Below are 57,671 nucleotides of genomic sequence, written 5' to 3'. Positions count from 1 at the left end.
GTCGACACCACCGGCTGCGGCGATGCCTTCGATGCCGGCTTCATCACAGCGCTGCATCACCGCATGGACCCGGAAACCGCGGTGCGTTTCGCCCAGGCGGCCGCCGGCCTGGTGGCGACCGGCCTCGGATCGGATGCCGGCATCCGTTCCTTCGAACATACGCTCGACTGCATGAAGATGTGGAAGGTCAAGGGCCGCTGAGGCGGCCCAGCCTCCATCCTTGCCCGAAAGGAAGACGAAGCATGGCCACGAAAAAGATCATCAACAAGGGTGACGACGCCGTCGACGAGATGCTCGACGGCATTCTGGATGCCCACGCCGATACCGTGATGCGGCTCGACAGCAACAAGCGCTCGATCGTTTCCCGCAACGGGCCGCGCAAGGGCAAGGTCGGCCTGGTGATCGGCGGCGGCTCCGGCCACGAACCGAGTTTCCTCGGTTTCGTCGGCAAGGGCCTCGCCGATGCGGCAGCCATCGGCAACGTCTTCGCCTCGCCGCCGCCGGACCCGATCATCGAATGCACCAAGGCCGTCGATGGCGGCGCCGGCGTGCTCTACATGTACGGCAATTATGCCGGCGACGTGATGAATTTCGACATGGCGGCGGAAATGGTCGCCATGGACGACATCGAGGTGCGCACCGTCCTCTCCACCGACGACATCGCCTCCGCGCCGCTGAACGAAAAGCACAAGCGCCGCGGCGTCGCCGGCAACTTCTTCATCTTCAAGGCGGCGGGTGCGGCCTGCGACAAGATGCTGTCGCTCGACGAATGCGAACGCATCGCCCGCAAGGCGAACGACCGCACTTATACGGTCGGCGTGGCGCTGAGCCCCTGCTCCCTGCCGCAGACGCGCAAGTGGAACTTCGAGATGGGCGACGACGAGATGGAGATCGGCATGGGCATCCATGGCGAGCCCGGCATGTCCCGCGAACCGCTGCAGACCGCCGACGACATCACCGACCGGATCATCGACAAGATTTTCGGCGAGATGGCCCCTGCCAAGGGCGACCGCGTCGCGGTGCTGGTCAATTCGCTTGGGTCCACGCCGTTGATGGAACTGTACATCATGAACCGGCGTGTGCATCAGCGTCTGCGCGAACGCGGCGTCGAGGTGCACAAGACCTGGGTCGGCACCTATTGCTCTTCACTGGAAATGGCGGGCGCCTCGATCACCCTGATGCATCTCGACGACGAGCTGACCGGGATGATCGACCATCCCTGCGACTGCGCCATGTTTTCGGTCAAGTAATAAGGAAGTGTGCCCCATGACCAGCCTGACCTCGGAACGCTTCATCGCCATGTTCCGGACGCTCGCCGAGCGCATCGAACAGGAAAAGGGTTATCTGTGCGAGCTGGACGGCCATATCGGTGATGCCGATCACGGCATCGCCATGGCGCAGGGCTTTGCCGCCGTGCGTGCGGCACTCGATGCGGCCGATGCGAGCGCGATCACGCCGACGGAGGTTTTCAACACCGCGGCGAAATCCTTCCTCAATGCCGTCGGCGCCTCTTCCGGCCCGCTCTACGCCACCGCTTTCATGCGCACCGGCACCCTGTTGAAAGGCAAGGCCGAGGCGGCGGCCGAAGACGGTCCCGCGGTGATCGAGGCGATGGCCAAGGGCATCCAGGAGCGCGGCAAGGCGGAGATCGGTGAAAAGACCATGATCGACGCGTGGCTGCCGGCCGCCCACGCGGTCGCCGCCGCCCGCGAGGCCGGGAAAGCGCCGAAGGACATGCTGCAGGCAGCCGCCGACGCGGCGCAGGCCGGCGCCGATGGAACCAAGGACATGGTGGCCAGCAAGGGACGCTCCTCCCGCCTGGGCGAGCGCTCGCTCGGACATATGGATCCGGGTGCCGTGTCCGCCGCCATGATCGTCAGGATCATCGCCGCAAGCCTCTCCGACTGACCGTCGGCGCGGCCTCGGCCGCGCTGATTGCGCTGCACCGACGCGACGATTATAGACAGTGGACCGGCCGCCCGCGGGATGTCGGGCGGTCCCGCACAGGTGAGCCTCATGACAGCCAAATCTCCCCTCATGCGCAAGACCGGCGGTGCCCGCAGCAGCCCGGTCGAGGTCGCCGAAACGATCCCCCTGCGTTACGGCGACGACCCTTATGTCTGGGCCTGCTGGCTCTATTACGAAGACGGCATGACCCAGGGGGATATCGCCCAGACCATGGGCATTTCGCGCGCCACGGTGAACGCCTATCTCGCCGATGCCCGCGAACGCGGCATCGTCAATATTTCCATCGATCCGGCCCGGCTCAGCTCGCTGACCATCGCCCAGCAGCTGAAGCAGCATTTCGGCCTGCAAGACTGTCTGGTCATCCCGAGCGACGACAGCCGCCCGCTGATCGACAGGCTCGGCAATGCCGGCGCGCAGGCTTTGCAAAAGCTGCTCAAATCCGGCGATACCGTCGGCATCACCTGGGGGCGGACGACGCTGGCGGTGGCGGAAAACCTCGCCCTTCCCGACCTGCAGGACGTGACGATCGTGCAGGCGACCGGCGGCACGACTACGGACTTCGCCTACACGCCGGAGCTGTGCGCCGCGCGACTTGCCGCCGCCGTCAACGGGCGTTGCGTCAACATCACCGCGCCGGCCCTCGTTTCGTCGCCGCATGTCCGCGACATCCTGATGGCGGAGCCGATAGTGATCGACCAGTTCGCCGCTCTTGGCCGCACCAACAAGATCATCTTCGGCATCGCTTCGATGCGGCCGAACTCGACCGTGCACACCAGCGGCTTCTTCGAATCCGTTTCGCTGCAGCAATACCTGTCCCACAATGCCACCGGGGTGATCGCCGGCCGTTTCATCGACGAGCACGGCGCACCGGTTGCCGGACCATTGGAAAACCGCACCATCGCCATCGAGCTCGACATGCTGCGCAACGTGCCGATGCGTATTGCCGTCGCCGGCGGCTTCGACAAGGTGCCGGCGATCCTGGCCGCGCTACGCGGCGGTTACGTCAGCGTGCTGGTGACGGATGCGGCGACGGGACGTGGCATCCTGAAAGCCGAGGGCGTCAGCGAAGTGGACCAGAAGCTCCTCGCCCGGACGCGCCTGGAGCCGCCGCCCGCGCACGCACCGCGCACCCACGTCAAGAAATTCATCAACGACCCCGCCGACGTCGTCGACGAGATGCTGGAAGGCGCGATTTCCGCCCATCGCCAGTACATCCGCCCCGTCGAAGGTTCGAAACGGGCGCTGATCGCCCGCGACGGGCCGCGACCGGGCAAGGTCGGCCTCGTTGTCGGCGGCGGCACGGGACATGAGCCCTGCTTCCTCGGTTACGTCGGCAAGGGCATCGCCGACGCGGTGGCGATCGGCAACATCTTTTCCTCGCCGCCGCCCGACCCGATCGTCAGGTGTACCGAAGCGGCCTCCGGCGGCAGCGGGGTCCTCTACGTTTACGGCAACTATGCCGGCGACGTGATGAACTTTGAAATGGCCGCCGAGATCGCCAAGGAGCGCGGCATCGAGGTGCGCTCGGTGCTGACCACCGACGACATCGCCTCCTCGCCGCTGGAAGATCGCGAAGGCCGCCGCGGCGTCGCCGGCAACGTCTTCGTCTTCAAGATTGCCGGCGCTGCCTGTGACAAGATGTGGTCGCTGGAGGAATGCGAGCGGGTGACGCGCAAGGCCAATGCCCGGACCTTCACCATCGGCGTGGCGCTGGAACCCTGCTCCCTGCCGCAGACGCGGCGGCAGAATTTCGAGATCGGCGCCGAAGAGATGGAAATCGGCATGGGTATCCATGGCGAGCCGGGCGTCATGCGCGAAAGGCTGCTGAGCGCCGACGCGGTGACGGATGCGGTGATCGACCGGATTTTTGCCGAAATGCAGGCAAAGGCGGGCGATCGGGTCGCCGTGCTCGTCAATTCGCTCGGTTCGACGCCGCTGATGGAGCTTTACATCCTGCACCGCCGGGTGGCGCAACGGCTCACCGCCCGCGGTATCACCATGCATGCGAGCTGGACCGGCCACTACTGCACGTCGATAGACATGACCGGCGCTTCAATCACCATTTTACATCTCGACCCGGAATTGACGGAATTGCTCGAACACCCTTGCGATACGGCGGTTATGCGTATCAACTAGGGTCGAGGAGCCTGGGGATGCGGTTTCGCTCTCCTGTGAAAAAATGTGGAGGAGTGCGATGCCGGAGAATGCCGCTCGCAGTCTCGGACGGATGTTTCATCTGATCTCGGGAGCCATCGAGGCCGAAAAGGACCACCTGTCGGAACTCGACGGCGTCATCGGCGATGCCGACCACGGGATCACCATGTCGATCGGCTTCATGGCGGTCAATGCGACGCTGGCGCGGCTCGACATGGAAACGAGCACGCCGGCGGCTGTCCTGTCGATCGCCGCTTCCGCCTTTCTCAATGCCGTCGGCGCCTCCACCGGCCCGCTCTACGCCACCGGCCTGCAGCGCGCCTCGCAGGCGCTGGCCGACAGCTGCGAACTCGGTCCCGTCAACCAGGCGGCAATGATCGCCGCCATCGCCCGCGGCATCCGTGACCGCGGCAAGAGCCAGCGCGGCGACAAGACCATGCTCGATGCCTGGCTGCCGGCCGCCGAAGCGGCGCAGACGGCGATCGACACCGGCGGCGGCCTGACCATGATGTGGCAGCAGGCCATCGCCGCCGCCGATAGCGGCGCCTGCTCGACCCGCTCGATGATCGCCGCCAAGGGACGCGCCGCCCGCGTCGGTGCCCGCTCGCTCGGCCATATCGATCCGGGTGCGGCTTCCGCCGTCATCATCCTGCGCGCCATGGGCCGCACCTTCTGCCCGCAGCAAGCGACCATACGCGTCGTCAGCAGCGTCTCCTGACGGCCGCCTGACGCACCCACCGCCGGCTCCGGCTGCCGCCTCCCCTTCGCCTTTCATCCGCCAGTTCTGCTCTTTCTCGTGCAACCGCCCGATCAACCGACAGGCGGTTGCTTCTTTTCGTGCAGTTTTTTGATGCGCCTTCGCCTGCGCCCATTGACAAGTCGCAGCAAGCATGAAAAATTTTTCAACAACAGAAAAAAATATCAAACCGGGCGGAACTCTCATGGCGATAGCTGCCGGCGCACTGCGCGAGGACGAGGCGAGCATGGCAACGCGTGCCGCCTGGCTGCATTATGCCGGCGGTCTCACCCAGGCCGAGGTCGCCAAGCGCCTCGGCCTCACCTCGCTGAAAGCCCATCGCCTGATCATGAAGGCCAACCAGGACGGACTGGTGAAGGTCTATATCGACGGCGAGGTCTCGGAATGTGTCGCCCTCGAACAGGCGCTGTGCGAGCGTTTCGGTCTCGACTATTGCGAGGTCGTGCCCGAATTCGACGATGCCGATCTCCCCTTGCGCGCCCTTGGCATCGCCGGCGCGCAATTCCTCAAACGGGAAATCGAGCGCGGCGAGGAGATGCTGATCGGCGTCGGCCATGGCCGCACGCTGGCGGCCTGCGTCGAATATTTGCCGCGCATGTCGGCGAACCGCACGCGCTTCGTCTCGCTGCTCGGCGGCCTGACGCGGAAATTCTCCGCCAACCCGCATGACGTCATCCACAGGCTGGCCGACCGCGTCACCGGAGAGGCTTACGTCATGCCGGTGCCGTTTTTCGCCAACACGGTCGAGGATCGCGACGTGCTGTTCAACCAGCGCGGCGTGTCCGACGTTTTCCATCTCGCCAAGAGCGCCGACCTGCTGTTCGTCGGTATCGGCACCACCGAGCGCAAGGCGTCGCTGGTGTCCACCGGCATGATCGAGACCAGCGAGATTGATGACATCCGCAAGAGCGGCGCCGTCGGCGAACTGCTCGGCCACTTCTTCGACGATCGCGGCCAGCCGGTCGAAACGACACTGTCGAACCGTACCTTCACCCTCGGCCGGGACGAGCTGCGCAACCGCCGCACGGTTGCCGTTGCCGCCGGCAAGGGCAAGACCAAAGCCATTCGCTCCGTGTTGGAAAGTCGCTATCTCAGCGGCCTGATCACGGACGAGCGCACAGCCAGGCTTCTGACGGGCGCAGATTGAAAAAGTTGAGGCCGTGGCTGTCGCGTCGAGAGGACGATGCATAGCACGGTTGAGGAGGAATTACCGGTCGGGTAGCCGGTATGGCTCGGGAGAGCTTTTTATACCTGTTTAAAGGAGGAGAACACAAATGCATGAGAAGGAAAAAGACCTCATCGGTGCGTTCCTGCGGGGACAAGTGGATCGCCGCGCCCTGTTGAAGGGGTTGGGTGCATTGGGCATGACCGCCGGCTCCGCCGGGACCCTTTTCAACATGATGTCGACGCAGGCGCTTGCCGCCGACTTCGACTGGAAGGCGCATTCCGGCAAATCGCTGAAACTGCTGCTCAACAAGCATCCCTATGCCGACGCCATGATCGCCAACCTGCAGACCTTCAAGGACCTGACGGGCATCAACGTGACCTATGACGTCTTCCCGGAAGACGTCTATTTCGACAAGGTGACGGCGGCGCTGTCGTCCGGTTCGTCGGAATACGACGCCTTCATGACCGGCGCCTACATGACCTGGACCTACGGCCCGGCCGGCTGGATCACCGACCTCAAGGAATGGATCAACGATCCGGCGAAGACCAACCCGAACTATGCCTGGGACGACTTCCTGCCGGGCGTGAAGAATTCCTGCGCCTGGAACGGCAGGCCGGGCGGCGAACTCGGTTCCGACGACGCCAAGCAGTGGTGCATTCCGTGGGCCTTCGAGCAGAACAACATCACCTATAACAGGGAGATGTTCGACAAGGCCGGCGTTGGTGTTCCCAAAAACATCGACGACATGATCTCCGTCGCTGCCAAGCTGCAGAAAGACATCAGCGGCATCTACGGCATCGGCCTGCGTGGCTCGCGCTCCTGGGCGACCATTCACCCCGGCTTCCTTTCCGGCTATGCGAACTTCAACGAAAAGGACCTCGCGGTTTCGGCAGACGGCAAGCTCTCGGCAGCGATGAATACGGCCGGTTCCAAGGCCTATCACTCCAAGTTCGTGCAGCTCATCCAGGAAAGCGGCCCGAAGGACTGGTCGACCTACACATGGTATCAGGTCGGAACCGATCTGGGTGCCGGCGCTTCGGCGATGATCTTCGATGCCGATTGCCTCGGTTACTTCATGAACGGCGGCGACAACAAGATGGCCGGCAAGCTCTCTTACGCAGCGTTTGCCGCCAATCCGGAAGCGACGGCCTCGACGCCGAACATCTGGATCTGGTCACTCGCCATGTCGAACTTCTCCAAGGACAAGGACGCCACCTGGTATTTCCTGCAGTGGGCTTCCGGTCCCGAACATGCCCTGTTCGGCGCCACGAAGATGGACTTCGTCGATCCGGTCCGCCAGTCGATCTGGAAGGACGAGGTGTTCCGCAACAAGTTGAACACCAGCTATCCGGGCTTCGTGGAAATGTTCGACGCCTCGGCAGCCGGCGCTTCGATCAAGTTCACGCCGCAGCCGCTGTTCTTCGACGTCACCACCGAGTGGGCGGCAACGCTGCAGAAGATGGTCGCCAAGGAAGTTCCGGTCGATGAAGGCCTCGACCAGCTCGCCGAAAGCATCAACCGCCAGTTGAAGGAAGCCGGCCTCGGTTGATTTCTCCCGGCAGGCGGGTGCGTGGCGCCAATGCCGCGTGCCCGCCGGCTCGGCAGACTTCGCATACGGGGCCGGGCAACGGCCCCTCCTCATCGCATTCATCCAGATTTCCGAACGGAGCTCGATCATGGCTTCTGTGACAACGGCGCGCAAAGCGCCAAGCGGTTTCAGGATCAGCAAGAAGGCTCTCCCCTATGTGCTCAGCCTTCCCGCACTGCTGGTCTGCATCGGCATCCTGATCCCGTTCTTTACGGCGGTCATCAACTCCTTCCAGCGCTATCGCCTGAGCCAGCCGTGGGCGCGCCAGTTCAACTGGGGTGAAAACTACCTGAATTTCTTCACCGATCCGAGCTTCTGGAACACGCTGCGCGTGTCGCTCACCTATGCCGGCCTGACGGTGGTGCTCGAACTGCTGCTCGGCCTCGGCATCGCCCTGCTCTTGCAGAAGCGTTCGGCCTTCAACAATTTCGTCTCGATCATGCTTCTGATGCCGCTGATGATCGCGCCGGCGCTGGCCGCGCTGATGTGGAAGCTGATGACCAATCCGGGCTTCGGCATCCTCAGCTATTTCGCCAGCCTCGTCGGCCTCGACAATTTCCGCTGGGCCTCCTCGCCGGACACGGCGCTGCTGACCGTGGTGCTCGTCGACATCTGGGTCTACACGCCTTTCATCATGATCCTGCTGCTTGCCGGCCTGCGCTCGCTGCCGACACAGCCTTTCGAGGCTGCGGCCCTCGACGGCGTGCCGCGCACCTTCGTCTTCTTCCGCATCACCCTGCCGATGCTGACGCCCTACATCCTGACGGCAACGCTGTTCCGGCTGCTCGATTCCATCCAGCAGTTCGACATCATCTATGCCATGACCCAGGGCGGCCCCGGCGACACGCTGACGGTCTTCCAGGTCGAGGCCTATCTCAATTTCTTCCAGTCGACCAATGTCGGCCGTTCGGCAGCGCTGCTGATCATCCTCTGGGCGATCACCTACCTGCTTTCGAACATCTTCATCAAGAACTGGCTGCGCCTGCGCGAGCGCGCCCGCGGCGAAGCCTGAGGAGGGCATCATGGAAAGCACATCCACGCCCGAGCGGATCTTGCGCGGCATCGCGCTGACGCTCGTCATCCTGTTCTTCATGTTCCCGATCTTCTGGATCTTCATGATGTCGTTCCAGACGAACGAAACGATCCTGCAGATCCCGCCGTCGCTCTCCTTCACGCCGACACTGTCGAACTACATGGCCCTGATCACCGGCAAGCTGACGACTGCGGCCGGTACGCTCGACATCGCCTTCATGGGCAATCTCGGCAACTCGGTTTTCCTGTCCACCGCTTCCGTCGCAGTGTCGCTGCTGCTCGGCGTGCCGGCGGCCTATGCCTTCGCACGGCACAAGTTTCGCGGTTCGGAAGACATCGCCTTCACGCTGCTCTCCTTCCGCTTTGCGCCGCCGCTGCTCGTGCTGCTGCCGCTGACGCAGTATTTCCAGTGGCTCGGGCTCTCCGACACCTATATCGGCCTGATCTGGGTCTACCAGCTGATCTGCCTGCCGCTCATCCTCTGGATCGTGCGAGGTTATTTCGAGGACATCTCGGCAGACGTCGAATATGCCTATCGCATCGCCGGCCATTCCTGGTTCGCCACCTTCCGCAAGATCGCGCTGCCGCTCGCCGGTCCCGGCATTGCCGCCGCCGGCCTGCTTGCCTTCATCTTCGCGTGGAACAACTTCGTCTTCGCGCTTGTACTGGCGTCCGCTTCCAAGCAGCCGGTGACGGTGGGCGCGCTTGCCTTCGTCACCTCCTCCGGCATCCAGTACGGCCAGATCGCCGCGGCCATCGTGCTGTCGATCGCGCCGACGCTGGCACTCGCACTCTATGCCCAGCGCTACCTCGTCGAAGGCCTGTCGCTCGGCGCAGTGAAGGGGTAATCATGACCACGCTGCAACTGCAAAACATTACCAAGCGCTACAAGAGCCAGGCCGTGCTCGACGACCTGACGCTCGATGTCGCCGACGGCGAGACCCTCGTGCTCTTCGGTCCGTCCGGTGCCGGCAAGACCGTTCTGCTGCGCCTCATCGCCGGCGTCATCGAACCGGATGCCGGCAAGATCGTCATCGGCGGCGAGGACATGACCGAGGTCGACGCCGAACATCGCGGCATCGGCATGGCCTTCCAGAATTTTGCGCTCTTCCCGCACATGAATGCCTTCGACAACATCGCCAGCCCACTGGAAGCCAACCGCAGTTCTGCGGCGGGCATCCGCGAGGGCGTCGAGAAGGTGGCGAAGCTCCTGAAGATAGACCACGTTCTCAGCCATCGCCCGAAGGCCCTCTCCAACGGCCAGAAGCAGCGTACGGCGCTGGCCCGCGCACTCGCCGGCTCGCCGCCGGTGCTGCTGCTCGACGACCCGCTACGCAACGTCGATGCCAAGCTACGCTTCGAGATGCGCCTGGAACTGCCGCGCCTGCTCGCCAAGCAGGGCGCGACGGTGATCTACGTCACCCAGGACTACAAGGAAGCCATGGCGCTCGGCGACCGCATCGCCGTCATGTCGCAGGGCCGCATCCGGCAGATCGGCACGCCAGAGGACATCTACAACACGCCGGCGGACATCGACATCGCCCGGCTGTTCGGCGACCCGACCATCAACCTCCTGACCGTCATTCCGAAGAAGGATGCTTCCGGCGTCTATGTCGAGCTTTCGAACGTCAGGGTGCCCTTACCGTCGATGCCGGAAAGCGTCGTCGGCAAGGAATGTGTTCTCGGGCTGCGGCCGGAGACCATCGTCTTTACCGAACCCTCGGCACAAGGCGCCATTCCGGTGACGGTGGAAGCCGAAACGCCGCTCAACGAAAAGACCGTCACCCTGTTGCTGACGGCCCGCGGCCGGGAAATCCTGCTCTCCCGGCCGGCCGGCACACCCGGCCCGTCCTCCGGCCCGGCGGCGATCGCCGTCAACGGCGCGGCAGCCTTCCTCTTCGACAAGGAAAGCGGCGCGCGCATCGCAACGCCTGCAACGACAACCAATCGCAACGGAGAAGCGGCATGAGCGACACGGCGCTGCTAATCGAGAACGTCGACAAGTTCTACGGCCCGAAAGGGCATGGGGTGCATGCGGTCAAAAACCTGTCGATGAACGTACGCAAGGGCGAAATCATCGCCCTGCTCGGTTCGTCCGGCTGCGGCAAGACCTCGACGCTGCGCATGATCGCCGGCTTCGAGCCGGTGTCGGACGGCACGATTTCGCTCGCCGGACGGCAGGTGCATCTGCTGCCGCCGGTGAAACGCAACGTCGCCATGGCCTTTGAAGGTTATTCGCTGTATCCGCCGCTGACGGTGCGCGAAAACATCGCCTTCGCGCTGAAGGCCAAACGCCTGTCGCAGGCCGAAGTGGACGAGAAAGTCGCCTACATCGCCAAGCTTCTGGAGATCGAGGATATCCTCGGGCGCTATCCGAGTTCGATTTCCGGCGGCCAGCAGCAGCGCGCCTCGCTCGGCCGCGCCCTCATCCGCGATGCCGACCTGCACCTGCTGGACGAGCCGATGGGCCAGTTGGAACCGCAGCTGCGCGCCCTGCTGCGCGGCCGCATCAAGCATTACATCAAGGAGCGCGGCCTCACCGCGATCCTCGTCACCCACGACCAGACGGAAGCCAACGCGCTGGCCGACCGCATTGCCGTCATGGAAGGCGGCGTGCTGCAGCAGTTCGATACGCCGCAGAAGATCAAGGAGCGGCCGGCCAACCTGTTTACCGGCACCTTCGTCGGCGAACCGCCGATGAACGTCTTCGAGGCCAGCATCAGCGGCGGCAATGGCAGCCTGTCTTTCGGGCTCAACGAAGGCGTCAAGCTGGATTACCAGATCGCCGCCTTTTCGCCCGGCGTCCAGGCGGAGCTGACCAAGCGCCGCAAGGTGGTGCTCGGCATCCGACCCTATTCCGTGCGCCGCAGCGCCGACGGCGTCAAGGCGCGGGTGGCCGTCAACCAGTGGCTCGGCGACCAGACGCATATCGCCGCCGATTTCGCCGGCGGCACCATGGTGCTGGTCGAGCACGACCGGACGCGTCTCGCCATCGGCGAGGATATCGGCATCCATCTCGACCCTTCGAGCCTGCACGTCTTCGACAGCGAAACCGGCAGGGCGATTTCGCATGGGAAGGAGCTTGCCTGATGCGCGACGTGCTGATCGGCATCGATGCCGGCACTTCCGTGATCAAGTCCGTCGCCTTCGACCTCCAGGGGCGGCAGCTTGCCGCCTGCGCCATTCCCAACCTCTATGAAGCCGTCGGCCGCACCGGCTCGGTGCAGGACCTGCCCCGCACCTGGGCCGACACCGCCCGGACGCTCGCCGACCTCTCCGGCAAGATCGACAATCTTGCCGGCCGCGTTGCCGGCATCGCCGTCACCGGGCAGGGCGACGGCACATGGCTGATCGACAAGCAGGGCGAACCGGTCGGCAAGGGATGGCTGTGGCTCGATGCCCGCGCCGGGGAAACGGTCGAAAGGTTGCGCGGCGACAGCGGCGACCTTGCCCGCTTTCGCAGCACCGGCAGCGGCCTCGCCGCCTGCCAGCAGGGACCGCAGCTGCGCTGGATCACCGAAAATGCGCCCGAGATGCTGACCGGCGCAACCACGGCCTTCCATTGCAAGGACTGGCTCTATTTCAAGCTCACCGGCAAGCGCGCCACCGACCCGTCCGAAGCCTGCTTCACCTTCGGCGATTTCCGGAAGCGCGACTACAATGACGAGGTGATCCACTTCCTCGGTCTCGACAGGCTGAAATACCTGCTGCCCGACATCGTTGACGGCGCTGTCGAACACCATGGCCTGAGCGAAGAAGCCGCCCGTCTCTGCGGCCTGCCCGTCGGCACGCCGGTTGTCCTCGGTTATGTCGACGTCGCCTGCACCGCGCTCGGCGCCGGCCTCTACGAACCGGGAACCGATGCCGGCTGCTCGATCATCGGCTCGACGGGCATGCACATGCGGCTTGCCAACGGCGCCGACGACGTGCAGCTCAACCAGGACCAGACCGGCTACACGATGTGCATGCCGGTGCAGGGTATCTACGCCCAGATGCAGTCGAACATGGCGGCAACGCTGAACATCGACTGGATTCTGGGTGTTGCCGGCAGCGTGCTGAAGGGCGCCGGCATCGAAAAAAGCAAGGCGGAGCTGCTCGACCATGTCGAAAGCTGGCTGACGGAAGCAAGCGCCAGCCCGCCGATCTTCCACCCCTATATTTCCGAGGCGGGAGAGCGCGGGCCGTTCGTCGATGCCTCCGCCCGTGCCTCGTTCGTCGGGCTTTCCATCGGCCACGGTTTCGGCGATATGGTGCGCTCCGTCTTCAACGGCCTCGCCTTGGCATCCCGGGATTGCTACACGCAGATGGGACCGCTGCCCGCACGGGTGCGGCTGACCGGCGGAGCTGCCCGCAGCGCCTCGCTTCGCGGCATTCTCGGCGGCGCGCTTGGCGCCAGCATCCAGACGAGCGAACGCGAAGAGGCCGGCGCCGCGGGCGCGGCGATGATCGCCGCCGTATCGCTCGGCATCTACGGGACGATGGAAAATTGCGTGCGCGACTGGGTCACGCCCTATCAGCGCCCGCCGGAACAGCCGGATGCGGACATGGTGCGGTATTTCGATGCCGTCTTTCCCGTCTACAGGCAATCATGGGCAGCCTTGCGCCCGGTCTGGCACTCCCAGGCCGAGATCGGGCACAAGCCTGCCGTTTCATAAGGACTGACGAAATGAAGAAGATAGCCATCATCGGCGACCGGTTCATGCTCCCCGACATCTTTCGCGACAAGATCGTCGCCGCCTGCGGAGACGGGCACGACATCCGCACCATCGAACAACCCTGGCCGGACGAACCGATGGAGCACGGCTATGCCGTCGAAGGCATGGACGGCCTCAAGGAATACATGGGCAAGGCCGACGAGATCGTCGACTTCATCGGCGATGCCGAAATCATGGTGACGCAGCTGGCGCCGCTTTCGGCGGCGATGTTTGCGCAATTGCCGGGCCTCAGGCTCGTTGCCGTCTCGCGCGGCGGCCCGGTCAACATCGACATGGCCGCGGCCCGCGCCGCCGGCGTGCGTGTCGTCAACACGCCCGGCCGCAATGCCAGCGCCGTTGCCGAATTCGCCATCGGCGCCATCCTGGCCGAGACCCGGCTGATCCGCGTCGGCCATGAAGCCCTGCGAAAGGGCGAATGGCGCGGCGACCTCTACCGCGCCGACCGCACCGGCCGCGAACTCAGCGAGATGACGGTGGGTGTTGTCGGTTACGGCAATATCGGCACCAAGGTGGTGCGCCTGCTGCGCGCCTTCGGCTGCAAGGTCATCGTCCACGATCCTTATGTGCAGCTGAGCGTCGACGACCTGAATGGCGGCGTCGAGCAGGTGGGTTTCGACGACCTCCTGTCGCGCTCCGACATCGTGACACTGCATCCGCGCGTGACGGAAGAAACCAAGGGCATGATGAATGCCGTAACCTTCGCGCAGATGAAGCCCGGCGCCATCTTCGTCAACACCGCCCGCGGGCCGCTCTGCGATTACGACGCGCTATACGACGCGCTGACCAACGGTCATCTTTCCAGCGCCATGCTGGAAACCTTCGGTGTCGAGCCGGTGCCGCCGGACTGGCCGCTGCTGCAGCTTCCGAATGTCACGCTGACGCCGCATATCGCCGGCGCCTCGGTGCGCACCGTCACCTATGCCGCGGAAATGGCGGCCGAAGAGGTGCGCCGCTACATTGCCGGTGAGCCGCCGGTCAACCCGTGCTGAGGAGAGACGGCCGTGAGTTCTGAAAGCGGCATATACGACCTGTTCGTCGTCGGCGGCGGGGTCAACGGCGCCGGCATCGCCCGCGATGCCACCGGTCGCGGCCTTTCCGTCCTGCTGTGTGAGAAGGACGACCTGGCGCAGGGCACCAGTTCGCGTTCGGGAAAGCTGGTGCATGGCGGCCTGCGCTACCTCGAATATTACGAGTTCCGCCTGGTTCGCGAAGCTCTGATCGAGCGCGAGGTACTGCTGCGCTCCGCACCGCACATCATCTGGCCGATGCGTTTCGTGCTGCCGCACAATCCCGAGGATCGGCCGGCCTGGCTCGTGCGCCTCGGCCTGTTCCTCTACGACCATCTCGGCGGCCGCAAGCGGCTGCCGGGGACGCGGACGCTCAACCTGGCGCAGGCGCCCGAGGGCGCGCCGCTGAAACCGCAATACCGCAAGGCCTTCGAATATTCCGACTGTTGGGTGGACGATGCCCGCCTGGTGCTGCTCAACGCGCTGGATGCTCACAGCCGCGGCGCGACAGTGAAAACCCGCACGGCGTGCTCCTCCATTCGCCGCACGGGCGATCTCTGGACCATCGAGATGACGGATACGGTGACCGGCGCGAAGAGCGAGGCGAAAGCGCGCTGCGTCGTCAACACCGCCGGCCCCTGGGTGAACGACATCATCGGCCGCGTCGCGGGGCTCAATTCCAGCCGCAGCGTCCGCCTGGTGAAGGGCAGCCACATCGTCGTTCCGAAATTCTGGGAGGGGCGGCAGGCCTATCTCGTGCAGAACCCGGACAAGCGGGTGATCTTCATCAACCCCTACCAGAACGATCTGGCGCTGATCGGCACCACCGATATTCCTTACGAGGGCCGCCCGGAAGACGTGACTGCCGACGGCAACGAGATCGCCTATCTGATCAAGTCGGTGAACCGCTATTTCAAGCAGCAGCTGACGGAGGCCGATATCGTCCACAGCTTCTCCGGCGTGCGCCCGCTCTACGACGACAATGCCGCAAACCCTTCCGCCGTGACGCGCGACTACATCTTCGAGGTCGACGCAGGCGATGGCCAGGCGCCGCTGCTGTCGGTCTTCGGCGGCAAGATCACCACCTTCCGCAAGCTTTCGGACCATGCGCTGGAACGGCTGAAACCCTTCTTCCCGAAGATGGGTCCGGCCTGGACCGGCTCTGCGACCTTGCCGGGCGGTGACATGCGCGACGCCGATTTCGACCAGTTCCTCGGCGACATCAAGGTGCGGTATCCCTGGCTGCCGGCCGATCTTGCCAAACATTATGCCCGGCTCTACGGCACGCGCCTGCATGCGCTGGTCGGCAAGGCGACCGGCATCGACGACCTCGGCATCGCCTTCACGCCGCTGTTTCGCGAACGCGAGGCACAGTTCCTGATGGAAACCGAATGGGCGCAGACGGCAAACGATATCCTCGAACGGCGCACCAAGCACGGGCTGCACATGACGCCGGTCCAGCGCCAGGCCTTTGTCGCCTGGTACGACGATCATTCGGAGGCAGCGTGACATGGCGGTGAAAAGCACGGAATTCGAGGCGCTCCTGGATCTGTCCGCAACCGTCGGCGCCGATCCGCAGCTGGTGCAGGGCGCCGGCGGCAATACCTCGATCAAGGAAGGCGATACGCTTTGGATCAAGGCATCCGGCCTGTGGCTGATGCAGGCGCGCCAGCGTGACGTCATGGTGCCGGTGGCGCTGGAACCGCTACTGGAGGCGCTGGAGCGCGACGACCCGGCGACGGAAAAGGCCCAGGCCTTCGTCATCGCCGAGCGCAACCCTTCCGGCCTGCGACCGTCGATCGAAACGACGGTGCATGCCCTGATGCCGCAGAAAGTGGTTATCCACGTCCATTGCGTCGAGACCATCGCCACTGCCGTGCAGGCCAACGGCGAGGCGATTGCCGCCGAAAAACTCGCCGGCATCCCGCATGCCTTCGTGCCGTATGCCCGCCCCGGCCTGCCGCTGGCGAAAGCGATTGCCGCACGCCTGCGCGAGGATACGCGGGTGCTGGTGCTCGGCAATCACGGCCTCGTCGTCGCCGGCGAGACGGTGGCGGAAGCAAAGGCCTTGCTGGAGCTTGCCTCCACTCGGCTGGCCTGGCCGGTGCGGCAGGCACCCGCGCCCGATCTCGATGCGCTGGCGCGGCTGGCACTCGACAGCAGCTACACCCTGCCGGAGGACCCCCGCCTGCACGACGCCGCGACCGATCTGGAAAGCTGCCGCATCGCCGCTGGCGGCAGCCTCTATCCCGACCATGTGATCTTTCTCGGCAAAGGCTCCGAGATCGCCGGCCCGAACGAAACCGCCGCTTCGATCGAGGCCCGCCACGCCGAAGAAGAGACCACCGCCTCACCGACATTGCTTTTCCCCGGCAAGGGCGTGCTGGTGCGCAAGGATATCACCGCCGGCGCGCTCGCCATGGCACGTTGCCTGTCCGACGTGACGCTGCGCATTCCCGAAGCGGCGCGGCTGCGCTATCTCACCCATGCGGAAAACGCCGAACTTCTCGGCTGGGACGCGGAAAAATATCGCCAGGCGCTGAACCGCGCCGGACAGGTGCTGCAATGAGACGTGAAGACGCGCCGCTGGTCATCGGCATCGACATCGGTACTTCAGGCGCAAGAGCGGTGGCGATGGCCCCGGATTTTTCCATCGTTGCCTCCGGCGCTGCGAAGATCGCCGATTTTTCGGCCGACCGTCGCGATCCGGTTGCCTGGTGGAAGGCCGTGCAGGCCGCCCTCGGCATCGTGCTCGATGCCATCGACCGCAACCGGGTACGGGCTCTGGCGATCGACGGCACCTCCGGCACCATGCTGCCGGTGAGCGAAACCGGCGAGCCTCTTTCCATGCCGATGATGTACAACGATCCTGTTGCCGACCACATCATCCTCGACCGGATCGCCAGGCATGCCCCCAAGGAAAGTGCTGCCCACGGCGCCACCTCGGGCCTGGCGAAACTGCTGACGTTCCAGCGGCAGCCTGATGTATACCGCGTCATCCATCAGGCCGACTGGCTGATGGGCCATTTCACCGGCCTCTATGACGTTTCTGACGAAAATAACGCGTTGAAGACCGGCTACGACCCGATCTCCCGCAGTTGGCCGGACTGGATCGGCGAAACCGAGGCGGATAGCCGCCTGTTGCCGGACGTGCTGCCGGCCGGATCCCCGGTCGCCAGCATTTCTGACGATGCGGCAGCGGCCTTCGGGCTGCCGGCGGACACCGTGATCGTTGCCGGCACCACGGATGGCTGCGCCTCCTTTCTCGCCACCGGCGCCGACCGGCCGGGTGACGGGGTCAGCGCGCTCGGCACGACGCTGACGGTGAAGATGCTGTCCGACAAGCCGCTGTTTGCACCGGAATACGGCCTCTACAGCCATCGCATCGGCGACACGTGGCTGGCGGGCGGGGCCTCCAACACCGGAGGCGTGGTTCTGGCGGCACATTTTTCCGACGAGCGTATCATTGCCCTGTCGAAGGAGATCGATCCGACCCGCGAAACCGGGCTCGATTATTATCCGCTGGTCAAGCCCGGCGAACGCTTCCCCATCAACGATCCGGCGCTGGCCCCGCGCATGGACCCGCGCCCGGACAACGATGCCATGTTCCTGCAGGGCATATTCGAAGGCATCGCGGCAATCGAAAAGCTGGCCTATGAGCGGCTGGAAGCGCTCGGGAGTCCAAAACTCGCCTCCATCCGCACGGTGGGCGGCGGCGCGAAAAACCCCACCTGGACGGCAATCCGCGGCCGCAAGCTGTTCGTGCCCTTCCTGCCGCTCGCCTCGGAAGAGGCCGCAGCCGGCACGGCGCGTCTCGCCCTGCAGGGCGCCATGGCGGCAGGTGTGCTGTGAGCATGCCGGAGACCATCGCCGGCATGTCGGCGATCGCCGATCGTTTCGATGCCTTTCTCGTCGACCAGTTCGGCGTGCTGCGCGACGGGCGCGGCCCTTATCCCGGCGCCGCCGCCGCGCTTTCGGCGCTGAAACAAGCCGGCAAGACCGTCATCATCCTGTCCAACTCCGGCAAGCGTTCGGCGGAAAACAGCAAACGGCTGGCAAAGCTCGGTTTCGACGCTGCCAGCTGGGACTGGTTTCTCACCTCCGGCGAAGTCGCCTGGCGGATGCTCGCCAGGGAGAGCGAGGCACAGGCGGATCGTCCGACAGCCTGCCTGCTGATCAGCCGCGACGGCGACACCTCGCCCATCGACGGCCTGCCACTGCGGCGGGTCGACAGCGGCGCGGACGCCGACGTCATCCTGCTGGCTGCGAGCGAGGGCGATGTCTATCCGCTCGACCATTACCGAATGCTCCTGGAGCCTGCCGCAAGACGCGGCATTCCCTGCCTCTGCACCAATCCCGACAAGGTGATGCTCACCCGCGAGGGCACCGCCTTCGGCGCCGGGCGCATTGCCGAGCTTTATCAGGAGATCGGCGGCGATGTGCGCTGGATCGGAAAACCCTTTCCGGACATCTATGCCACGGCGCGGGAATTTATAACCGGCATCGATGCCAGCAGAATCTGTTGCGTCGGCGACAGTATTGAGCATGATATCGGCGGAGCCAGGGAGGCGGGTCTTTCTTCAGTCCTCGTGACGACGGGCATTTTGGCGCAGGCCTCTGCGGAAGAGCGGCAGGCGCTGTTTGCAGAGCACGGCGCCGTGCCCGATTTCCTGCTCCCGGCATTCATCTGGTAACAAGGGTTTCGTTCATGGCCTTCACGCTGTCGCTCAACACCAATCCGCTCGTCAATCGCTTCGCCGAACCCGACGACCTGATCGACACGGTCGCCGAGAAGATGCGGATCGGCTACCTGCAGCTGACCCATGAATTCATCAATCCCGGCTGGCCGGCGGCGACGATCACCAAGCATGTCCGGCTCTTGAACAAAGCGATGGCGCGCACCGGCGTCAAGGTGACTTCGGGCATGACCGGGCCTTACGGCCGCCTCAATCATTTCGGCCATCCGGATGCCGACGTGCGCCGTTATTATGTCGATTGGTTCAAGACGCTTGCCGACGCCTCCGCCGATCTCGGCGCCTCCGGCATCGGCACGCAATTCGCCATCTTCGCCCACAAGGACTACGAGGATCCCGTCCGCCGCGAGGAGCTTATCAAGATCGCCATCGACTGCTGGCGCGAGGTGGCCGAACACGGAAAGGCCGCCGGCCTCACCTATCTCTTCTGGGAACCGATGTCGGTCGGCCGCGAATTCGGCCATACGATTGCCGAATGCCGGGCGCTGGACACCCGCCTGGCGCAGTCGGACCTGCCGATCCCGCTGAAGATGATGGTCGATATCGACCACGGCGACGTCAGCTCCAGCAATCCGGCCGATATCGATCCCTACGCCTGGGCGGAAGCCTTCCCGAAGGAATCGCCGATCATCCACGTCAAGCAATCCTCGATGAACAAGGGCGGCCACTGGCCGTTCATCGCCGCCCACAACAAGGATGGCCGCATCACGCCGGAAAAACTGCTCGACGCCGTCAGGCGCGGCGGCGGCACCGACAACGAGATCTGCCTGGAACTGTCGTTCCGCGAACGCGAGCCGACCGACCGCCTGGTCGTCGACATGATCCGTGAATCCGTCGAATTCTGGGAGCCCTACATCGACACCGGCTTCAACCGGTGACGTCACAGAAATAATAACAATGTAACATTTATATATTGAAATATAACATATCTATGTTATGTTCGCTCAACGATGGCCGATAGACCAGGCACGACCGCGTAAAAACCGCGTGGTGACGCGACGGGGTCTTGATGGCGCGACCTAAGGCGTGATTGCGCCATGGCAGAAAAAGCCCGGGAGACGAGATGAGCAAGGCGGCATATTGGGTCGGCACCAGCTGGAAAATGAACAAGACGCTGGCGGAGGCCATGGCCTTTGCCGATGCGTTGGCGGCAGCCGATAACGGTCGCGACGAACGCGTGCAGCGGTTTGTCATTCCACCGTTCACGGCGGTGCGGCAGGTGAAGGAACGGCTGGCGCAGACCAGCCTGAAGGTCGGCGCCCAGAACATGCATTGGGATGACGCCGGCGCCTGGACCGGCGAGATTTCGCCGCTGATGCTGAAGGACTGCAATCTCGATCTCGTCGAACTCGGCCATTCGGAGCGCCGCGAATTCTTCAACGAGACCGACAAGGCGGTCGGCCTGAAGACCGCCGCTGCCGTGCGACACGGGCTCGTGCCGTTGATCTGCATCGGCGAGACGCTGGCCGAGCGCGAAGCCGGCCAGGCGGATGCGGTGTTGAAGCGACAGGTCGAAGGCGCGCTGGCATTTCTGGAAGGCGCCGAGAAGCAAAAAAACGTCCTGCTGGCTTATGAGCCCGTCTGGGCCATCGGCGTCAACGGCATCCCGGCGACGGCCGATTATGCCGACGAGCGCCACGCGATGATCGCCGACGTGGCCAAGGCCGTGCTCGGCGTCGCCGTCCCCGTGCTCTACGGCGGCAGCGTCAACCCGGAAAACTGCGCCGAGCTGATCACCCAACCGCATATCGACGGCCTGTTCATCGGCCGCTCGGCCTGGCAGCCGGCCGGCTATCTCGACATTCTCGACCGTGTTTCAAAGGCGCTCGGCTGACCGGCGCACCCACAATCACCAGTATGGAAAGGGCACTTTCATGAAAATCGCAATCGGAGCCGACAGCGCGGGCAAGCCGCTGCTCGATGTCATCGCCGCCCACCTTGCCACCAAGCCGGAGCTTGCGGTCAACGATCTGAGCCAAAGCGGCTTTTATGCCGACCTGTCGCAGAACCTGGCCCAGCGCATCGTCGATGGCGAATATGAGCGCGGCATCCTCATCTGCGGCACCGGTATCGGTGTCAGCATCTCGGCCAACAAGGTTCCGGGCATTCGCGCCGCGCTGACCCACGACACCTATTCGGCAGAACGCGCCGCCAAGTCCAACAATGCGCAGATCATCACCATGGGCGCCCGCGTCATCGGCCCGGAACTCGCCAAGGCGATCGTCGATACCTGGCTGGCATCCGAATTCGATCCGAACGGCTCCTCGGCCGGCAACGTGCAGGCAATCGACCGCCTCGACGCAGGCAAGAAGTAAGCATTGACTGACATTGAAAACGAAAACGCCCGGCAATTCGCCGGGCGTTTTGTTCGGATCAGGCGATCTTCGGCGCCAGGCTGCCTGAGCGATAACGCTTCGCCATTTCGGACAACGGCAACGGCTTCAGGCTATCGGCGTGGCCGGCCGTGCCGAAGGCTTCGAAACGCTCGATACAGAGCTTCTTCATCGCCGCCATGGCCGGCGCCAGATATTTGCGCGGGTCGAATTCCGACGGGTTTTCGGTGAGGATCTTGCGGATCGCGCCGGTCATCGCCATGCGGTTGTCGGTGTCGATATTGATCTTGCGCACGCCGTGGCGGATGCCGCGCTGGATTTCTTCCACCGGCACGCCCCAGGTCGGCTTCATCTGGCCGCCGTACTTGTTGATGATGTCCTGCAATTCCTCGGGAACCGAAGAAGAGCCGTGCATGACCAGATGCGTGTCCGGCAGGCGGCGATGAATTTCTTCGATCACGTTCATGGCCAGCACGTCGCCATCGGGACGGCGGCTGAACTTGTAGGCGCCGTGGCTGGTGCCCATGGCAACCGCCAGCGCGTCCACCTGGGTATCGCGGACGAACTGGGCCGCCTGGTCCGGATCGGTCAGCAGCTGGTCGTGGCTGAGCGTGCCTTCGATGCCGTGACCATCCTCCTGCTCGCCGCCGCCGCTTTCCAGCGAGCCGAGCACGCCGATTTCACCCTCGACGGAAACGCCGCCCCAATGGGCCATGTCGACGACGCGGCGGGTGATGCCGGCATTGTAGTCGTAATCGGCCGCCGACTTGCCGTCCTCCTTCAGCGAACCGTCCATCATCACGGAGGTAAAGCCGTGCTGGATCGCCGTCATGCAGGTCGCTTCGTTGTTGCCGTGGTCGAGGTGCATGCAGACGGGGATATCCGGGTGGATTTCGACCAGCGCATCGATCAGCTTGGCAAGCACCACATCGTTGGCATAGGCCCGTGCGCCGCGGCTGGCCTGCAGGATCACCGGCGACCGTGTCGCTGCCGCAGCCTCCATGATGGCGAGGCCCTGCTCCATGTTGTTGATGTTGAAGGCGGGCACGCCGTAACTGTGTTCGGCAGCATGGTCGAGCAGTTGTCTGAGAGTGATGCGGGCCAATCAAGCCTCCCTGTTTTGATGGGTGAATGCACTGTCAAAGGTGACATAACGGCTTCTGAACATTCCGCAAGTTACTCAATCGGTTTAAAAAATCCCAAGCGATAATTTTTTTCCGTATCATTTTCCGGCGATGAAATGTTACATTCCGATGTCATGAGTTGTGATTTTGCGGCTTATGCGGCAGAACATGTTACAAAGGAAAAGGTCCGCGCATGAAATCCAGCCAGCGAAAGGATGTCATCATGGATCTCCTGATGCAGACCGGCACGGTGACCGTGGACGCGCTGGCCGCCCGTTTCGACGTGTCGCGGATGACCGTCCATCGCGATCTCGACGAACTGGAAACCAGCGGTTTCCTGCGCAAGATCCGTGGCGGGGCAACGGCGCAATCCAGCTCGCAGTTCGAAAGCGACTTCCGTTTTCGCGAAAAGCTGGCTGCGGAGGAAAAGCAGCGCATCGCCGTCGCCGCCGCCGCCATGGTCGAACCCGGCCAGACGATCATCGTCGACGACAGTTCTTCCGCCGGCGCCATGGCACCACACCTCGTCGACCTCGCGCCGCTGACGGTCATTTCCAACAATCTCGCCGTCATCGAACTTCTGGCCGCCAGTGCCGGCATCAAGCTCATCGCGCTCGGCGGGCAATATAGCCGCAAGTTCAACGGCTTTTTCGGGCTGGTCACCGAGGAGGCCCTGCGGGCCCTGCGGGCCGATATCGCTTTCCTCTCTTCCTCCGCCATTCACGGCGCCGCCGTCTTCCACCAGGAGCAGGAGGTGGTTCACACCAAACGGCTGATGCTGGCGGCGGCCGAGCGCGCCTATCTGCTCGTCGACCACGGAAAATTCGGGCGCCGGGCGCTGCACTTCTTCACCAAGCTCGACGCTTTCGACGCGGTGTTGACCGGCGACGAAATCGACCCCGGGCAGCAGGCGGCCATACAGGAGGCCGGCATCCGGCTGAACGTCGTCGGGCGATAGAAGGGCTGTCTCCAGCGAACGCCTAAATATTCTCCGAAATATAGAGATCGAACGGCAGGAAGGACTGGGCGGGCAGGCCGCTCTTGCCCCGTTCTATCGCATCCGTCATCAGCAACAGCAGTTCATCCGCAATGCCCCTCACCGGCGTCGAGATGACCGCCGTCACCACCTCATCCGCCAGGGCCTCGCGCGAATCCTGCGTCAGCTCGTTGACGACGACGGCAAGCTTGCCACTGTAACCTTCTTCGCGGATGGCGGAGATCGCCCCTTCCATGCCGCCGCCGCAGACGTAGAAGCCGGCGAGATCGGGGTGCTTGTGCAGCAGGTTGATGGTCGCCTCATGGGTGATCTCCGGCGTCTCCAGGTTGATCAGCGTTTCCAGAAACTCGAAGTCGGGTGCGTGTTCGCGAAAATAGGAGCGGAAGCCGATCTCGCGCAGTTCATGCCCGTGGAAACGGTGGTTGCCGACGAAGCAGGCGACCTTGCCCGCCCGCCTTGCTCCGCGGGCGATCATCCAGGCGGCAGTGCGGCCGACCTTGCGATTGTTCAGCCCCACGTACCCTTCGCGAACGCCGGCGGCAAAATCCGACAGCAGGGAAAAGACCGGAATGCCTTTCTCCTTCAGTTCCTGCACGGCGGCAGTAACGGCCGGGTAGTCCGGGGCGACGACGGCAATGGCGTGGTTGGTGGCCGCCATCGCCTTCAAGCGGTCGACAATGATTGGCGGCGTCAGCGCCGGCACGAACTCGATCTGCGGCGTGATCCGCGCCGCCGCCAGCCGGGTGGCGCTGTCCTCGATGGCGTGCGACAGCGACTGGTAGAAGGATTGCGCCTGCCGCTGCAGCAGGAATCCCAGCCGGTAATGCGGGCGATCCTCGAAGGCGCGTTGCCGGATGAGGCTGGTGGCGTGATAACCGATCTGCTGCGCCGCCGCATAGACACGTCGCGCCGTTTCCTCGCGCACCGCATGCCGGGCATTCAGCACCCGGTCGACGGTGGCGATGCTGACGCCCGAAACGCGGGCGAGGTCGGCGATCGTCGGGCGCTTGCTCATGATGAAATGACGTTTTCTCTCACAGTTTCACCGATCGCGATGATAGGAAATGATAGATTCTATCATCACTGCATTGAGCGTTGGCAAAAGTCAATTTATTCTCCTCTTCATGCTGCTGCGGACCGGAGACCGCGACACGCCGGAGGAGACACGATGACCGTAAGAGTGACGAAACGGGATTACAGCCTGCTCGGCCGCGATTCCCAGACTGCCGTCGAAAGCGGCCTGGCGACGGCGGAATGGTATCACACCGATATTCCGCGCAAGCAGATGAAGGAACTGATGCAGCGTTCCGATGGGCCGGCGATCCGCGACACCATCATCTGGTTTGCGGCGCTGATCGTCACCGGCGGCCTCGGCGCCTATCTCTGGGGAAGCTGGTGGTGCGTGCCGTTCTTCCTCGCCTATGGCGTGCTCTATGGTTCGGCATCCGATTCCCGCTGGCACGAATGCGGCCACGGCACGGCCTTCAAGACGCGCTGGATGAACGACGTCGTCTACCAGGTCGCCTGTTTCATGATCATGCGCAACCCGGTCACCTGGCGCTGGAGCCATGCCCGGCACCACACCGATACCATCATCGTCGGCCGCGATCCCGAAATCGCCGTGATGCGGCCGCCGGATCTGGCCCGCCTGGTGCTGAATTTCTTCGGCATCCTCGACAGCTGGTTCGCCATGAGCGACATGCTGCGCAATGCCTTCGGCCATATCAGCGCGGCGGAAAGATCCTTCATCCCCGAGATGGAACAGCCGAAGATGGTGCGGATCGCCCGTATCTGGCTCGCCATCTATGTTGCCACCGTCGCCGCCTGTTTCTGGATGGGCAGCATCCTGCCGCTGATGCTGGTCGGCCTGCCGCGGCTCTATGGTGCCTGGCACCATGTCATGGTCGGCCTGCTGCAGCACGGCGGACTGGCGGAAGATGTCGTCGACCATCGGCTGAACACCCGCACGGTCTACATGAACCCGATCAGCCGCTTCATCTACCTCAACATGAACTATCATGTAGAGCATCACATGTTTCCAATGGTGCCCTACCATGCGCTGCCGAAACTGCACGAGATGATCAAGCATGACCTGCCTAAACCGAACCCGTCGATCTGGCACGCCTACAAGGAAATGATACCGGCCTTCCTGCGCCAGCTTCGTTACCAGGATTATTATGTCCGCCGCGAACTGCCGCCGACGGCCAAGCCATACCGCGACGATTTTCACAGCCAGGCCGCAGAGTAGCCGACGCTTCATTCAGGGGAAGAGATCATGAGCAATTGGGTGGAAGTCTGTGCCGCAGACGACATCGACGAGGAAGACGTCATCCGTTTCGACCATGACGGCCGGACGTTTGCCGTCTACCGCAGCCCGGAGGACCAGTATTTCGCCACGGACGGGCTCTGTACGCACGAGAAGATCCATCTCGCCGACGGGCTGGTGATGGACGACATCATCGAATGTCCCAAGCACAACGGCCGGTTCAGCTACAAGACCGGCGAGGCCAAGGGCGCGCCCGTCTGCGTCAACCTCAAGACCTACCCGGTCAAAGTCGACGGCGGCAGCGTCTTCATCTCCATCTGAGGCAAAAGCTCATGTCCGATATCGTCATCATCGGCGGCGGCGAATGCGGTGCCCGCGCCGCCTTTGCTTTGCGCGAACGCGGCTTTGACGGCAGCGTCACGCTGGTCTGCGCCGAGAGCCACCTGCCCTACGAACGTCCGCCGCTCTCCAAGGCGACGCTGATCGATGCGCTGGAGCCGAAGCTGGTGGCGGATGCCGGACGCTATCTTTCCGATGGCATCACGGTGCTGACCGGCTGCAGCGTGCTGGCGATCGACCGGGCCGAAAAATCCGTGATGCTTTCCGGCGGCCAGCCGCTGCGTTACGACAGGCTGCTGCTTGCCGTCGGTGCCCGGTCACGCCTGTTGCCGGACATGGCGGAAGCCGCCGGCCGCATCCATACGCTGCGCAGCCATGACGACGCACTGGCGATCCGCGCCGCCCTGCATGCCGGTGGTTCGCTGGTCATCGTCGGCGGCGGCTTCATCGGCCTCGAGCTTGCCGCGACGGCGCGGATGATGGGTGTCGACACCATACTCATCGAAGGCCTCTCGCGCATTCTCAGCCGCGGCGTTCCTGAAGAGATCGCCGAGGCGGTGGCAGCCCGCCATCGCGCCGAAGGTGTCGAAATCCTCTGCGGGCAGGCTATCTCCGCGATCGAAGACGGAGCAGAAAAAGCGACCGTCCGGCTGGCGGGCGGCCGGACCATCGCCGCGGACCTCGTCGTTGTCGGCATCGGCGCCGTTCCGAACACGGCGTTGGCGGAAGCCGCCGGCCTTGCGGTGGAGAACGGCATTGCCGTCGACAGATATCTGCGCACATCCGATCCCGACATTTTTGCCGCCGGCGACTGCTGCTCGTTCCCGCTCGACCTTTATGGCGGCCGGCGCGTGCGGCTGGAGGCCTGGCGCAACGCCCAGGAACAGGGCACCCTCGCCGCGGCAAACCTGATGGGGGCGGCAGAACCCGTTTCCAACGTCCCGTGGTTCTGGTCGGACCATTACGACATGACCTTGCAGATCACCGGGCTGGCCGACGGTGCGACGACCACCGTCCGGCGTCCGCTCGGCGATGGGGCCTTCATCCTGTTCCATCTCGATGGCGAGGGCAGGCTCCTGGCCGCCAGCGGCATCGGCAAGGGCAATGCCGTGGCGCGCGACATCAGGCTGGCGGAAATGTTAATTTCGGCTGCTGCGCGGCCCGATCCGCACGCGCTGGCTTCGCCCGCAACGAAGCTCAAATCGCTGCTCGCCGCATGAAAGGACGGCCGCCTGCTCCTGCCGCCGGCCGTCAATTTCACTCCTGAAGGTTCATGACGGCGTGGTGAAGGATTTGTGACGGCAGTTACACAAAACTGACATCCCACCTTCACGAAGCCTCGCTAATCGTCGCTCCAGTTCAGCCTGCACAGGGAAACAGCGAGCACGATGTTCCAGCTCAAGAATGTCACACGTCGTTTTGGCAATCGTCTGGCCGTGGATAGCGTCAATATCGACATCCCGCAGAGCCAGATGGTCGGTATCATAGGCCGCTCCGGAGCCGGCAAGTCGACGCTGCTGCGCATGATCAACCGACTTGCCGATCCGTCGTCCGGCTCGATCCATTTCGGCGACGTCGAAGTGTCGGCGCTGCGCGGCCAGGCCCTGCGCGACTGGCAGCGCAATTGCGCCATGATCTTCCAGCAATTCAATCTCGTGCCGCGTCTCGACGTTCTCACCAACGTCATGCTCGGCCGACTGAACCATCGCCCGACGGCGCTGAGCCTGCTCAATATCTTTTCCCGCGACGAGCGCCTGATGGCGATTGCCGCACTCGAACGCCTCGGCATCGAGCAGACCGCCATGCAGCCGGCCGGTACGCTCTCTGGCGGCCAGCAGCAGCGTGTCGCCATTGCCCGCGCCCTGATGCAGAACCCGAAGATGGTCCTCGCCGACGAGCCGATCGCCTCGCTCGATCCGCTGAACGCCAAGATCGTCATGGATGCGCTGCGCGACATCAACGAGCGGGAAGGCATCACCGTCATCACCAACCTGCACACGCTCGACACGGCGCGCCAGTATTGCGAGCGCATCATCGGCATGGCCGCCGGCAAGGTCGTTTTCGACGGTACGCCGGCCCAGCTGACGGCCGCAGCCGTGCACGAGATCTACGGCTCGGACAAAGACGGCGCCGGCATCGACGAAAGCATGACGTCCACCAGCATCAATGTCGCGAACCTGCCCACCGGCGAGCTCGCTCCGCAATCTGCCAGCCTCAAGCCTTTGACGCTGGCCGGGATCTGACCCGGAAACGATCGATTGCCCGCGTCAAGGGCACCCATTTCATCACGACGCTTCCGGATGATCCGGAAAACAGGAGATAGATCCATGTTGAAGAAATCCCTTCTTGCCGCCGTTGCGTTCGTCGCGCTGGCCGGCTCGGCCATGGCCCAGGATGCCAAGGTACTGCGCATCGGCCTCGACGGCTCGGAAAACGAAGCCGACCAGATCCGCAACACGCAATGTGTCGCCGACGGCCTGAAGGCTGCCACCGGCGCTGCCGAAGTGCAGATCTTCCCGTCGCCGGACTATAACGGCGTCATCCAGGGCCTGCTCGGCGGCACGATCGACATCGCTTCCATGGGCGCTTCCTCCTACGCCGCCATCGCGCTGCAGGACCCGAACGCCGTCGACCCGATCCTGACCTACACCGGTTCGGACGGCTCCAGCGGCTACTACTCGATCATGGTTGCCCGCAAGGATAGCGGCATCAAGACGCTTGCCGACCTGAAGGGCAAGAAGCTCGGTTTCGCCGATCCGGACTCCACCTCCGGCTACCTCGTCCCGAACGTTTCGCTGCCGAAGGAAATCGGCGCACCGGTCAAGGAATACTTCTCTGAAACCGGCTTCGGCGGTGGCCACGAGAACCTCGTTCTCGCCGTTCTCGACGGCAAGTTCGATGCCGGCACGACGTTCGGCTCGGGCGTCGGCAACTGGGAAGAAGGCTACAGCGCCGGCAACCTCCACCAGATGGTCGCCAAGGGCAACCTCGACATGGACGATATCGTCGAAGTCTGGCGCTCGCCGCTGATCCCGAACGGCCCGCTGATGGTTTCCAACAAGCTCGACGGCGACATGAAGGGCAAGGTCGAAGCCTTCTTCAAGGAACTGCCGAAGAAGGACCTCGCTTGCTTCCAGGCCTACACCCAGGGCAAGAACACCGATTACATCGAAGTCGACCCGTCCTTCTACCAGACGATCGTCGACGCCCGTAAGTCCGTTATCGGCGGCTGAGCCACGTCCCGACATCTTCAGCGGCGGCATCCCTTACGGTGCCGCCGTTCTGCTAGAGCAATTCCAGCAAAAGTGCTGAGCGGTTTTGCGTCCGGAATTGCGTAAAAACAAAAAGTTAGAGCGCTCTCGCGATTCGGAGAAAGGCGAAAATGCTCTAAGGAGAAAACGGAATGGCCGGTCTTAATGCGGCAAACCTCGGCTCTTCGGCCGCGACGGTGATGCATCACTATCAGCAGCAGCTGAAAGTTCGTCGCATCTATACGATCATTGCCATCGCAGTGTTCCTGATTGCGCTGTTTGCATCGCTGAACTTCGCCAACAACGCCAATTCGGGCAAGTTTTTCGAACGGCTTCCCTATCTCTTCGACTTCATCAAGAACTTCGTTCCCGATAGCCCGATGGAGATCGTCCGGGCGATGTTCGACCTGCCGTCGCCTTATGCCGACGGGTCGCTGAAATACGATTATACCTCCGACCGGCATTATATTACCGACAGCGTCTATATTCCCAATTTCTTTTACCAGCTCGTCATCACCCTCAATATCGCGCTTGTCTCGACGATCATCGGCACGACGATCGCTTTCGTGCTGTGCTTCTTCGCCTCGACCAACCTTGTCGGTGCCGGCGCTGTCCGCTGGTTCACCCGCCGGATCATGGAGGTCATGCGCGCCTTTCCGGAAATCGTCATTGCCGGCCTCCTGACCGCCATCCTGTCGATCGGCCCGATCGCCGCCATCATCGCTATCACGGTCCATACCATCGGCGCGCTTGGAAAGCTGTTCTTCGAGGTGGTGGAAAATGCCGACATGCGGCCCGACGAGGGCCTGCGGGCCGCCGGCGCCAGCTGGGTCGAGCGGGTGCGTTTCGCCATCGTTCCCCAGGTCCTGCCGAATTTCGTTTCTTATGCATTGCTGCGCGCCGAGATCAACGTGCGTGCCTCGACGATCATCGGCGCCGTCGGCGGCGGCGGTATCGGCGAGGTCTTCCGCCTCTCCATCGGCCGCGATCATGCGGCAAAGACCTACGCCATCGTCATCCTGCTGCTCATCGCCATCATCGCCGTCGACCAATTCTCCGCCTGGCTGCGGCGCCGGCTGATCGGCCAGCAATCCTTCGAATTCGGACGGGGAGCCGCCTGATGTCGTCGACCTTTTCCCTCAACGGCGCCGAACGCGAACGCCTGCTGGCCGCCCATCCGCAGATCTTCCAGCGCAGTTTCATGCAGCGTTGGGGCCTGCTTGTCGGCCTGCTCGTGACGCTCGCCTATCTCGTCGTCTGCTTCTTCGCTTTCAACGTCGGCCCGGCCTTCATGAGCGGCCGCTGGGATCGTGCCTCGATCTACGTCCAGGACTGGTATTCCTGGCGCGCCCAGCCGCGCCTGCGCTTCCAGGACGGCGCCGTGGTGCCGCAGTGGACGAGCCGCGGACAATATCCGGCCGACGCCAAGATCGACTGGCTGCAGCCGACGCCGGATGGCGGCTATTCCGTCATCTATAACGGCACGGAGAACCGGCTCGACGTGACGCCGCAGCAGGTCGACGTCTATGTCGACGGCACGCCCTATACGGTGACGATCAACGGCGACGACGTCCGCCTGCCCTCAGGCGCGCCCGCCAACATGGTTCAGGACGGCAGCAAGGTCCTGGTGCATTACGGCTTTGCCGGCCAGGCGGAAATCCGCAGCAGCCAGGTCTATGTGCAGCGCCGCTTCCTCGGCTGGGCGAATTTCTTCTTCGATACCAGGTCGGTGTTCTGGGGAAAGAGTTTTGGCGATCTCGCCTGGCTCGCCACCGTCGGCGACCGCATCGATCCCGCCCGCTCCAATATCGGCCATATGGTCGACGATTTCCTCGGCAATACCGTCTGGCAGCATGCCGATATCCTCTCCAAGCTGCTGCAGACGCTGGTCATGGCTTTTGTCGGCACGCTCTTGGGCACGTTGACGGCCTTGCCGCTCGCCTTCATCGCCGCCCGCAACATCACCTCCAGCCGGCTCGCCAACTGGGCGATGAAGCGGACCTTCGATTTCCTCCGCTCGATCGACATGCTGATCTGGGCCCTGTTTTTCACCCGCAGCTTCGGCCCCGGCCCCATTCCCGGCATTGCCGCCATCTTCTTCACCGATACGGGAGCCCTCGGAAAGGTGTATGCCGAGGCGCTGGAGAATGTCGACGACAAGCAGCGCGAAGGCGTAAAATCCGTCGGCGCCAGCCCCGGCCTGGTCAACCGTTTCGGCGTCATGCCGCAGGTCCTGCCGGTCTTCGTGTCGCAATCCCTGTATTTCTGGGAATCGAACACCCGGTCGGCCACCATCATCGGTGCCGTTGGCGCCGGCGGTATCGGCCTCAAGCTTCTGGAAGCCATGGGCACCAATGCCGATTGGGACAAGGTCGCCTACATGGTCGTGCTCATCCTCTTCGTCGTCTTCGCCTTCGATGCCATGTCGAACGCGCTGCGTTCGCGCCTGATCGGGGCAAGGGCGCATTAAAAAAGCTGCGGACCATCATCATTCTGTCACGGAAATCTTTTAGCGCAGGCATCACTTGCCGCCTCACGGCAAACGCAGCATTTTGCCTGCCGAACGACACCAATCCGGGATGAGAATTTTGCGGTACGCCCTCTATTTCGCCCCTCCGAAGGATGATGCCTTGACGGTTGCCGCCACCCACTGGCTGGGCCGGGATGCCTTCTCCAACGCGGTTTTTCCGGCCGAAGCCGCCGGCGAATTTTCGGCCGGTGACATCGAGGCCATGATCGAAGACCCACGGCGCTACGGTTTCCATGCCACCCTCAAGGCGCCGTTCGAACTGGCGGCCAGCGTGCGCGAAAACGAGCTTCTGGACGCCATGGAGGACTTTGCAAAGGCCACCCGGCCTTTCGACATCCCCAAGCTGGTGCTCGGCCAGCTCGGCCCGTTCTTCGCGCTTGTCCCCGAGGAAGAACAGCCGCAACTGCAGGCTTTCGCCGCGGCAACGGTCAAGGCGTTCGAGCCGTTCCGCGCCGCATTGAGCCCGGCGGACATCGCCCGCCGCAAGCCGGAGGGCCTGAGCGAGACGCAGCGTGAACATCTCCTGCGCTGGGGTTATCCCTATGTGATGGACGAGTTCCGTTTTCATATGACTCTGACCGGTCCGGTCGCGGCCGATCGCCAGCCGGCGGTGCGTGCCCTGCTCGAGGACCGCTTCGCCGCCTTCACCGACCGGCCGCTTCCGATTTCCGGACTGGCGCTGTTCGTCGAGGAAAGCCGCGGCGCCCCCTTTACCGTTCATACCTGGCTGCCGCTCGGAGCGGCCTGAAGGAGAAAATACCCATGTCCGCCGAACAGGTTTTCACCAATGCCCGCCTCGTGCTGGAAAACGAAATCGTTTCCGGTACGCTCGTGATCCGCGACGGCAAGATCGCCGACATCGCCGCTGGCAACAGCCGCACCGGTGAAGATTTCGAAGGCGATTACATCATCCCGGGGCTGGTCGAGCTGCACACCGATCATCTCGAAGCCCACTATTCGCCGCGGCCCGGCGTACGCTGGAACAAGACGGCGGCGATCCAGGCGCATGACGCCCAGGTGGTGACGTCAGGCATCACCACCGTCTTCGACTGCCTGCGCATGGGGTCCGACGAAGACGGCGGTTTCGCCCATGGCGAGATGCGCGAGATGGCGGATGCCATCCAGGCCGCCGCCCGCGAAAACCGCCTGCGCGCCGAACACAAGATCCACCTGCGCTGCGAAGTGTCCTCCGCCGACGTGCTCGACCATTTCATGGATTTCGCCGAGGACCCACAGGTCGGCCTCGTTTCGCTGATGGATCACGCGCCTGGCCAACGCCAGTTCCAGACGATGGAACAATACGTACTCTACTACCAGAAGAAGCGTGGTCTCAGCGACGAGGCTTTCGCCGCTTTCGTCGCCAACCGGCAGGAAGCCTCGGCCAGATATGCCGCACCGCATCGCGACGCCATCGCCAGGATCTGTGCTGCCCGCGGTATCACCGTCGCCAGCCATGATGATGCCACGCTCGGCCATGTCGACGAGGCAAAGACCTATGGCGTACGCCTGGCGGAGTTCCCGACGAGCTTCGAAGCCGCCAAGGCGTCGCACGGTGCCGGCATGAGCGTGCTGATGGGCGCACCGAACATCGTGCGTGGCAAGTCGCATTCCGGCAACATCGCCGCCAGGGAACTGGCCGAGATGGGCGTTCTCGACGTCCTGTCCTCCGATTACGTGCCGCTCAGCCTGCTGCATGCGCCCTTCGTCCTCGCCGACGAGGTGGACGGCATCAGCCTGCCGCAGGCGCTCGCCATGGTGACGGCAACGCCGGCGCGCACCGTCAGCCTCGATGACCGCGGCCGCCTCGAAACCGGCCTGCGCGCCGATCTCGTGCGTGTGCATCACGAGGCCGGCGTCCCGGTTGCGCGCGCCATCTGGCGCCAGGGCCGGCGGGTTGCATGACCGGAAGCGGAAACGGGACGGGTTCACCGACGCGCGGCCGCATGGCCGTTGTCGTCGGCCCGAGCGGCGCCGGCAAGGATTCGCTGATGGGCTTTGCGGCCCGGGCACTGGCCGGCCGCGACGACGTCACCTTCGTCCGGCGCGTCATCACCCGCAAGGACGAGGTCGGCGGCGAAGATCATGACAGCGTTTCCCCCGACGATTTTTCCGCCATGGCGGAAGCCGGGCGTTTTGCCGTTTCGTGGCAGGCGCACGGGCTGTCCTATGGTATTCCCGCCGAAACACTCGGCGCGGTGGCACGCGGGCATCTGGTGATCGCCAACGGTTCGCGCTCGGCCCTGCCGCACTTCAAGGCCGCCTTCCCGGCAATGACCGTCATCAACATCACCGCTCCCCTGCCGATCCTGGCGGAGCGCCTGGAAGCGCGCGGGCGGGAAACGCGCGACGAAATCCTTCGCCGCCTGGAGCGCAGCGTGCTGTCGATCGACGGGGACTACGACATCGTCACCATCGACAATGGCGGCACGCTCGATGCTGCCGGCAGCACGCTGATGACGGTGCTGAACGGCTGGCTCGGCCGCTGAGTTTTCGCAAATGGAATGAGGGGAAAGGCGCTCAGTGCGCCTCGTCCCAGTTCGTCGCGGCGCGCGCATCCACCTTCAGCGGCACCTTCATGTCGATCGCCGGCATGGCCGCGCCTTCCATGATCTGGGTAACGATGGGCATGGTCTTGTCGACTTCGCCCTCCTCGACTTCGAAGATCAGTTCGTCATGAACCTGCAGCAGCATGCGCGCCGAAAGCCCGGCCGCCTGCAGCGCCGGCTCCATGCGGATCATCGCCCGGCGGATGATATCGGCCGCCGACCCCTGGATCGGGGCGTTGATGGCGGCCCGCTCGTTGAAGGCGCGGACGGACGGATTGGACGAGCGGATCTCGGGATAATGCACCCGCCGCCCGAAGATGGTCTCGACATACCCGTTTTCACGCGCCGTCGCCTTGGTGGCATCCATATAGTCGCGGATGCCGGGGAAACGCTCGAAATATTTCTTGATGTAATCGCTCGCCTCGGAGCGTTCGATGCCAAGCTGGTTGGCGAGACCGAAGGCGGAAATGCCGTAGATGATACCGAAATTGATCGCCTTGGCGCGGCGCCGGACCTCCGACGGCATGCCTGCCACCGGAACGCCGAACATTTCCGACGCCGTCATCGCATGGATGTCGATGCCGTCGGAGAAGGCCTGCTTCAATTGCGGAATATCCGCCACATGGGCCAGCACCCGCAATTCGATCTGGCTGTAATCCGCCGACAGCAGGCGGTTGCCCGGCGTCGATATGAACGCCGTGCGGATCTTGCGCCCTTCCGCCGTGCGCACCGGAATGTTCTGCAGATTCGGCTCGGACGAGGACAGGCGTCCGGTCGTCGTTGAAGCCAATGAATAGGAGGTGTGGACGCGCCTGGTTTCCGGATGGATGTAGCCGGGCAAGGCATCGGTGTAGGTCGATTTCAGCTTGGTGAGCTGGCGCCAGTCGACGATCTTGCGCGGCAGTTCATGGCCGGTGGCAGCAAGGTCTTCCAGCACCTGCGCCGAGGTCGACCACTGGCCGGTCTTGGTCTTGGCGCCGCCGGGCAGGCCCATCTTGCCGAACAGGATGTCGCCGAGCTGCTTGGGCGAGCCGATGGTGAATTTTTCGCCCGCCAGCTGGTAGATTTCGTCTTCGAGGGCTGCCGCGCCCTGGGCCAGTTCACCCGAAAGCCGCGACAGGATCTGCCGGTCGACGGTGATGCCGCGCGATTCCATGCGTGCCAGCACCGGCACCAAGGGCCGCTCCAGCCGCTCGTAGACGGTGGTCAGCTTCTGCGCCGTCAGGCGTGGCTTGAGCACCATCCAGAGCCGCAGCGTCACGTCGGCATCTTCGGCGGCATAGGCCGTTGCCCGGTCGATATCGACCATGTCGAAGGTGACGCCGGTGCGGCCGCTGCCGGCGACGTCCTTGAAGGCGATCGGCTTGTGCCCGAGCCAACGCTCCGACAGGCTGTCCATGCCGTGCGCATTGTTGCCGGCATCCAGCACGTAGGACATCAGCATCGTGTCGTCGAATCCGCGCACGACGATGCCGTAGCGCTGCATCAGCAGGTAATCATATTTGAGATTTTGCGCCACCTTGAGGATCGACGGGTCTTCCAGCAGATCCTTCAGCCGCAGCAGCGCCTCTGCCAGCGGGATCTGGTTTTCCACCGTCCCACCGCCGAGCAGGTCGCCGGTCCCGGCCTTGTGGGCCAGGGGAATGTAGGCTGCACGGATCTTCGTGCCGCGCGGATCGTCGGTATTATCGGCGATCGCCAGCGAAAATCCGACGATATCCGCCTGCATGGCATCGATCGATGTCGTTTCGGTGTCGAAGGCGACCAGGCCGGTTTCCCGGGCAGCGGCGATCCAGATGTCGAGCGTCGCCACGTCGCGGATGGCGACATAGGACGACAGATCGATCTTTTCGGCGGCAAAAAGCTCGGCGCGCGCCTTGGCGAGGTCGGCGGGCGTGGTGCCCTCGTGCGGGCCTTGCGCCGGCAAGGCATCGGGCGCAGCCTCCACCGCACCGCTGATGGCGCCATCGACGACCGTGATACCCTCCGGCGGGCCGTCGCTATCGCCGGGATCGAGATCCGGACCGCGAGCGCTTTCTCCCCATTCGACCTTGACCTCGGCGGGCGCGATGGCACCGGCGTCACAGCCGCAAGCATCGGCGACGCGGCGCGTCAAGGTTCCGAATTCCATCGCCTTCAGGAAGCCGACGAGCTTCGGACCGTCCTGCGGCTCGAGCACCAATGCGTCGAGTGCCATGTCGAGCGGCACGTCGGTACGCAATGTCACCAGCGTGCGCGACAGGCGGGCCAGATCGGCATTGGCGATGATCGATTCGCGCCGCTTCTGCTGCTTGATCTCGCCGGCGCGGGCAAGCAACGTATCCAGATCACCGTATTCTTCCAGTAGCTGCGCCGCCGTCTTCGGGCCGATGCCCGGCACGCCGGGAATATTGTCGGTCGAATCGCCGGTCAGCGATTGCAGGTCGATCATCTTTTCCGGCGGCACGCCCCATTTCTCGATGACATCAGGGATGCCGATCTGCTTGTCCTTCATGCTGTCGTACATGTGGACATTCGGCGTCACCAGCTGCATCAGGTCCTTGTCTGAGGAAACGATGGTGACATCCGCGCCGATCGCTTCGGCCTGGCGGGCATAGGTGGCGATGATATCGTCGGCCTCGAACCCCTCCGTCTCGATGCAGGGCAGGTTGAAGGCGCGCGTCGCTTCACGAATCAGGCCGAATTGCGGGATCAGCTCTTCCGGCGGCGCCGAACGGTTCGCCTTGTAGGCATCGTAAAGCTGCTTGCGGAAGGTTTGCGACGAATAATCGAAGATCACCGCGAAATGCGACGGCGTGACGCCGACGGACGTATCGCGGGCATCGGTCAGAAGCTTCCACAACATGTTGCAGAAACCGGAGACGGCGCCGACCGGCAGGCCGTCGGACTTGCGGGTCAGCGGCGGCAGGGCATGGAAGGCACGGAAGATGAAACCCGAGCCGTCGACGAGGAAGAGATGATCACCTTTTTTCATGCCAGCATGGATAGCCTGCCGCGGCGTCAAGGTCCATTGCACTGTTCGCTCAGTGGAGATTTTCCCGGCAGAAAGCCAAAACCGCACTGCGGCTCCAGGTTGAGTGTCCGGTTATTAAAATCCCGCCGTTTTGCTTTATTCACTTGGACAGTCTTTCCGGCTGTGCTTTACACCAATTGGGGAAGTAAAAAAAATGTGAATAAAAAAGGTGGGGAAATAGTCATTCATGAGACGAACCAAGGAAGATGCTGCGGAGACGGCCAGACAGATTCTGCAGGCAGCCGAGAGTTTGTTTCTGGAAAAGGGCTACGAAAAAGTCAGTCTTGAAGAAATTGCCGTTGCCGTCGGCGTAACGCGCGGCGCTATTCACTGGCATTTCAAGAACAAGCAGGGCCTGCTGCTGGCCATCCGCGACCGCGGCAAGGAGCCATATCGAAAGCTTGCTGCGGAATTGTCCAACAATACGGCCGTTTCCGTGCTGACGAAGATCAACGACATCGTCTCCGAACTGTTCGAGCGGCTGGAAAACGATCCGCGTCAACGCGGCCTGATCCGTTGCATGATGCGGCTCGATATTTCCCTGACGGAAAGCGACGGCATATGCGGCGCCACGTTCCGGCGCGAGTTGCATCAGACCTTCATACAGATATTCTCTGCGGTGGAAGAGGAAGTCCGGCTGACCGCCCCCTGGCATGCGGAAAGTGCCGCATCGGTCTTCAGCGCCACCATTGTCGGCCTTCTCAGCGACTGGGCTCTGGAACACAGCACGGTCCGCCTTTCTCCCGATGGTCAGGCGCTGGTCAAGATGATCCTGTCCGGCCTGATAAGCGAAACCTGCTGTCAAAAAAATTCCCGCCCAGAAGACTGAGCGGGAACGATTTCAGGCCAATCGGCCGGTCCGTGAGCGGGGGTGTCGCGAACCGGCGATCGATCATTAGAACGTGCGCTGGAAGCGAACCATACCGTTCCACTGGTCTTCGTCGATCGAATCCCAGTTGGTGTAGGTGACTTCCGGCTGGATCAGCAGGCCGGGAACCGGGTTCCACTTGACGTTCGCAGCAGCTGCGAAGACTTCCGAGTCGGTGTAAGCGAGCTGCAGGTTGGCAGCGAGCGTGTCGCTGAACGAGTAGCCGAGACCACCCCAAACAGCCCAGTCACCCCAGCCGATGCCAGAAGCAGCGCCGCCGAAGTTCGAACCGGCATACTTGTTGAGCTTGTCGCCGTCGGAGTTCCAGCCACCCATGACGAAAGCGGAGAACGCGCCGAACGTGCCGTCCAAACGAGCCTTGACCGCGCCTTCTTCAACGCTCTGGTCGTAACCGCCGACAACCGTGAAGCCGAAGGTGCCGGTGGAGTAACCGATACCGCCAACAACGTCGACCATGTAGTCGTCGTCATCGGTGCTGTCGTCTTCGAGCGAGATCACAGCCTTGAAGCCGTTGCCGCCGTCGTAGTTGTAGGTGATCTGGTTGGTTTCGAACGGACCGTAGTAGACGACGTCGTCGTTGATGATGTCGCCGGCATAGTTCGTGAAGGACGAGTACTGCGAGTCAGCCAGACCGACGAGGAAGCCGGCGAGGGTGATGTTGGCAGCGATCAGCTTGGTGGTGGTGTGCTGGCCGTCGTTGTAGTCGCCGTCGAAGTCCCAACGCGCAATGATCTGGGTCTTCAGAGCGCCGTATTCGGTGTCGCTGGCCGAGTCGAGGTACAGTTCAGCGCGCGAACGGGTGTTCCAGCCGTTGTCGCTGTTCGGCGAATAAGAGTCAGCAGCCTGAACGTCGAAGCGGACGCGGCCGCCGACCTTGAGGCAGGTTTCCGTGCCCGGGATGTAGAAATAGCCAGTGCCGAACGCATCGCAAACGCGGACATATTCCATGGGCTCAGGCTCGGCAGCGACGATGGCATCGGCAGCCTGGGCGCCGGAAACTACAGCGAGGGCTGCAGCGGAGCCGAGAAGAAGGCTCTTGATGTTCATTTTTGAACTCCAATCAGGTTAGGGACGTATCGAAGCAAGTTCCAAACGACAGTGACGCCGCAAGACAAATTCGAACTCACTGAGGTTTGGATATATACAGACCAAATGTTTGTAAACGAGCGCTTCGCCGAATGTGACAGAAATTAGAGCGATTGGCCAAAATGTGTGGGATAATCGCAACAGCGCTTCCCGGTGCCGATTTCCCGCCTTCAAAACGGCTATCCCCCTGGCGGAAACGGCTGTTTCCGCCAGGTGAGCCTTTCAGCTCTGGGACCGTACGGGACACGACTGGAGGTCGTTGCTTGTCCCGGCAGGATATCCGTTATGCAGGGAAATGCCGGATATCCTCCGTTCCTCAAACGCGGTGGATCATCGTTGAGGAGCGATTTGATAAGGCTGCCGAAGTTTTTTCGACACGTCGATGCTTATATACAAACCAAACGTTTGTAAATCGCCAAGCAAGCTTTCCCGATCGCGATTCGAAAATTTTCTGCAGTCGTTCGGTTAACGGAAACTTTCCGGAAAAATGACGAATCGATGACCTGCCTGCGGGCTCGCATCCGCGGCATCCGGCTGGGCGGCAGCAAGTCTTTCACCGAAACGTTACCGATTTGTAACGCACCCTTCCATGCGCTTCCCTTGAAAAACCACATTCCGGGCCACATCTCTTGCTTACCGGCGATTGATCACGCCGAGGTCTGACAGCCGGCTCGTCCCCCGCCGCATCAGACCTGGACAAAGGCCTATCCCCCTCTCCGGGCCTTTGTCCTCAGTTCAAGACCGCCATGGCAGACCTCCAGGCCATGGCGGTTTTTCTTTGCCTGGAAAGCCCCGGGAAAGGCAGGTCGGAGATAGATCGTCAGCGATTTATCTGTTGTCTCCGCTTGGCATGGGGCTAAACTCAATCATGGTTTTCAACCGCTCGGAATCGGCCACCTATCTTGCCAGCCAACTGGCCAAGGGATTTGCCCGTTCGCTGCAGCAACGGGCGGCCGCGCTCGGCTTTTCGCCCGGTCAGTTCCCGATCCTGCTCGAACTCTGGGCCGAAGACGGGCTGACACAGACGCAGTTGCTGCAAAGGGTCGATATCGAACAGGCGACGATGGCCAATACCCTGGCGCGCATGCAGCGCGACGGGCTGATCGAACGCCGCGCCCATCCCAGCGACCGTCGTGCCCAGCTGGTTTTCCTGACCGAACGCGCCCGCGCACTCGAGGCGGAAGCCATCGCTGCCGCCCGCGACGCGGACGATGCGCTGTTCGAGGGTTTTCGGCGATTCGAGCGCGAACTGATGCTCGAATATATCCGCTGGGCCATCGACAACGCCCGAAAACTCTGAGCGTCAAAGCGGCGCGCCCTTCAGACGCGGAGCGACGCTTGCCGGCTTGGCGCTCGGTTCGATGCCGGGTTTGCCGAACAACATTCCCTGCACCAGCGTACAGCCTTCGTTGAGAACGATGCGGCGCTGCATGTCCGTTTCCACGCCTTCCGCGACGACGGGCATGCCGAGACTGTTTCCGAGCCCGATGATGGCGCGCACGATCGACTGCGCGGCGACGTCATGCTCGAGCGACAGGATGAAGCTGCGATCGATCTTCAACTTGTCGAAGGGAAAGGAGCGCAGGCTGCTGAGGGAGGAGTATCCCGTGCCGAAATCATCCATGACGATGCGAATGCCCAGGGCCTTCAGCCGCATCAAGGTCGCCACGACACCGATGCTGTCGGCGGCGAGCGCCTTTTCCGTGATTTCCAGTTCAAGACGATGGGCCGGCAGCCCCGTCCTTGCCAGCACCCGCACCACGACCTCGTGCAGGCTGGGCAATTTGAACTGCACCGGCGAGATATTGACGGCAACCGTCGAGCCCGCCCGCCAGCGCACGGCCTCCAGGCAGGCCTGCTCCAATATCCACTCGCCGAGCTGGATGATCGATCCGCTTTCCTCGGCGATCGGAATGAAGACCTCCGGCTCGATCATGCCGCAGGATGGATGATGCCAGCGGGCCAGTGCCTCGTATCCGGTCACCTCGCCCGTGCGCAATTCGATGAAAGGCTGATAGCAGACATGCAGCTGGCGTCGGTCGACGGCGCGGCGAAGGTCGCTTTCGAGCTGGCGGCGGGTCCGCACCGCCAGGTCCATGTCGGCGTCGAAGAAACAGGCGCCGCCCCGCGCGGTATGCTTCACCCGATACAGCGCCATGTCGGCGTTGTTGCACAGTTGCTCCGGACTGTCGCCGTCGCCCGGATAAATGGCAATGCCAATGCTGACGCCGACGGCGGTCGGGTCTCTGGCGGTATCCATCTCCGCCGCGAATGTCGACAGGATACGTTCCGCGAGTTGGCGGGCCGCCGCCGGCTGGATCTGATCGGGCTGGATGATGGCAAATTCGTCGCCGCCGAGACGGGCAACCGTGTCTTTCGGTCCCGTTGAATCCTGCAGCATTGCCGTGACCCGCCGCAACACCCTGTCCCCTTCGGCATGGCCGAAGATATCGTTGACCGACTTGAAACGATCGAGGTCGAGAACGAGCAGCGCCACCGCGCCGTGCGTGCACTCCGCCGTCTGCATCGCCTGGCGGATGCGGGTGTCGAAAAGCAGGCGATTCGGCAGATCCGTCAGCGCGTCATGATGCGCCAGGTGTTCGATCCGGCATTGCGTCGCCTTGCGCTCCGTCAGGTCGCGGATGACAAGCACCTGGCATGGTTTTCCATGATACTGATCTTTCTGGCAAAAACCTCGACAGGTATGCGGCAACCATTGCCGATGAGCTCGGTTTCGCAGGACCGGCCGCCATCCGCCATGGCCGAAAGTGCCGGGAGTTCCATCGCCAGCAATTTATCCACGCCTTTGCCGCGCATTTCCTCCTCTCCTCTTCCAGCCAGCTCCCTTATCCGTTCGTTGGCATCGATCACCACGCCATCACAAACGATCAGCAGTCCTTCCATCGATGCCCTGACGAAGCCCCTGAGATCGGTGAACCGGCGATCGATATAGACGGTGGCAAAAGCTCCCAGGATGAGGACGATCGACACGACCGAAACCAGCGTGGCGAGCAGATGCGGCTGCAGTACGATGCCGTTCATCGCGACACCGGGGTCGGGCAGGAAGACTGCGGCAGTCATGGCGATAAAATGCAGGCAGCAGACCGAAAACGTCAGAAAACCAGTAATGGCGAGATTCCGCCGCCATCCGGGCGCGCGCCGGAACAGGGCAAAGCCGGCGACATTCAGCAACAGTGCAGGGGCCATCGCGATGAAGAGACGGCCGTGATCGTAATGCAGGCTGGCCTGGATCTCCAGGGCGGCCATGCCGGCAAGATGCATGACGGCCACCGCCACCGAAAGTACGACGCCACCCGCCGCGAATGAAGCCATGGTGCCGCGTCGAAAGGCGATGACGAAGGCAATCCAGCAGCCGACGACAACGGCGACCGCCGAAAAGGTCGTCAGCGATGCATTGTATGCTATCGGCATTTTGGCCTCGTAAGCGAGCATGGCAATGAAATGCGTCGCCCAGATGCCGGTCCCGCTCGACAGCGCCGCGGCGGCGACGGTCCAGCCTTGCCGGCCGTTTCCAGCCTGTTGCGCCTGAGACAGAAGCAGGACCGTTGTGACGCTGCCGACGATGCAAATGACTGCTGCAGCCGCAACCATCGGCCAGCTATGGGTGTCACCGATGCAGGAAATGAGCGTATACATGGCACCTCCAATACGTGTGCCAAATGTAAATTACACAACTCTAATTTATCGTAAAAATACACAAAACGAGAATCATCTCCTTTTGCGTGTATCGGAAAATTTTCGCGGCGCGCGCCTCGAATCCAGCGAAGCTTTGCTCTATCGTCCTGTCTCTTTCGTGCAAGGAAAAGAAAAATGACAGATTTAGCTCCCGTTCTCGACAGCGCCGACACCAACCTGGAGGCAAGCCTCGGCAGGCTTTTCGAGCTGATCAGGATCAGGTCGGTCTCCACGGATCCTGCCTTCAAGGCCGAATGCCGCAAGGCGGCGGAGTGGCTTGTCAGGGAACTGACGGCGCTCGGTTTCGATGCGTCCGTGCGCGACACGCCCGGTCACCCGATGGTCGTCGCCCATCACGACGGCGCGACGCCGGATGCGCCGCATGTGCTGTTCTACGGGCATTACGACGTGCAGCCGGTCGATCCGATCGAGCTTTGGGAGACCGATCCGTTCGAGCCGTCGCTGAAGGAGGAGGCCGGCCGCAAGGTGATCACCGGCCGCGGCACCTCCGACGACAAGGGCCAGTTGATGACCTTCGTCGAGGCCTGCCGCGCCTATAAACAGGTCAATGGCAACCTTCCCTGCCGCGTCACCATCCTGTTCGAGGGCGAGGAAGAGTCGGGTTCTCCGTCGCTCAAGCCGTTCCTGACCGCCAATGCCGAGGAATTGAAGGCCGATTGCGCCCTCGTCTGCGACACCGGCATGTGGGATCGGGAAACGCCGGCGATCTCCTCCAGCCTGCGTGGCCTTGTCGGTGAAGAAGTCACCGTCATCGCCGCCAGCCGCGACCTGCATTCCGGCATGTATGGCGGTGCTGCCGCCAACCCGATCCGCATCCTGACCAGCATCCTGGCCGGCCTGCATGACGAGACCGGACGCGTCACCCTGCCCGGCTTCTACGACGGCGTCGAAGAAACGCCCGACGACGTCAAGGCGAGTTGGGCCAGGCTTGCCGGCAACGACAAGGATTTTCTCGGCGATGTCGGCCTGTCGCTGCCGTCAGGCGAGAAGGGCCGCTCCATCCTGGAACTGATCTGGGCGCGGCCGACGGCCGAGATCAACGGCATCGTCGGCGGCTACACCGGCGAAGGCTTCAAGACGGTGATCGCCGCCAAGGCATCGGCAAAGATTTCTTTCCGCCTTGTCGGCCAGCAGGATCCCGCCGCGATCCGCGAAAGCTTCCGCGCCTATGTGCAGTCGAAGATCCCGGCGGATTGCAAGGTCGAGTTCCACGAGCACGGCGGCTCGCCGGCCATCCACCTGCCCTATGATTCGGCGCTGCTGCAGAAGGCCAAGGAGGGATTGTCACGGGAATGGCCGAAACCGGCCGTCGTCATCGGCATGGGCGGCTCGATCCCGATCGTCGGCGACTTCCAGAAGATGCTCGGCATGGAATCGCTTTTGATCGGTTACGCCCAGAGCGACGACCGCATCCATTCGCCGAACGAAAAATACGACCTCGTGTCCTATCACAAGGGCATCCGCTCCTGGATCCGTGTCCTGGACGCGCTTGCCTGATCGGTCAGACGCCCCTTCCGCCGAGCGGCGAAAGGGGCGACCAACCGCCGAAAAGCAAAAAGGCCGGGCAAGCCCGACCTTTCCTCATTCGCTTCGACGCCAGTGCCAGTACATCCGTGGTCAAAGGCGGAAGCGAGTATGCCTGTCATGGCCCATTCCGGTTCGAGGTTTTGAAGACCTGCCCCGGATCGGGCCTGTGAAGAACATGGTGTTCCGAAATAGTTAATTTTTGGTTAACCATCCCGGCCGCTGTACCCTAGATGGTACCGGCCGGACGGAAATGCAAGGACCGTGGGCAAATTCCTTCGTCCACGGTCCCGCAGGCAGGCTGCGACAATCACGCTTCCATGGAATAACCCGCGCCGCGAACGGTGCGGATGACATCCTGCATGTTGGAGAAGTTCAACGCCTTGCGCAGGCGTCCGACATGCACGTCCACCGTCCGCTCGTCGACATAAATGTCGTGTCCCCAGACGCCGTCGAGCAGCTGCGACCGCGAAAAGACGCGGCCCGGCGACGCCATCAGGAATTCCAGCAGGCGGAATTCCGTCGGGCCGAGGCGAACCTCGCGGCTCTTGCGGTGGACCCTATGCGTTTCGCGATCGAGCTCGATGTCGCCGCATTTCAGCAGGCTGGACAGGACTTCCGGACGGGCGCGGCGCAACATGGCCTTGACCCGGGCCATCAGTTCCGGCGTCGAGAAGGGTTTGACGACATAATCGTCCGCCCCCGTCGAGAGCCCACGCACCCGCTCGCTTTCTTCGCCGCGCGCGGTCAGCATGATGATCGGCAGACGCTCGGTTTCCGGCCGCATCCTGAGCCGCCGGCACAATTCGATGCCGGAGACGCCCGGAAGCATCCAGTCGAGGATCAACAGATCCGGGGTGCGCTCCTGAAGGCGTATTTCCGCCTCGTCGCCGCGCATGATCGTATCGACCTCGAAACCTTCGGCTTCGAGATTGTAACGCAGGAGGACGCTGAGCGCCTCCTCGTCTTCCACAACAGCTATTCTCGGTAACATCCGACCTGAAGCTCCGTTCAATCCGGTCCGTTATTCGGTGACCGCGCCGACCGTGTTCGAGGTGTCGTCCTTCGGACGTTCCCCTTCCGGCTGGGCGCCGGTGGTCATGTAGTAGATCGTTTCGGCAATGTTGGTCGCATGGTCGCCGATACGCTCGATGTTCTTGGCGCAGAACAGGAGATGCGTGCAGCTGGTGATGTTGCGCGGATCTTCCATCATGTAGGTCAGGAGTTCGCGGAACAGCGAGGTGTACATCGCGTCGATTTCTTCGTCGCGCTCGCGGATCGCATTCGCCTTTTCAGCCGAACGGTTGGTGTAGACGTCGAGCACTTCCTTGAGCTGCACCAGCGCCAGTTCGGACAGGTGCTCGATGCCGCGGGCGAGCTTGCGCGGCACGCCCGAACCCTGCACGGCGATGACGCGCTTTGCCGTGTTCTTGCCGAGATCGCCGACCCTTTCCAGATCGGAGGCGATACGGATCGAGCCGATGATTTCACGCAGGTCGGCCGCAACCGGCTGGCGGCGGGCGATGGTGATGATCGCCTTGTCGCCGACTTCGCGTTCGGCGGCGTCGAGGATGACGTCGTCCGAAATGACCTTCTGCGCCAGTGCGGCATCCGAATTCACCAGCGCGCGCACGGCATCGCTGACCATCTGTTCCGCAAGCCCGCCCATTTCCGAAATGCGGCGAGACAGGAACTTGAGTTCGTCGTCATAGGCCGAAAGAATATGTGTCGATACCATGATCGTTTTCCTTGAAAGAGAATGTCAGCGTCAACAGCCGGAAAGCATCAGCCGAAGCGGCCCATGATGTAGTCCTGGGTGCGCTGGTCGTCCGGATTGGTGAACATCTTGTCGGTATCGTTCTCTTCCACCAGATGGCCGAGATGGAACATGGCCGTGCGTTGCGACACGCGGGCGGCCTGCTGCATCGAGTGCGTCACGATGACGATCGTGTAGTTGGTGCGCAGTTCGTGGATCAGTTCTTCCACCTTGGCGGTGGCGATCGGATCGAGTGCCGAGCAGGGCTCATCCATCAGGATGACTTCCGGGCTGACGGCGACGGCGCGGGCGATGCACAGGCGCTGCTGCTGACCGCCGGAGAGACCGGTGCCGGACTCGTGTAGACGGTCCTTCACTTCGTTCCACAGGCCGGCGCGCTGCAGGCTGGCCTCGACGACCTGGTCGAAATCGGCCTTGGACCTGGCAAGGCCATGGATCTTCGGACCGTAGGCGACGTTTTCGTAGATCGACTTCGGGAAGGGGTTGGGCTTCTGGAAGACCATGCCGACGCGGGCGCGCAATTCGACGACGTCGATGTTCGGATCGTAGATATCGTCGGCATCCAGCGTGATCTTGCCGGTGACCTTGCAGTTGTCGATCGTGTCGTTCATGCGGTTGAGGCAGCGCAGGAACGTCGACTTGCCGCAGCCCGACGGACCGATGAGCGCCGTGACGGTGTTTTCGCGGACATTCAGGTTGACGTCGTAAAGGGCGCGCTTTTCGCCGTAATGGACGGAGACGTCCTTGCCGATCATCTTCAAAGCAATGTCGTTCATTTTCTTGTCCAGCGCCTTTTCAACTGCTGCTTCTGACATCATGTTCATATCATTCACTCCGTTTACCAGCGACGCTCAAAGCGACGGCGCAAGAGGATGGCTCCGAGGTTCATGAGGATGAGGAACAGGAGGAGCACGATGATCGCACCGGAGGTACGCTCGACGAATGCGCGCTCGGCCTCGTTCGCCCACATGTAGATCTGTACCGGCAGTGCCGTGGAAGGTTCGAGCGGCGTGCCGGGAATATCCGCCACGAAGGCGACCATGCCGATCAGCAGCAGCGGCGCGGTCTCGCCGAGCGCATGCGCCAGGCCGATGATCGTGCCGGTGAGGATGCCGGGCATGGCGAGCGGCAGGACGTGATGAAACACCATCTGCATCTTCGACGCGCCAAGGCCGAGGGCGGCCGAACGGATCGATGGCGGCACGGCGCGCAGCGCGGCGCGGGTGGCGATGATGATCGTCGGCAGGGTCATCAGGGTCAGCACCAGACCGCCGACCAGCGAAGCCGAACGGGGGAAGCCGGCGAAATTGATGAACACCGACAGGCCGAGCAGGCCGTAGACGATCGACGGAACGGCGGCGAGGTTGTTGATGTTCACCTCGATCAGGTCCGTCAGCTTGTTCTTCGGCGCGAACTCCTCGAGATAGATCGAGGCGGCAACACCGATCGGCAGGGACAACGCCAGCACGATCAGCATCAGGTACAACGAGCCGACGAGGGCGACGCCGAGGCCTGCGGCTTCCGGACGGCTGGAGTTGCCGGATGTGAACAGGCCGGTGTTGAACTGCTTTTCAATGGCGCCGGCCGACTTCAGCTGGTTCATCCAGCCGATCTGGGTATCGGAGACCTTGCGGTTTGCTTCCGGAACGTTGAGATCGATCTGGCCCTTGTTCGCCGAATCGATGTTGGCGTCGGCGAGGAAGGTGACATTCACGGTCGTACCGATCAGCGCCGGGTTGGCGACAACGAGGTTGCGCAACTGGATCGGCGCGCCCTTCGAAATCATGGCAGCCGCTTCGCGAACCTCGGTGCGCTTCGACGGATCGATGCCGAGCTGCTTGACGATGGCGTCGCGAACGACGGCCGGATAATTGGCGGCAATGAGCACCGAGGGATCGGTGGCGCGCTTGTTGTCCGGATCGATCAGCTTTTCGGAAATCTCGACCGGGATGGTGATCGCCGTCTGCTGGAAGGCGGTGTAGCCGTTGCGGATGACCGTCGACAAAAGCAGGATCAGGAAAACGACGCCGAAGGTGATGGCGGCGATGCCGTAGGCCCGGAAGCGGCGCTCGGCGGCATAGCGACGCTTGATGCCGATATCGCGGCGTGGCGCGGCGGCCGGAGAAACCGCCCCGGCGACGGGGGAAACAATATTCGTCATTCGTACTGCTCCCGGTATTTGCGCACGATATAGAGCGCATAAATATTGAGGCAAAGCGTGATGCAGAAGAGCGTGATGCCGAGCGCGAAGGCGACCAGCGTCTGCGGCGAGGTGAACTCGAGGTCACCCGTCAGCTGGCTGACAATCTTCACGGTCACGGTGGTCATCGGCTCGAACGGATTGATGTCGATACGGGCAGCAACACCGGCGGCCAGAACCACGATCATGGTCTCGCCGATGGCGCGCGAGGCGGTCATCAGCAGGGCGCCGACGATGCCCGGCAGGGCCGCCGGCAGGATCACCTTCTTGATGGTTTCCGAACGCGTCGCGCCAAGACCGAGCGAACCGTCGCGCATGGCGCGCGGCACCGCGGTGATGATGTCGTCGGAGAGCGACGAGACGTAGGGGATCAGCATGATGCCCATGACGATACCGGCAGTCAGGACGCTCTGCGCCTGGATGAAGTTCATGTAGTTGCCGGTAACCAGGCCGTTGACCTGTTGCGACAGGTCGCGCAGGAACGGACCGACGGTCACGAGGGCGAAGAAGCCGTAGACGATGGTCGGGATGCCGGCCAGGACTTCGAGAAGCGGCTTGGCCAGCGAGCGCAGGCGAGGCGAGGCATATTCGGCCATGTAGATGGCGGCGAAAAGGCCGACCGGCACGGCGACCAGCATGGCAACGAAGCCGATATACAACGTTCCGGCGAGCAGCGGGATCAGACCGAACTGGCCTTCCGTAGACGTGCCGCCGGCGCCGGCGAAACGCGGATCCCACACCGTGCCGAAGAAGAAGTCGCTTGCAGGCACCATGGCGAAGAAGCGGGCCGCTTCCGACAGCATCGACAGGACGATGCCGATCGTCGTCAGGATGGCGATGGAGGAAGCAACGATCAGGCCCCAGAGCATGACGCGCTCGACCTGGTTGCGGGCACGAAAGCGCGGAGCGACGGAACGCAGGCCGTAGGCCGCGCCGGCGACCGCCAGCAGGAGCACCACGCCCGTCATCACCAGACGGCTGACGGCGGTCTTGGCGGTGAGGTTCTTGGCACCTTCGATCATGTAGGGTTCGGCGGCGCCGGCAAGCGGAACGCCCTTTTCACCCAGCTTCGCCTGGATGTCGATCGAGCCGTCGGTAATGCCGGCAACCTCTTCCGCGGTCAGCTTGGGCAGGCCGCGGGCAATGGCCGAAACCATGCCGTAATTGAGGTTCTGCGTCGCCGCAGGCTGCGCCTTCACCTCATCGGGGAATGCGCCGCGAATGGACGTTTCGATGATCGACGGGCTGATCGAAAGCCAAAGCGCGAGCACGATCAGCGACGGCAGCATGGCCCAGACGGCGGCATAAGAACCGTAATAGCCGGGGCGGGAATGGAGATTGGAGGACTTGCCCCCAGAAAGAGCATTGGCACGCGAACTCGCCATCACATAGGCGGCGATGCCAATCACCAGCAGGCTCAATAATATCAGAGATGTACTCATTCTTGCTTCCCCCGGGCGAAAAGCCCTGGAAAACCGGAGCAGCAACGCTGTCTCAAAGACGGTTTTCCGACGATGACCCCAGTCTCAAGGAATATCAAAAATCCGCCGACAAGCCTGAAACGGCAAGCAATCCGGACATCATAAAGAATGCCGGCGCAGCATGGAGACCGCGCCGGCAGACACTATTACATGGTTTTGCCTTCTTCGACCGACTTGCGAATCTCTTCGCGCTCGGCGTCCGGAGCGGCAACCAGACCGTATTCGGCCAGCGGGCCTTCCGGGCCGATCATCTGGTCGGCAACGAAGAAGTTGACGTATTCCTTCAGGCCCGGGATGACGCCCAGATGTGCCTTCTTGACGTAGAAGAACAGCGGACGGGAAACCGAGTATTCGCCCGAAGAGATGGTTTCGGTCGACGGAGCGACGCCGCCTACGGTCGCAACCTTCAGCTTGTCAGCGTTGTTTTCGTAGAAAGCGAGACCAAATACGCCAACGCCGGTCTTGTTGGCAGCGATACGGGCAAGCGTTTCGGTATAGTCGCCGTCGATATCGACAGCAACGCCGTCCTTACGTACTGCGATGCACTTGGCGGAAGCTTCCTTGGCGTCGGAGATCAGGCCCTTGATGACGTCGGTCGAGCCGGCTTCCTTGCAGCCTTCCTTCATCACCTTTTCTTCGAAGACTTCGCGGGTGCCGTGCTTGGAGCCCGGAATGTAAGCAGCGATCGGGCCCTTCGGCAGGGTGTCGTTGATTTCAGACCAGTCCTTGTAGGGGTTGGCAACGAGCTTGCCGTCGACGATGACTTCGGCTGCGAGAGCCTTGTAGATGTCCTTCGCCTCGATCTTCATGTCGCCGTTCGAGGAGTCGGTTGCGAAGACGATGCCGTCGTAGCCGATCTTGACTTCCTGGATCTCGGTAACGCCGGCTGCCTTGCAGGCTTCGGCTTCCTTTTCGTTGATCTTGCGCGATGCGTTCGCGATGTCGATCGTGTCCGGGCCTACGCCCTTGCAGAATTCCTTGAGGCCAGCGCCCGTGCCACCAGACTCGACGACCGGCGTCTTGAAGTCCGGGAAGGTCTCGCCGAAGCTTTCAGCGACGATCTTGGCATAAGGCAGAACGGTCGAGGAACCGGCGACCTGAACCTGGTCGCGAGCAGCAGCGGCGCCGGCAAAGGCCACGGAGGCAACCAGGGCTGCAGCAGAAAGTTTGAGAATGGTCATAAAAGGATCTCCCAGTATGGGCTTGTGTGGATCGCGAGGCCGCGGCAAGACCTGTATGCCAGCCCTCGGCAGGACCTGTCTTAGACCCTGTTACCCTGACCTTTTATGTCACTTCGGTGAAACATTTATGACATGCTATCCGGTTGAAAATACTTGCTGTTTATAAGATTTAAAAGTTCTGTCGCGACTTTTATGTCAAAAACGGACGGTAAATTCCGTTCCCTTGCCGATCTGGGAGCGGACAAGCAGCCGCGCTCGGTGGCGCGTCAGAATATGCTTGACGATGGCGAGGCCGAGACCTGTGCCCTTCTTGGACCGGCTGGCCTCGACATTGACGCGGTAGAACCGCTCCGTCAGCCGCGGCACATGCTCGGCGCCGATGCCCGGACCCTTGTCGGAAACGGTGACTTCGGTGGGCTGCCCCTGCTCGCTTCTCAGCCAGACATCGACGACCTTACCCTCCTGGCCGTATTTGCAAGCGTTCTCCATCAGGTTTTCGAACACCTGGACCAACTCGTCGCGGTCGCCCCAGACTTCCGCCTTGCCCTCGGGCAGATGCAGGTTGATGGATACGTCCAGATCACTGGCCAGCGGCAGCAGCGCATCGCGGACATGGCCGAGAAGCGGTACAAGATCGACACTCTCATCCGGCGCGAGGTGCGATTTCAGCTCAAGCCGCGACAGCGACAGCAGATCGTCCACCAGCCGGCTCATGCGCGTCGCCTGGTCGAGCATGATGCCGAGGAAACGCTCCTGCGCCTTCGGGTCGTTGCGGGCCGGCCCCTGCAGCGTTTCGATGAAACCGCGCAGCGATGCCAGCGGCGTGCGCAGTTCATGACTGGCATTGGCGACGAAGTCGGTGCGCATCCGGTCGATGCGGCGCAGTTCCGAAATATCCTTGAAGGACAGCAGATAGAGCTTTTCCGCCCGGCCCCCGGCCGCCGGCAGGTCCACCGGCGCAATCCGCACGATATAGACCCGCTCCGACGGCAGGCGTTCGGAATGCTCGATCTGGTTCGGCTCGTCGGTGGCAATCGTCTCGCGGACCATGTCGAGAATGCCCGGCGACCGCAACCGGGCGCTGATATGAGCACCCGGCACAATGACGTCGAAGGCCCGGACGGCCGCCTTGTTCTGGTAGAGGACGCCGGCGTCCCTGGAGAGAACGAAGACGGGAAGATCCAGCGCCCCCAGCGCGGCGCTGGCGACCTGCAGGGCACTTGCGGGTTGCGGCATGGCCGGCGCGATCTGGCTGATCGCCGGCGTTTCCTCCCGCTCCGCCGCAACCGGCAACTGGCGGAGGAGGATGACCGCCACCAGCACCAGCCAGAGACCGGCAACCGCATAGATATGCACGCCCGAAACGATGGCCAGCACGGCAATCGACGCCGAAGCCAGCAAGATCGTCCACTCCTGTTGAAGCCTCGCCCGAAGCCGGCCCCAATATGCCACCCCTATCGTCAAAATCACCGCACCCCGATTGCCCCATACGCGAAACTTCTGGATAACCTGAATTGATGACAGAAGTTTGCGACGACTTCCACAGCCGATCGCCGGCCTGTCGAAACATGGCTGTTGATCGGCGTGAATAGCTTGAATTCACATGGCAAATGTGCCCTGCTTCAGCTCCACTCACGAAAGGGAACGGACAGAGCCATGGTAGAAAAGACGGAAAGCCGGTCGGTCGATCTGGAAATAGGCGGCAAGCGCCGCGCATTCGACATAGACAATCCCGTCCTGCCCGAATGGCTTGACGAAGCCGCGCTGCAATCGGGCAATTTTCCCTATAAGAAGAAGCTCGGCGAGGAAGAATACGTCAAGGATCTCCAAAAACTGCAGGTCGAGCTGGTCAAGGTGCAGTTCTGGCAGCAGGCGACAGGCCAGCGGGTCATGGCGCTGTTCGAAGGCCGGGACGCCGCGGGAAAAGGCGGCGCGATCGCCGCGACCACGTCCTACATGAACCCGCGCACGGCTCGAATCGTCGCGCTTGCCAAACCGACTGAAACGGAACGTGGCCAATGGTATTTCCAGCGCTACGTCACGCATTTTCCGACGGCCGGCGAATTCGTGCTCTTCGACCGCTCATGGTACAACCGCGCCGGCGTCGAGCCGGTCATGGGCTTCTGCAAACCGGAAGAGTATGAAAAATTCCTCAAGCAGGTGCCGCGCTTCGACAAGATGATCGTCCAGGACGGCATCCATTTCTTCAAGTTCTGGCTCGATCTCGGTCGCGAAATGCAGCTCAAGCGCTTCCACGACCGGCGCCATGATCCGCTGAAGGTCTGGAAGCTGTCGTCGATGGACATTGCCGCCCTGACCAAATGGGACGACTACACCGAAAAGCGCGACCGCATGCTCAAGGAAACCCATACGGACGATGCGCCCTGGACGGTGGTTCTGGCGAACGACAAGCGCCGCGCCCGGCTCAACCTGCTGCGCCATATTCTCCACGCGTTGGATTATGACGGCAAGGACAAGAATGCCATCGGCGAGATCGACGACAAGATCCTCGGCTCCGGCCCCAAGATGCTGAAATAGGCTGACGGTACGGCAAAACAAAAGGACAGGGCATTTCTCGCGGTTCGCAGGAAGCGAAGAGTGCCCTATTGGCCCGGCAGGATCCGCGCCGCCGAAAGGTAGACGCCCTTGCCCTTGCCTTCGAGATCGCTGCTGATTTCGAGGGCGCCGGAAGAACTCGGCGCCATGGACCGATCGAAGACCACCTGGAAAAGCACGTCGCTCTGCTGTTCGGTGACGGTGAAACGATGACGGCCACAATTGCCCAGGCTGGCGAAGGCACATTCGACAACGACCTGCGTCGGTTGTTGCGACGCCGACCGCAGGGTCAGGGCGATGGTCGAACGCTTGCCGGCCAGCGCCTGCAGCACGGCCGGCGGAATTTCGAGGCCAACGGTGCCGTCATCGCCCGTGCCGCTCGACGTGATGCGCACCGACGGCCCCGCACCATCGGAAACCGCCTCGACCGTGGATTTCCCGTTGGTCTTGATCCGGCTGATCTCGCCGGGCTTGAAAATCTCGATCCAGTCATCCGAAAAACCGTTCTGCGGATCGAGCGTCTGCAATCCGCTGAACTGCTCGCTGTTTTCCGGGGCCGGGCGCACCTCGTCGGTCTCCAGCGATGCCTCCTGCCAGAAACGCTTCATTTCATCGACAAGCCCGGAATTCATCACCCACCACGCCGTACCGCCGACTGCGGCAAGCAACATGCCGTAGATCAGCAGGGCGGACAGGAAACCTGCGCCGCGCCGGCTCCTGCGGGCAACGCGGTCCGGCCTGACATCGAGCGGAGAAGCCTCCGGCGGAGCCGTATCGGTCGCCACCTGGGCCTGCCGGGCCACCGGCGCTTCCGACTGTCGGGCAACACGTTCCACCTGCAGGCCGCTCAGGTCGCCGCCGGAGTGTCCACGTTCGGAGGAAACGGTCTTCGTCTCGCCCAAAACCTCGTCGACGGCATGCCGTTCCGGCACGTCCCGTTCGACACGAAGTTCCGGTTGCGGCAAAACGGTATCCACCGCTTCGGCCGGCGCCAGGCGGGTGCGCTCCTCGACCTCGATTTCGTGGATCACCCGCTCGAGCCGCTGGCGCTGCATGGCAACCGTTTCCGGATCGTGGATATCCTGCTTGCGCAAGCCGGTTTCGAGCGCCTGGCGCGCCGACTGATAGATACGGGCCCGGATTTCCGCACTGGAACGATCGCTTCGCTGAAGCGCGTTCCTGATGGCCGTTTCCAATCCGCTCACACTCTATCCCTTGTCACGACGCCGACACGCTTCCGACCTGCCTCTCGCGGCCCGGTAACGATTCGGTAACGATAAGCTGGCCGAAGCGCAAGCCTTGCACCACGGCCTCGCAGTTTTTGCCCGCCGGAAAATTCCGCCGTCCTCGCCGCAGGCCAGCCCCAGCATACATCGAACGAGCGATGAAGGCGCTTTTGCGCTTCAGGCATTTTTGCTATCCATCCAGCCCCGATCTCCGCGATGGAAAGAAAAGATGAGTCTTCCCGCCGTCCTCAGCAATCATTTGCGGCTGCCGCTGATCGGCGCGCCGCTGTTCATTATCTCCCATCCCGCCCTGACGATCGCCCAATGCAAGGCCGGCATCATCGGCGCCTTTCCCGCCCTCAACGCCCGGCCGGAAAGCCAGCTCGACGAGTGGCTGGCGATGATCACCGAGGAACTGGCGACACACGACGCCCGCCACCAGGACCGACCCGCCGCCCCCTTCGCCGTCAACCAGATCGTTCATAGCTCCAATAAACGGCTGGAGCATGACCTGGCGATGTGCGTCAAATACAAGGTTCCCGTCGTCATTTCTTCGCTCGGCGCGGTGCCCGAGGTGAACGACGCCGTGCATTCCTATGGCGGCATCGTGCTGCATGACGTCATCAACAACCGTCATGCCCATTCGGCTATTCGCAAGGGCGCCGACGGGCTGATCGCCGTGGCGGCCGGCGCCGGCGGCCATGCCGGCACGCTGTCGCCCTTCGCGTTCGTTTCGGAAATCCGCACGTGGTTTTCCGGCCCGCTCGTGCTGTCCGGTGCCATCGCAACCGGCGGCGCCATCCTGGCGGCGCAGGCGATGGGCGCGGACATGGCTTATGCCGGTTCGCTGTTCATCGCCACCGAAGAAGCCCGGGCGAGCGACGCCTACAAGCAGATGATCGTCGACAGCACGTCGAGCGACATCGTTTATTCCAGCCACTTCACTGGCGTGCACGGCAACTACCTGAAACCATCGATTCGCGCCGCCGGCCTGGATCCGGACGCACTTCCCGACGGCAGCGCCGCAGACATGAACCTCGGAAAGGAAGAAAGCGGCGCCCGGGCATGGCGCGATATCTGGGGCTCCGGCCAGGGCATCGCCGCGATCAAATCCGTCGAGCCGGTCTCGACAGTCGTCGACCGTCTGGAACGCGAATACCGGCAGGCCCGCGAACGCCTTCGCCTCTGAATGCCGCACCCGGGCACCGGAGCACGGGCACGGGGCTTGCCAGCAGGCAATTGAACGAAGGATGCAAGTTTTTCGGATATCTCCTCACTCAGCGCTTGAAATCCTCGTTCAATGCCTGTATCAGCCCGCTTGCAGACGGGGTTTGGACCTCCTCCCCGTTACAGGCCGCTTTAGCTCAGTTGGTAGAGCACGTCATTCGTAATGACGGGGTCACGTGTTCGAGTCACGTAAGCGGCACCATTCAATTTCAAGCACTTAGACTACCACTTCGGCGGCCTAGTTACCCCAGGATTTTTTGCCGGGGTAACGAATAGGGTAACCAGAGGCCGGATTTCACCGTTTTTCATGCCGCCAGTTCGTGAAGCCCGTTGGCCGTTACCACAGCTTTCAAGTGTCCAGCCTTGCATTGCCCGCGCTCATGTGGAGCTTTGATTCGCCCGAGCCTCACCGCTTCGACATGGCCGTCTATGAGGCTGCCAAGGCGGAAGAAGCCCTTACGGGCGGCCGGCCGGATAAAGCCATCGTCGACAAGGGCGCGTAGTTGCTGAACGGAGACATGTAAGGCGCGGGCCGCATCGTCCCTGCCAACGAGCCAATCCCGTAGACACTTCTTGCTATCGCGATAGACAGCCATCAGGCAGCCTTCATTCGCGGTGTGCTGGACGGCGCAGTAAGCTGACAAAAGGCCTGGTGCACTTCGTCCTGCTTGTCACGGGGGAGCTTTTTGAATTGCTTGATCGTAATGCCAAGCCCGAAAGCCAGCGTGGCAAGGTGCTGATTCTCGCCGCGGATCACTCGTATTCGTTGATGCCGCCACATGTTTGGCAGGCGGTAGACTCCAATGTCTTCGATTGCGATTTCGGTCAACATTTGTGATCCTCTCGCGGGGGCGCCAGGAAGATAGCAATTGTGAACAAAGATTTCCACTGACCCTAAATTTCGCGAACAATCCCCCGAGCCTCTTTTGATATCTTTTGCTTGTTTTTGAAAGTCTGGTGCTTGAAGACGACCGGACAGGGGGTAGAGACCTTTAAGGCGCCCCCGGGAAAATCGCATCGATCATGATGTCAGTCAGATACCCTGCGCCGAAGAACGCTTGCGGGCGCTTTCAAAACAGCGAATGCTCTGGTGTGGCGGCCTTGTTCTTAACTCGCTTAAAAATTGGACGCCGAGTATGGATCGTGTCCCAGGAGATGGTGTAGCTTCGGCGATCGCCGTGCCTTCCGGACAGAGCCGGGCATTGATCAGCTTGCTGCTGGCAGGCTGATGAGCGGATCATCGCTCATCGCGGCGATGGTTTCCA

Annotated in this window: 53 protein-coding genes, 1 tRNA gene and 1 pseudogene (1 of these 55 running past the window's edge); 38 read left to right on the top strand and 17 right to left on the bottom strand. The window is 62.7% G+C overall.

The window, feature by feature from the left end; all coding sequences use genetic code 11:
* The 20 genes from DEM27_RS27340 to derI form a co-directional block, all read left to right on the top strand.
* A protein-coding gene (locus tag DEM27_RS27340) for a carbohydrate kinase family protein (RefSeq protein WP_109461425.1) crosses the window boundary here: on the top strand, positions 1-201 show its final stretch. 747 nt of this gene lie to the left of the window's left edge; 201 of the gene's 948 nt are visible here — the last part of the coding sequence; the start codon falls outside the window, past its left edge; the stop codon is at positions 199-201.
* A gap of 41 nt (positions 202-242) precedes the next feature.
* Positions 243-1,250 carry a dihydroxyacetone kinase subunit DhaK gene (locus DEM27_RS27335; RefSeq protein WP_109461424.1) on the top strand — a complete coding sequence of 336 codons (1,008 nt, stop codon included), beginning with the start codon at positions 243-245 and terminating at the stop codon, positions 1,248-1,250.
* Positions 1,251-1,266: 16 nt separating this feature from the next.
* Complete coding sequence (gene dhaL / locus DEM27_RS27330) at positions 1,267-1,908, top strand: dihydroxyacetone kinase subunit DhaL (RefSeq protein ID WP_109461423.1); 642 nt, start codon at positions 1,267-1,269, stop codon at positions 1,906-1,908.
* A gap of 108 nt (positions 1,909-2,016) precedes the next feature.
* A complete protein-coding gene (locus DEM27_RS27325; RefSeq protein ID WP_109461422.1) occupies positions 2,017-4,104 on the top strand; it encodes a bifunctional sugar-binding transcriptional regulator/dihydroxyacetone kinase subunit DhaK in 2,088 nt (695 codons plus the stop codon).
* A gap of 58 nt (positions 4,105-4,162) precedes the next feature.
* Complete coding sequence (dhaL, locus tag DEM27_RS27320) at positions 4,163-4,840, top strand: dihydroxyacetone kinase subunit DhaL (RefSeq protein ID WP_109461421.1); 678 nt, start codon at positions 4,163-4,165, stop codon at positions 4,838-4,840.
* Positions 4,841-5,063: 223 nt separating this feature from the next.
* On the top strand, positions 5,064-6,026 hold the full coding sequence (locus tag DEM27_RS27315) for a sugar-binding transcriptional regulator (protein ID WP_109461420.1): 963 nt from the start codon (positions 5,064-5,066) through the stop codon (positions 6,024-6,026).
* Positions 6,027-6,153: 127 nt separating this feature from the next.
* Positions 6,154-7,596 carry an extracellular solute-binding protein gene (locus tag DEM27_RS27310; protein ID WP_109461419.1) on the top strand — a complete coding sequence of 481 codons (1,443 nt, stop codon included), beginning with the start codon at positions 6,154-6,156 and terminating at the stop codon, positions 7,594-7,596.
* 127 nt (positions 7,597-7,723) lie between these two features.
* A complete protein-coding gene (locus DEM27_RS27305) occupies positions 7,724-8,647 on the top strand; it encodes a carbohydrate ABC transporter permease (RefSeq protein WP_109461509.1) in 924 nt (307 codons plus the stop codon).
* 10 nt (positions 8,648-8,657) lie between these two features.
* Complete coding sequence (locus tag DEM27_RS27300) at positions 8,658-9,515, top strand: carbohydrate ABC transporter permease (protein WP_109461418.1); 858 nt, start codon at positions 8,658-8,660, stop codon at positions 9,513-9,515.
* A 2-nt stretch (positions 9,516-9,517) separates the two neighbouring features.
* Positions 9,518-10,636 carry an ABC transporter ATP-binding protein gene (locus DEM27_RS27295; RefSeq protein ID WP_109461417.1) on the top strand — a complete coding sequence of 373 codons (1,119 nt, stop codon included), beginning with the start codon at positions 9,518-9,520 and terminating at the stop codon, positions 10,634-10,636.
* Positions 10,633-11,757: an ABC transporter ATP-binding protein gene (locus DEM27_RS27290; protein ID WP_109461416.1), complete on the top strand. Its 1,125-nt coding sequence runs from the start codon at positions 10,633-10,635 to the stop codon at positions 11,755-11,757. Before DEM27_RS27295 ends, DEM27_RS27290 begins: the two co-directional genes overlap by 4 nt.
* Entirely contained in the window at positions 11,757-13,322 is a 1,566-nt protein-coding gene (locus tag DEM27_RS27285; protein ID WP_109461415.1) for an FGGY-family carbohydrate kinase, read from the top strand. Before DEM27_RS27290 ends, DEM27_RS27285 begins: the two co-directional genes overlap by 1 nt.
* An 11-nt stretch (positions 13,323-13,333) precedes the next feature.
* Positions 13,334-14,371: a 2-hydroxyacid dehydrogenase gene (locus DEM27_RS27280; protein ID WP_109461414.1), complete on the top strand. Its 1,038-nt coding sequence runs from the start codon at positions 13,334-13,336 to the stop codon at positions 14,369-14,371.
* A gap of 12 nt (positions 14,372-14,383) precedes the next feature.
* Positions 14,384-15,898 (top strand): glycerol-3-phosphate dehydrogenase, encoded by a 1,515-nt coding sequence (locus DEM27_RS27275; RefSeq protein ID WP_109461413.1) that lies wholly within the window; start codon positions 14,384-14,386, stop codon positions 15,896-15,898.
* 1 nt (position 15,899) lies between these two features.
* Positions 15,900-16,958: a class II aldolase/adducin family protein gene (locus DEM27_RS27270; RefSeq protein ID WP_109461412.1), complete on the top strand. Its 1,059-nt coding sequence runs from the start codon at positions 15,900-15,902 to the stop codon at positions 16,956-16,958.
* A complete protein-coding gene (locus DEM27_RS27265; RefSeq protein WP_109461411.1) occupies positions 16,955-18,241 on the top strand; it encodes an FGGY-family carbohydrate kinase in 1,287 nt (428 codons plus the stop codon). The genes DEM27_RS27270 and DEM27_RS27265 overlap by 4 nt, the downstream gene beginning before the upstream one ends.
* Positions 18,238-19,083: a TIGR01459 family HAD-type hydrolase gene (locus tag DEM27_RS27260; RefSeq protein WP_420028860.1), complete on the top strand. Its 846-nt coding sequence runs from the start codon at positions 18,238-18,240 to the stop codon at positions 19,081-19,083. The genes DEM27_RS27265 and DEM27_RS27260 overlap by 4 nt, the downstream gene beginning before the upstream one ends.
* 14 nt (positions 19,084-19,097) lie before the next feature.
* Positions 19,098-20,021, top strand: coding sequence for a sugar phosphate isomerase/epimerase family protein (locus tag DEM27_RS27255; RefSeq protein ID WP_109461409.1), 924 nt, complete (start codon positions 19,098-19,100; stop codon positions 20,019-20,021).
* 185 nt (positions 20,022-20,206) lie between these two features.
* Positions 20,207-20,977, top strand: coding sequence for a triose-phosphate isomerase (locus DEM27_RS27250; RefSeq protein ID WP_109461408.1), 771 nt, complete (start codon positions 20,207-20,209; stop codon positions 20,975-20,977).
* 40 nt (positions 20,978-21,017) lie between these two features.
* Positions 21,018-21,458 carry a D-erythrulose-4-phosphate isomerase gene (gene derI / locus DEM27_RS27245; RefSeq protein ID WP_109461407.1) on the top strand — a complete coding sequence of 147 codons (441 nt, stop codon included), beginning with the start codon at positions 21,018-21,020 and terminating at the stop codon, positions 21,456-21,458.
* A 58-nt stretch (positions 21,459-21,516) separates the two neighbouring features.
* Here derI and fba read toward each other — a convergent pair whose 3' ends face one another.
* Positions 21,517-22,581, bottom strand: a complete 1,065-nt coding sequence (gene fba / locus DEM27_RS27240) for a class II fructose-bisphosphate aldolase (protein ID WP_109461406.1) — start codon at positions 22,579-22,581, stop codon at positions 21,517-21,519.
* Between the two features lie 212 nt (positions 22,582-22,793).
* Here fba and DEM27_RS27235 point away from each other — a divergent pair, with 212 nt between their 5' ends.
* Positions 22,794-23,558, top strand: coding sequence for a DeoR/GlpR family DNA-binding transcription regulator (locus tag DEM27_RS27235; RefSeq protein ID WP_109461405.1), 765 nt, complete (start codon positions 22,794-22,796; stop codon positions 23,556-23,558).
* A 22-nt stretch (positions 23,559-23,580) separates the two neighbouring features.
* Here the strand turns inward: DEM27_RS27235 and DEM27_RS27230 are convergent, their stop codons facing one another.
* Positions 23,581-24,612 carry a LacI family DNA-binding transcriptional regulator gene (locus DEM27_RS27230; RefSeq protein WP_109461404.1) on the bottom strand — a complete coding sequence of 344 codons (1,032 nt, stop codon included), beginning with the start codon at positions 24,610-24,612 and terminating at the stop codon, positions 23,581-23,583.
* 153 nt (positions 24,613-24,765) lie between these two features.
* Here DEM27_RS27230 and DEM27_RS27225 point away from each other — a divergent pair, with 153 nt between their 5' ends.
* The 10 genes from DEM27_RS27225 to phnN all read left to right on the top strand — a co-directional run bounded on the left by DEM27_RS27225 (position 24,766) and on the right by phnN (position 34,469).
* On the top strand, positions 24,766-25,845 hold the full coding sequence (locus DEM27_RS27225; protein ID WP_109461403.1) for a fatty acid desaturase family protein: 1,080 nt from the start codon (positions 24,766-24,768) through the stop codon (positions 25,843-25,845).
* Positions 25,846-25,869: 24 nt separating this feature from the next.
* A complete protein-coding gene (locus DEM27_RS27220) occupies positions 25,870-26,184 on the top strand; it encodes a MocE family 2Fe-2S type ferredoxin (protein WP_109461402.1) in 315 nt (104 codons plus the stop codon).
* Positions 26,185-26,195: 11 nt separating this feature from the next.
* A complete protein-coding gene (locus tag DEM27_RS27215) occupies positions 26,196-27,422 on the top strand; it encodes an NAD(P)/FAD-dependent oxidoreductase (protein WP_109461401.1) in 1,227 nt (408 codons plus the stop codon).
* 168 nt (positions 27,423-27,590) lie between these two features.
* Entirely contained in the window at positions 27,591-28,445 is an 855-nt protein-coding gene (gene phnC, locus DEM27_RS27210) for a phosphonate ABC transporter ATP-binding protein (RefSeq protein WP_109461400.1), read from the top strand.
* 84 nt (positions 28,446-28,529) lie between these two features.
* Complete coding sequence (gene phnD / locus DEM27_RS27205; RefSeq protein WP_109461399.1) at positions 28,530-29,435, top strand: phosphonate ABC transporter substrate-binding protein; 906 nt, start codon at positions 28,530-28,532, stop codon at positions 29,433-29,435.
* 218 nt (positions 29,436-29,653) lie between these two features.
* A complete protein-coding gene (gene phnE / locus DEM27_RS27195; protein WP_109461397.1) occupies positions 29,654-30,574 on the top strand; it encodes a phosphonate ABC transporter, permease protein PhnE in 921 nt (306 codons plus the stop codon).
* Positions 30,574-31,923, top strand: a complete 1,350-nt coding sequence (phnE, locus tag DEM27_RS27190) for a phosphonate ABC transporter, permease protein PhnE (RefSeq protein ID WP_109461396.1) — start codon at positions 30,574-30,576, stop codon at positions 31,921-31,923. Before phnE (DEM27_RS27195) ends, phnE (DEM27_RS27190) begins: the two co-directional genes overlap by 1 nt.
* 118 nt (positions 31,924-32,041) lie before the next feature.
* Positions 32,042-32,731, top strand: a complete 690-nt coding sequence (locus tag DEM27_RS27185; RefSeq protein WP_109461395.1) for a DUF1045 domain-containing protein — start codon at positions 32,042-32,044, stop codon at positions 32,729-32,731.
* 14 nt (positions 32,732-32,745) lie between these two features.
* A complete protein-coding gene (locus tag DEM27_RS27180) occupies positions 32,746-33,885 on the top strand; it encodes an alpha-D-ribose 1-methylphosphonate 5-triphosphate diphosphatase (protein WP_109461394.1) in 1,140 nt (379 codons plus the stop codon).
* A complete protein-coding gene (gene phnN / locus DEM27_RS27175) occupies positions 33,882-34,469 on the top strand; it encodes a phosphonate metabolism protein/1,5-bisphosphokinase (PRPP-forming) PhnN (RefSeq protein ID WP_245446153.1) in 588 nt (195 codons plus the stop codon). Before DEM27_RS27180 ends, phnN begins: the two co-directional genes overlap by 4 nt.
* Positions 34,470-34,500: 31 nt before the next feature.
* Here the strand turns inward: phnN and polA are convergent, their stop codons facing one another.
* Positions 34,501-37,503: a DNA polymerase I gene (polA, locus tag DEM27_RS27170; RefSeq protein ID WP_109461508.1), complete on the bottom strand. Its 3,003-nt coding sequence runs from the start codon at positions 37,501-37,503 to the stop codon at positions 34,501-34,503.
* Between the two features lie 226 nt (positions 37,504-37,729).
* Here polA and DEM27_RS27165 point away from each other — a divergent pair, with 226 nt between their 5' ends.
* A complete protein-coding gene (locus DEM27_RS27165) occupies positions 37,730-38,371 on the top strand; it encodes a TetR/AcrR family transcriptional regulator (protein ID WP_109461392.1) in 642 nt (213 codons plus the stop codon).
* 66 nt (positions 38,372-38,437) lie between these two features.
* Here DEM27_RS27165 and DEM27_RS27160 read toward each other — a convergent pair whose 3' ends face one another.
* On the bottom strand, positions 38,438-39,478 hold the full coding sequence (locus tag DEM27_RS27160) for a porin (protein WP_109461391.1): 1,041 nt from the start codon (positions 39,476-39,478) through the stop codon (positions 38,438-38,440).
* Between the two features lie 907 nt (positions 39,479-40,385).
* Here DEM27_RS27160 and DEM27_RS27155 point away from each other — a divergent pair.
* The gene (locus DEM27_RS27155; protein WP_109461390.1) at positions 40,386-40,817 is read left to right on the top strand and encodes a MarR family winged helix-turn-helix transcriptional regulator; all 432 of its coding nucleotides are present in this window, start codon (positions 40,386-40,388) and stop codon (positions 40,815-40,817) included.
* Between the two features lie 3 nt (positions 40,818-40,820).
* Here DEM27_RS27155 and DEM27_RS35115 read toward each other — a convergent pair whose 3' ends face one another.
* From DEM27_RS35115 to DEM27_RS35105, 3 genes and pseudogenes are all read right to left on the bottom strand, one after another.
* A complete protein-coding gene (locus tag DEM27_RS35115; protein WP_337250484.1) occupies positions 40,821-42,170 on the bottom strand; it encodes a putative bifunctional diguanylate cyclase/phosphodiesterase in 1,350 nt (449 codons plus the stop codon).
* The gene (locus DEM27_RS35110; RefSeq protein WP_337250485.1) at positions 42,149-42,799 is read right to left on the bottom strand and encodes an MHYT domain-containing protein; all 651 of its coding nucleotides are present in this window, start codon (positions 42,797-42,799) and stop codon (positions 42,149-42,151) included. The genes DEM27_RS35115 and DEM27_RS35110 overlap by 22 nt, the downstream gene beginning before the upstream one ends.
* 90 nt (positions 42,800-42,889) lie before the next feature.
* A pseudogene (locus tag DEM27_RS35105) lies at positions 42,890-42,949 on the bottom strand (hypothetical protein); the annotation flags it as partial.
* Between the two features lie 136 nt (positions 42,950-43,085).
* On the opposite strand from DEM27_RS35105, the gene DEM27_RS34200 reads away from it, so the two are divergent.
* Together DEM27_RS34200 and DEM27_RS27145 are read left to right on the top strand one after the other, a co-directional pair.
* Entirely contained in the window at positions 43,086-43,352 is a 267-nt protein-coding gene (locus DEM27_RS34200; protein ID WP_165823634.1) for a hypothetical protein, read from the top strand.
* Positions 43,349-44,731 (top strand): M20/M25/M40 family metallo-hydrolase, encoded by a 1,383-nt coding sequence (locus tag DEM27_RS27145; protein WP_109461389.1) that lies wholly within the window; start codon positions 43,349-43,351, stop codon positions 44,729-44,731. The genes DEM27_RS34200 and DEM27_RS27145 overlap by 4 nt, the downstream gene beginning before the upstream one ends.
* A gap of 337 nt (positions 44,732-45,068) precedes the next feature.
* On the opposite strand, the gene phoB is transcribed toward DEM27_RS27145, so the two are convergent.
* From phoB to phoR, 7 genes are all read right to left on the bottom strand, one after another.
* Positions 45,069-45,752, bottom strand: a complete 684-nt coding sequence (gene phoB, locus DEM27_RS27140; RefSeq protein WP_109461388.1) for a phosphate regulon transcriptional regulator PhoB — start codon at positions 45,750-45,752, stop codon at positions 45,069-45,071.
* 30 nt (positions 45,753-45,782) lie between these two features.
* Entirely contained in the window at positions 45,783-46,496 is a 714-nt protein-coding gene (phoU, locus tag DEM27_RS27135) for a phosphate signaling complex protein PhoU (protein WP_109461387.1), read from the bottom strand.
* A 47-nt stretch (positions 46,497-46,543) separates the two neighbouring features.
* Complete coding sequence (gene pstB, locus DEM27_RS27130) at positions 46,544-47,359, bottom strand: phosphate ABC transporter ATP-binding protein PstB (RefSeq protein WP_109461386.1); 816 nt, start codon at positions 47,357-47,359, stop codon at positions 46,544-46,546.
* A gap of 14 nt (positions 47,360-47,373) precedes the next feature.
* Positions 47,374-48,696, bottom strand: coding sequence for a phosphate ABC transporter permease PstA (gene pstA, locus DEM27_RS27125; RefSeq protein ID WP_109461385.1), 1,323 nt, complete (start codon positions 48,694-48,696; stop codon positions 47,374-47,376).
* Positions 48,693-50,177, bottom strand: a complete 1,485-nt coding sequence (pstC, locus tag DEM27_RS27120; protein WP_109461384.1) for a phosphate ABC transporter permease subunit PstC — start codon at positions 50,175-50,177, stop codon at positions 48,693-48,695. Before pstC ends, pstA begins: the two co-directional genes overlap by 4 nt.
* Before the next feature lie 185 nt (positions 50,178-50,362).
* Complete coding sequence (locus tag DEM27_RS27115) at positions 50,363-51,397, bottom strand: substrate-binding domain-containing protein (protein WP_109461383.1); 1,035 nt, start codon at positions 51,395-51,397, stop codon at positions 50,363-50,365.
* Between the two features lie 195 nt (positions 51,398-51,592).
* Positions 51,593-52,849 (bottom strand): phosphate regulon sensor histidine kinase PhoR, encoded by a 1,257-nt coding sequence (gene phoR, locus DEM27_RS27110; RefSeq protein ID WP_109461382.1) that lies wholly within the window; start codon positions 52,847-52,849, stop codon positions 51,593-51,595.
* 204 nt (positions 52,850-53,053) lie between these two features.
* On the opposite strand from phoR, the gene ppk2 reads away from it, so the two are divergent.
* On the top strand, positions 53,054-53,935 hold the full coding sequence (gene ppk2, locus DEM27_RS27105) for a polyphosphate kinase 2 (RefSeq protein ID WP_109461381.1): 882 nt from the start codon (positions 53,054-53,056) through the stop codon (positions 53,933-53,935).
* Between the two features lie 65 nt (positions 53,936-54,000).
* On the opposite strand, the gene DEM27_RS27100 is transcribed toward ppk2, so the two are convergent.
* The gene (locus DEM27_RS27100; protein WP_109461380.1) at positions 54,001-55,158 is read right to left on the bottom strand and encodes a hypothetical protein; all 1,158 of its coding nucleotides are present in this window, start codon (positions 55,156-55,158) and stop codon (positions 54,001-54,003) included.
* A 250-nt stretch (positions 55,159-55,408) separates the two neighbouring features.
* On the opposite strand from DEM27_RS27100, the gene DEM27_RS27095 reads away from it, so the two are divergent.
* Both DEM27_RS27095 and DEM27_RS27090 read left to right on the top strand, forming a co-directional pair.
* On the top strand, positions 55,409-56,368 hold the full coding sequence (locus DEM27_RS27095; protein WP_109461379.1) for an NAD(P)H-dependent flavin oxidoreductase: 960 nt from the start codon (positions 55,409-55,411) through the stop codon (positions 56,366-56,368).
* Positions 56,369-56,532: 164 nt separating this feature from the next.
* A tRNA-Thr gene (locus DEM27_RS27090) sits at positions 56,533-56,608 on the top strand.
* A gap of 103 nt (positions 56,609-56,711) precedes the next feature.
* On the opposite strand, the gene DEM27_RS27085 is transcribed toward DEM27_RS27090, so the two are convergent.
* Positions 56,712-57,002 (bottom strand): MerR family transcriptional regulator, encoded by a 291-nt coding sequence (locus DEM27_RS27085; RefSeq protein ID WP_109461378.1) that lies wholly within the window; start codon positions 57,000-57,002, stop codon positions 56,712-56,714.
* Positions 57,002-57,238 (bottom strand): hypothetical protein, encoded by a 237-nt coding sequence (locus DEM27_RS27080; RefSeq protein WP_109461377.1) that lies wholly within the window; start codon positions 57,236-57,238, stop codon positions 57,002-57,004. The genes DEM27_RS27085 and DEM27_RS27080 overlap by 1 nt, the downstream gene beginning before the upstream one ends.
* Between the last annotated feature and the right edge of the window lie 433 nt (positions 57,239-57,671).

Source organism: Rhizobium album, from assembly GCF_003122325.1.
GTDB lineage: Bacteria > Pseudomonadota > Alphaproteobacteria > Rhizobiales > Rhizobiaceae > Metarhizobium > Metarhizobium album.
This window is presented reverse-complemented; position numbering and strand designations above follow the sequence as displayed.

Bases quoted from the DNA above. Each gene is read 5' to 3' on its own strand.
- DEM27_RS27335 (WP_109461424.1), top strand. From the start codon at position 243: ATGGCCACGAAAAAGATCATCAACAAGGGTGACGACGCCGTCGACGAG.
- dhaL (WP_109461423.1), top strand. From the start codon at position 1,267: ATGACCAGCCTGACCTCGGAACGCTTCATCGCCATGTTCCGGACGCTC.
- DEM27_RS27325 (WP_109461422.1), top strand. From the start codon at position 2,017: ATGACAGCCAAATCTCCCCTCATGCGCAAGACCGGCGGTGCCCGCAGC.
- dhaL (WP_109461421.1), top strand. From the start codon at position 4,163: ATGCCGGAGAATGCCGCTCGCAGTCTCGGACGGATGTTTCATCTGATC.
- DEM27_RS27315 (WP_109461420.1), top strand. From the start codon at position 5,064: ATGGCGATAGCTGCCGGCGCACTGCGCGAGGACGAGGCGAGCATGGCA.
- DEM27_RS27310 (WP_109461419.1), top strand. From the start codon at position 6,154: ATGCATGAGAAGGAAAAAGACCTCATCGGTGCGTTCCTGCGGGGACAA.
- DEM27_RS27305 (WP_109461509.1), top strand. From the start codon at position 7,724: ATGGCTTCTGTGACAACGGCGCGCAAAGCGCCAAGCGGTTTCAGGATC.
- DEM27_RS27300 (WP_109461418.1), top strand. From the start codon at position 8,658: ATGGAAAGCACATCCACGCCCGAGCGGATCTTGCGCGGCATCGCGCTG.
- DEM27_RS27295 (WP_109461417.1), top strand. From the start codon at position 9,518: ATGACCACGCTGCAACTGCAAAACATTACCAAGCGCTACAAGAGCCAG.
- DEM27_RS27290 (WP_109461416.1), top strand. From the start codon at position 10,633: ATGAGCGACACGGCGCTGCTAATCGAGAACGTCGACAAGTTCTACGGC.
- DEM27_RS27285 (WP_109461415.1), top strand. From the start codon at position 11,757: ATGCGCGACGTGCTGATCGGCATCGATGCCGGCACTTCCGTGATCAAG.
- DEM27_RS27280 (WP_109461414.1), top strand. From the start codon at position 13,334: ATGAAGAAGATAGCCATCATCGGCGACCGGTTCATGCTCCCCGACATC.
- DEM27_RS27270 (WP_109461412.1), top strand. From the start codon at position 15,900: ATGGCGGTGAAAAGCACGGAATTCGAGGCGCTCCTGGATCTGTCCGCA.
- DEM27_RS27265 (WP_109461411.1), top strand. From the start codon at position 16,955: ATGAGACGTGAAGACGCGCCGCTGGTCATCGGCATCGACATCGGTACT.
- DEM27_RS27255 (WP_109461409.1), top strand. From the start codon at position 19,098: ATGGCCTTCACGCTGTCGCTCAACACCAATCCGCTCGTCAATCGCTTC.
- DEM27_RS27250 (WP_109461408.1), top strand. From the start codon at position 20,207: ATGAGCAAGGCGGCATATTGGGTCGGCACCAGCTGGAAAATGAACAAG.
- derI (WP_109461407.1), top strand. From the start codon at position 21,018: ATGAAAATCGCAATCGGAGCCGACAGCGCGGGCAAGCCGCTGCTCGAT.
- DEM27_RS27235 (WP_109461405.1), top strand. From the start codon at position 22,794: ATGAAATCCAGCCAGCGAAAGGATGTCATCATGGATCTCCTGATGCAG.
- DEM27_RS27230 (WP_109461404.1), bottom strand. From the start codon at position 24,612: ATGAGCAAGCGCCCGACGATCGCCGACCTCGCCCGCGTTTCGGGCGTC.
- DEM27_RS27225 (WP_109461403.1), top strand. From the start codon at position 24,766: ATGACCGTAAGAGTGACGAAACGGGATTACAGCCTGCTCGGCCGCGAT.
- DEM27_RS27215 (WP_109461401.1), top strand. From the start codon at position 26,196: ATGTCCGATATCGTCATCATCGGCGGCGGCGAATGCGGTGCCCGCGCC.
- phnC (WP_109461400.1), top strand. From the start codon at position 27,591: ATGTTCCAGCTCAAGAATGTCACACGTCGTTTTGGCAATCGTCTGGCC.
- phnD (WP_109461399.1), top strand. From the start codon at position 28,530: ATGTTGAAGAAATCCCTTCTTGCCGCCGTTGCGTTCGTCGCGCTGGCC.
- phnE (WP_109461397.1), top strand. From the start codon at position 29,654: ATGCATCACTATCAGCAGCAGCTGAAAGTTCGTCGCATCTATACGATC.
- phnE (WP_109461396.1), top strand. From the start codon at position 30,574: ATGTCGTCGACCTTTTCCCTCAACGGCGCCGAACGCGAACGCCTGCTG.
- DEM27_RS27180 (WP_109461394.1), top strand. From the start codon at position 32,746: ATGTCCGCCGAACAGGTTTTCACCAATGCCCGCCTCGTGCTGGAAAAC.
- phnN (WP_245446153.1), top strand. From the start codon at position 33,882: ATGACCGGAAGCGGAAACGGGACGGGTTCACCGACGCGCGGCCGCATG.
- polA (WP_109461508.1), bottom strand. From the start codon at position 37,503: ATGAAAAAAGGTGATCATCTCTTCCTCGTCGACGGCTCGGGTTTCATC.
- DEM27_RS27165 (WP_109461392.1), top strand. From the start codon at position 37,730: ATGAGACGAACCAAGGAAGATGCTGCGGAGACGGCCAGACAGATTCTG.
- DEM27_RS27160 (WP_109461391.1), bottom strand. From the start codon at position 39,478: ATGAACATCAAGAGCCTTCTTCTCGGCTCCGCTGCAGCCCTCGCTGTA.
- DEM27_RS27155 (WP_109461390.1), top strand. From the start codon at position 40,386: ATGGTTTTCAACCGCTCGGAATCGGCCACCTATCTTGCCAGCCAACTG.
- DEM27_RS35110 (WP_337250485.1), bottom strand. From the start codon at position 42,799: ATGCATCTTGCCGGCATGGCCGCCCTGGAGATCCAGGCCAGCCTGCAT.
- DEM27_RS27145 (WP_109461389.1), top strand. From the start codon at position 43,349: ATGACAGATTTAGCTCCCGTTCTCGACAGCGCCGACACCAACCTGGAG.
- phoB (WP_109461388.1), bottom strand. From the start codon at position 45,752: ATGTTACCGAGAATAGCTGTTGTGGAAGACGAGGAGGCGCTCAGCGTC.
- phoU (WP_109461387.1), bottom strand. From the start codon at position 46,496: ATGGTATCGACACATATTCTTTCGGCCTATGACGACGAACTCAAGTTC.
- pstB (WP_109461386.1), bottom strand. From the start codon at position 47,359: ATGAACATGATGTCAGAAGCAGCAGTTGAAAAGGCGCTGGACAAGAAA.
- pstA (WP_109461385.1), bottom strand. From the start codon at position 48,696: ATGACGAATATTGTTTCCCCCGTCGCCGGGGCGGTTTCTCCGGCCGCC.
- pstC (WP_109461384.1), bottom strand. From the start codon at position 50,177: ATGAGTACATCTCTGATATTATTGAGCCTGCTGGTGATTGGCATCGCC.
- DEM27_RS27115 (WP_109461383.1), bottom strand. From the start codon at position 51,397: ATGACCATTCTCAAACTTTCTGCTGCAGCCCTGGTTGCCTCCGTGGCC.
- ppk2 (WP_109461381.1), top strand. From the start codon at position 53,054: ATGGTAGAAAAGACGGAAAGCCGGTCGGTCGATCTGGAAATAGGCGGC.
- DEM27_RS27095 (WP_109461379.1), top strand. From the start codon at position 55,409: ATGAGTCTTCCCGCCGTCCTCAGCAATCATTTGCGGCTGCCGCTGATC.
- DEM27_RS27085 (WP_109461378.1), bottom strand. From the start codon at position 57,002: ATGGCTGTCTATCGCGATAGCAAGAAGTGTCTACGGGATTGGCTCGTT.
- DEM27_RS27080 (WP_109461377.1), bottom strand. From the start codon at position 57,238: ATGTTGACCGAAATCGCAATCGAAGACATTGGAGTCTACCGCCTGCCA.